Origin of the sequence: Paenibacillus enshidis (assembly GCF_042136365.1) — a bacterium.
Classification (GTDB): Bacteria; Bacillota; Bacilli; order Paenibacillales; family Paenibacillaceae; genus Paenibacillus; species Paenibacillus enshidis.
Genome location: NZ_JBHHMI010000008.1, coordinates 173015 through 215972, shown reverse-complemented (window position 1 = coordinate 215972; position 42958 = coordinate 173015). Strand labels below are relative to the sequence as shown.

The 42958-nt window shown below is 50.8% G+C and carries 47 protein-coding genes and 1 pseudogene (1 of these 48 only partly in view); 13 read left to right on the top strand and 35 right to left on the bottom strand.

What is annotated here, in order from left to right:
• Nucleotides 1-220: 220 nt before the first annotated feature.
• The 4 genes from ACE41H_RS12100 to ACE41H_RS12085 form a co-directional block, all read right to left on the bottom strand.
• The gene (locus tag ACE41H_RS12100) at nucleotides 221-1942 is read right to left on the bottom strand and encodes a glycoside hydrolase family 13 protein (protein WP_375355527.1); all 1722 of its coding nucleotides are present in this window, start codon (nucleotides 1940-1942) and stop codon (nucleotides 221-223) included.
• Nucleotides 1943-2278: 336 nt separating this feature from the next.
• The gene (gene pfkA, locus ACE41H_RS12095) at nucleotides 2279-3250 is read right to left on the bottom strand and encodes a 6-phosphofructokinase (protein WP_375355511.1); all 972 of its coding nucleotides are present in this window, start codon (nucleotides 3248-3250) and stop codon (nucleotides 2279-2281) included.
• A gap of 22 nt (nucleotides 3251-3272) precedes the next feature.
• Nucleotides 3273-4298, bottom strand: a complete 1026-nt coding sequence (locus ACE41H_RS12090; protein ID WP_375355526.1) for a tetraprenyl-beta-curcumene synthase family protein — start codon at nucleotides 4296-4298, stop codon at nucleotides 3273-3275.
• 375 nt (nucleotides 4299-4673) lie between these two features.
• Nucleotides 4674-4871: a cold shock domain-containing protein gene (locus ACE41H_RS12085; RefSeq protein ID WP_305755326.1), complete on the bottom strand. Its 198-nt coding sequence runs from the start codon at nucleotides 4869-4871 to the stop codon at nucleotides 4674-4676.
• Between the two features lie 156 nt (nucleotides 4872-5027).
• Here ACE41H_RS12085 and ACE41H_RS12080 point away from each other — a divergent pair, with 156 nt between their 5' ends.
• From ACE41H_RS12080 to ACE41H_RS12060, 5 genes are all read left to right on the top strand, one after another.
• A complete protein-coding gene (locus tag ACE41H_RS12080) occupies nucleotides 5028-5261 on the top strand; it encodes a hypothetical protein (RefSeq protein ID WP_375355510.1) in 234 nt (77 codons plus the stop codon).
• 7 nt (nucleotides 5262-5268) lie between these two features.
• Entirely contained in the window at nucleotides 5269-5451 is a 183-nt protein-coding gene (locus ACE41H_RS12075) for a hypothetical protein (RefSeq protein WP_375355509.1), read from the top strand.
• 196 nt (nucleotides 5452-5647) lie between these two features.
• Nucleotides 5648-7435: an oligoendopeptidase F gene (gene pepF / locus ACE41H_RS12070; RefSeq protein WP_375355508.1), complete on the top strand. Its 1788-nt coding sequence runs from the start codon at nucleotides 5648-5650 to the stop codon at nucleotides 7433-7435.
• 120 nt (nucleotides 7436-7555) lie between these two features.
• Nucleotides 7556-7903 (top strand): LapA family protein, encoded by a 348-nt coding sequence (locus tag ACE41H_RS12065; RefSeq protein ID WP_375355507.1) that lies wholly within the window; start codon nucleotides 7556-7558, stop codon nucleotides 7901-7903.
• A gap of 33 nt (nucleotides 7904-7936) precedes the next feature.
• Entirely contained in the window at nucleotides 7937-8974 is a 1038-nt protein-coding gene (locus tag ACE41H_RS12060; RefSeq protein ID WP_375355506.1) for a M42 family metallopeptidase, read from the top strand.
• Nucleotides 8975-9055: 81 nt separating this feature from the next.
• Here ACE41H_RS12060 and ACE41H_RS12055 read toward each other — a convergent pair whose 3' ends face one another.
• The 9 genes from ACE41H_RS12055 to hemE all read right to left on the bottom strand — a co-directional run bounded on the left by ACE41H_RS12055 (nucleotide 9056) and on the right by hemE (nucleotide 18048).
• Nucleotides 9056-10990 carry an ABC-F family ATP-binding cassette domain-containing protein gene (locus tag ACE41H_RS12055; protein ID WP_375355505.1) on the bottom strand — a complete coding sequence of 645 codons (1935 nt, stop codon included), beginning with the start codon at nucleotides 10988-10990 and terminating at the stop codon, nucleotides 9056-9058.
• A gap of 247 nt (nucleotides 10991-11237) precedes the next feature.
• Nucleotides 11238-11423, bottom strand: coding sequence for a DUF1829 domain-containing protein (locus ACE41H_RS12050; protein ID WP_375355525.1), 186 nt, complete (start codon nucleotides 11421-11423; stop codon nucleotides 11238-11240).
• Nucleotides 11386-11739 carry a DUF6978 family protein gene (locus ACE41H_RS12045; protein WP_375355504.1) on the bottom strand — a complete coding sequence of 118 codons (354 nt, stop codon included), beginning with the start codon at nucleotides 11737-11739 and terminating at the stop codon, nucleotides 11386-11388. Before ACE41H_RS12045 ends, ACE41H_RS12050 begins: the two co-directional genes overlap by 38 nt.
• A gap of 249 nt (nucleotides 11740-11988) precedes the next feature.
• Entirely contained in the window at nucleotides 11989-12795 is an 807-nt protein-coding gene (locus tag ACE41H_RS12040; RefSeq protein WP_375355503.1) for a DUF92 domain-containing protein, read from the bottom strand.
• Between the two features lie 195 nt (nucleotides 12796-12990).
• The gene (locus ACE41H_RS12035) at nucleotides 12991-13614 is read right to left on the bottom strand and encodes a fumarylacetoacetate hydrolase family protein (protein ID WP_375355502.1); all 624 of its coding nucleotides are present in this window, start codon (nucleotides 13612-13614) and stop codon (nucleotides 12991-12993) included.
• Entirely contained in the window at nucleotides 13611-14390 is a 780-nt protein-coding gene (locus ACE41H_RS12030; RefSeq protein ID WP_375355501.1) for a glycerophosphodiester phosphodiesterase, read from the bottom strand. Before ACE41H_RS12030 ends, ACE41H_RS12035 begins: the two co-directional genes overlap by 4 nt.
• Nucleotides 14391-14426: 36 nt before the next feature.
• Nucleotides 14427-15893, bottom strand: a complete 1467-nt coding sequence (locus ACE41H_RS12025) for a CapA family protein (RefSeq protein WP_375355500.1) — start codon at nucleotides 15891-15893, stop codon at nucleotides 14427-14429.
• A gap of 111 nt (nucleotides 15894-16004) precedes the next feature.
• Complete coding sequence (hemH, locus tag ACE41H_RS12020; RefSeq protein WP_375355499.1) at nucleotides 16005-16949, bottom strand: ferrochelatase; 945 nt, start codon at nucleotides 16947-16949, stop codon at nucleotides 16005-16007.
• A 34-nt stretch (nucleotides 16950-16983) separates the two neighbouring features.
• Nucleotides 16984-18048 carry a uroporphyrinogen decarboxylase gene (hemE, locus tag ACE41H_RS12015; RefSeq protein WP_375355498.1) on the bottom strand — a complete coding sequence of 355 codons (1065 nt, stop codon included), beginning with the start codon at nucleotides 18046-18048 and terminating at the stop codon, nucleotides 16984-16986.
• 223 nt (nucleotides 18049-18271) lie between these two features.
• Here hemE and ACE41H_RS12010 point away from each other — a divergent pair, with 223 nt between their 5' ends.
• Nucleotides 18272-19489: an MFS transporter gene (locus tag ACE41H_RS12010; RefSeq protein ID WP_375355497.1), complete on the top strand. Its 1218-nt coding sequence runs from the start codon at nucleotides 18272-18274 to the stop codon at nucleotides 19487-19489.
• 76 nt (nucleotides 19490-19565) lie between these two features.
• On the opposite strand, the gene ACE41H_RS12005 is transcribed toward ACE41H_RS12010, so the two are convergent.
• From ACE41H_RS12005 to ACE41H_RS11975, 7 genes are all read right to left on the bottom strand, one after another.
• Complete coding sequence (locus tag ACE41H_RS12005; RefSeq protein WP_375355496.1) at nucleotides 19566-20531, bottom strand: ABC transporter ATP-binding protein; 966 nt, start codon at nucleotides 20529-20531, stop codon at nucleotides 19566-19568.
• Nucleotides 20524-21510, bottom strand: a complete 987-nt coding sequence (locus tag ACE41H_RS12000; protein WP_375355495.1) for an ABC transporter ATP-binding protein — start codon at nucleotides 21508-21510, stop codon at nucleotides 20524-20526. Before ACE41H_RS12000 ends, ACE41H_RS12005 begins: the two co-directional genes overlap by 8 nt.
• 12 nt (nucleotides 21511-21522) lie before the next feature.
• Nucleotides 21523-22449 (bottom strand): oligopeptide ABC transporter permease, encoded by a 927-nt coding sequence (gene opp4C, locus ACE41H_RS11995; RefSeq protein WP_375355494.1) that lies wholly within the window; start codon nucleotides 22447-22449, stop codon nucleotides 21523-21525.
• 63 nt (nucleotides 22450-22512) lie between these two features.
• Nucleotides 22513-23466 (bottom strand): ABC transporter permease, encoded by a 954-nt coding sequence (locus ACE41H_RS11990; protein WP_375355493.1) that lies wholly within the window; start codon nucleotides 23464-23466, stop codon nucleotides 22513-22515.
• 64 nt (nucleotides 23467-23530) lie between these two features.
• Complete coding sequence (locus tag ACE41H_RS11985; RefSeq protein WP_375355492.1) at nucleotides 23531-25249, bottom strand: ABC transporter substrate-binding protein; 1719 nt, start codon at nucleotides 25247-25249, stop codon at nucleotides 23531-23533.
• 223 nt (nucleotides 25250-25472) lie between these two features.
• The gene (locus ACE41H_RS11980) at nucleotides 25473-26411 is read right to left on the bottom strand and encodes a winged helix-turn-helix domain-containing protein (protein WP_375355491.1); all 939 of its coding nucleotides are present in this window, start codon (nucleotides 26409-26411) and stop codon (nucleotides 25473-25475) included.
• Between the two features lie 50 nt (nucleotides 26412-26461).
• Nucleotides 26462-27094 carry an O-methyltransferase gene (locus tag ACE41H_RS11975; RefSeq protein WP_375355490.1) on the bottom strand — a complete coding sequence of 211 codons (633 nt, stop codon included), beginning with the start codon at nucleotides 27092-27094 and terminating at the stop codon, nucleotides 26462-26464.
• A gap of 254 nt (nucleotides 27095-27348) precedes the next feature.
• On the opposite strand from ACE41H_RS11975, the gene ACE41H_RS11970 reads away from it, so the two are divergent.
• Both ACE41H_RS11970 and ACE41H_RS11965 read left to right on the top strand, forming a co-directional pair.
• Nucleotides 27349-28506 (top strand): THUMP domain-containing class I SAM-dependent RNA methyltransferase, encoded by a 1158-nt coding sequence (locus ACE41H_RS11970; protein WP_375355489.1) that lies wholly within the window; start codon nucleotides 27349-27351, stop codon nucleotides 28504-28506.
• A 237-nt stretch (nucleotides 28507-28743) separates the two neighbouring features.
• On the top strand, nucleotides 28744-30750 hold the full coding sequence (locus tag ACE41H_RS11965; RefSeq protein ID WP_375355524.1) for an LTA synthase family protein: 2007 nt from the start codon (nucleotides 28744-28746) through the stop codon (nucleotides 30748-30750).
• Between the two features lie 273 nt (nucleotides 30751-31023).
• Here the strand turns inward: ACE41H_RS11965 and ACE41H_RS11960 are convergent, their stop codons facing one another.
• The 11 genes from ACE41H_RS11960 to ACE41H_RS11910 all read right to left on the bottom strand — a co-directional run bounded on the left by ACE41H_RS11960 (nucleotide 31024) and on the right by ACE41H_RS11910 (nucleotide 37210).
• Entirely contained in the window at nucleotides 31024-31293 is a 270-nt protein-coding gene (locus ACE41H_RS11960; RefSeq protein WP_375355488.1) for a hypothetical protein, read from the bottom strand.
• A 150-nt stretch (nucleotides 31294-31443) separates the two neighbouring features.
• Nucleotides 31444-31683, bottom strand: a complete 240-nt coding sequence (locus ACE41H_RS11955; RefSeq protein WP_375355487.1) for a YuzB family protein — start codon at nucleotides 31681-31683, stop codon at nucleotides 31444-31446.
• 22 nt (nucleotides 31684-31705) lie between these two features.
• Nucleotides 31706-32008: an iron-sulfur cluster assembly accessory protein gene (locus ACE41H_RS11950; RefSeq protein WP_375355486.1), complete on the bottom strand. Its 303-nt coding sequence runs from the start codon at nucleotides 32006-32008 to the stop codon at nucleotides 31706-31708.
• Nucleotides 32009-32151: 143 nt separating this feature from the next.
• Nucleotides 32152-32427 (bottom strand): hypothetical protein, encoded by a 276-nt coding sequence (locus ACE41H_RS11945; protein ID WP_375355485.1) that lies wholly within the window; start codon nucleotides 32425-32427, stop codon nucleotides 32152-32154.
• 166 nt (nucleotides 32428-32593) lie between these two features.
• Nucleotides 32594-33517 carry a M14 family metallopeptidase gene (locus ACE41H_RS11940; protein WP_375355484.1) on the bottom strand — a complete coding sequence of 308 codons (924 nt, stop codon included), beginning with the start codon at nucleotides 33515-33517 and terminating at the stop codon, nucleotides 32594-32596.
• Nucleotides 33518-33687: 170 nt separating this feature from the next.
• Entirely contained in the window at nucleotides 33688-34497 is an 810-nt protein-coding gene (gene racE / locus ACE41H_RS11935) for a glutamate racemase (RefSeq protein ID WP_375355523.1), read from the bottom strand.
• Nucleotides 34498-34689: 192 nt separating this feature from the next.
• Nucleotides 34690-35031 (bottom strand): YtxH domain-containing protein, encoded by a 342-nt coding sequence (locus ACE41H_RS11930; protein WP_375355483.1) that lies wholly within the window; start codon nucleotides 35029-35031, stop codon nucleotides 34690-34692.
• Nucleotides 35032-35210: 179 nt separating this feature from the next.
• Nucleotides 35211-35846 (bottom strand): helix-turn-helix transcriptional regulator, encoded by a 636-nt coding sequence (locus ACE41H_RS11925; protein ID WP_375355482.1) that lies wholly within the window; start codon nucleotides 35844-35846, stop codon nucleotides 35211-35213.
• A gap of 13 nt (nucleotides 35847-35859) precedes the next feature.
• Nucleotides 35860-36303, bottom strand: coding sequence for a DUF86 domain-containing protein (locus tag ACE41H_RS11920; RefSeq protein ID WP_375355481.1), 444 nt, complete (start codon nucleotides 36301-36303; stop codon nucleotides 35860-35862).
• Nucleotides 36304-36387: 84 nt separating this feature from the next.
• The gene (locus ACE41H_RS11915; protein WP_375355480.1) at nucleotides 36388-36675 is read right to left on the bottom strand and encodes a Dabb family protein; all 288 of its coding nucleotides are present in this window, start codon (nucleotides 36673-36675) and stop codon (nucleotides 36388-36390) included.
• A gap of 106 nt (nucleotides 36676-36781) precedes the next feature.
• Entirely contained in the window at nucleotides 36782-37210 is a 429-nt protein-coding gene (locus tag ACE41H_RS11910; protein WP_375355478.1) for a phage holin family protein, read from the bottom strand.
• Between the two features lie 265 nt (nucleotides 37211-37475).
• On the opposite strand from ACE41H_RS11910, the gene ACE41H_RS11905 reads away from it, so the two are divergent.
• Nucleotides 37476-38060, top strand: a complete 585-nt coding sequence (locus ACE41H_RS11905; RefSeq protein ID WP_375355476.1) for a helix-turn-helix domain-containing protein — start codon at nucleotides 37476-37478, stop codon at nucleotides 38058-38060.
• Between the two features lie 246 nt (nucleotides 38061-38306).
• A complete protein-coding gene (locus tag ACE41H_RS11900; protein WP_375355475.1) occupies nucleotides 38307-38519 on the top strand; it encodes a hypothetical protein in 213 nt (70 codons plus the stop codon).
• A 22-nt stretch (nucleotides 38520-38541) separates the two neighbouring features.
• Here the strand turns inward: ACE41H_RS11900 and ACE41H_RS11895 are convergent, their stop codons facing one another.
• Entirely contained in the window at nucleotides 38542-39090 is a 549-nt protein-coding gene (locus ACE41H_RS11895) for a GNAT family N-acetyltransferase (RefSeq protein ID WP_375355473.1), read from the bottom strand.
• A 157-nt stretch (nucleotides 39091-39247) separates the two neighbouring features.
• Between ACE41H_RS11895 and ACE41H_RS11890 the strand changes: the two genes are divergently transcribed.
• Nucleotides 39248-40120 (top strand): AraC family transcriptional regulator, encoded by an 873-nt coding sequence (locus ACE41H_RS11890; protein ID WP_375355471.1) that lies wholly within the window; start codon nucleotides 39248-39250, stop codon nucleotides 40118-40120.
• 95 nt (nucleotides 40121-40215) lie between these two features.
• Here the strand turns inward: ACE41H_RS11890 and ACE41H_RS11885 are convergent, their stop codons facing one another.
• Together ACE41H_RS11885 and ACE41H_RS11880 are read right to left on the bottom strand one after the other, a co-directional pair.
• Nucleotides 40216-40728, bottom strand: a complete 513-nt coding sequence (locus ACE41H_RS11885; protein ID WP_375355522.1) for an SRPBCC domain-containing protein — start codon at nucleotides 40726-40728, stop codon at nucleotides 40216-40218.
• 22 nt (nucleotides 40729-40750) lie between these two features.
• Nucleotides 40751-41083, bottom strand: coding sequence for an ArsR/SmtB family transcription factor (locus ACE41H_RS11880; protein ID WP_375355469.1), 333 nt, complete (start codon nucleotides 41081-41083; stop codon nucleotides 40751-40753).
• Nucleotides 41084-41213: 130 nt separating this feature from the next.
• On the opposite strand from ACE41H_RS11880, the pseudogene ACE41H_RS11875 reads away from it, so the two are divergent.
• A pseudogene (locus ACE41H_RS11875) lies at nucleotides 41214-41351 on the top strand (DUF2306 domain-containing protein); the annotation flags it as partial.
• A 161-nt stretch (nucleotides 41352-41512) separates the two neighbouring features.
• Here ACE41H_RS11875 and ACE41H_RS11870 read toward each other — a convergent pair.
• Nucleotides 41513-42391 carry a hypothetical protein gene (locus tag ACE41H_RS11870; protein ID WP_375355468.1) on the bottom strand — a complete coding sequence of 293 codons (879 nt, stop codon included), beginning with the start codon at nucleotides 42389-42391 and terminating at the stop codon, nucleotides 41513-41515.
• Nucleotides 42392-42627: 236 nt separating this feature from the next.
• On the opposite strand from ACE41H_RS11870, the gene ACE41H_RS11865 reads away from it, so the two are divergent.
• A protein-coding gene (locus tag ACE41H_RS11865; RefSeq protein ID WP_375355467.1) for a zinc-binding dehydrogenase crosses the window boundary here: on the top strand, nucleotides 42628-42958 show its beginning. The gene runs 611 nt beyond the window's last position; 331 of the gene's 942 nt are visible here — the first part of the coding sequence; the start codon lies at nucleotides 42628-42630; its stop codon lies beyond the right edge, outside the window.

Below are 42958 nucleotides of genomic sequence, written 5' to 3'. Positions count from 1 at the left end.
TATTTCTGAATGAAATGTCGTCTTTTTGATGAATTCTCTTTTGGCCCTCAGAAAAGCTATGTTTTTCAGTGGCCTCCAAATGCCGCGGGTCTTTTTAATTGAGCCCTGTTACCTTTAGTAAAATATACTGTTCAGAATTCGGTCCATCGCTTACAATAAAGCTCTGACATTGTGGGGGCGGCCACCCTCCTTCTCCGCCTCCAGGTTGTGCAGCGCCGGTTCAGGGACAATGGATCTTTTGAGCCCTCTTCTTAATTAATTTGTACACTCTGGCTTCATAGGGACGGATTGTTTTTTTCTGTTCACTCTCCCCCTCCGGCAGCCCCTCATAATTGCCGATTAACAGCTCTCCCGCATCGTATGCAAGCTGATCCGGCCACTCAAATTCAACGGTGTCATGGCCAAAGTTCAAAACGACCAGCAGACATTCCTCAGCAAGTGTCCGTGTATAGACATACAATTCCAGGTCCTCCGGCAGCAGAAGTGTGTATTCCCCGTAAACCATCACTTTATGCTGCTTGCGCAGGGCGAGCAGCTTACGGTAATGGTGGTATATAGAGCTAGGGTCCTTGAGAGCCGCTTCAACATTGATCTCTCTGTAGTTATCATTGACCTTCATCCAGGGCTTGCTATCCGAAAATCCCGCATGCTCGCTGGCATCCCATTGCATGGGAGTTCGGGCGTTATCCCGGCTTTTCGCATAGATTGCGGCCATGATTTTGTCCTCAGGCACCTGCTGCATTTGCGACAGCTTATAGAAATTCAGCGTCTCGATATCCTTGTAGTCTTGAATATGCTTGAAGGAAGCATTGGTCATGCCGATTTCTTCCCCTTGATAAATATAAGGGGTACCCTCAAGGGTCAGCAAAAACGTAGCCAGCATCTTCGCGGATTCCACCCGGTATTCTTTGTCATTACCGAAACGGGACACCTGGCGCGGCTGATCATGGTTGCCCAAATAGTTGGCGTTCCAGCCCTTATTATGCAGCGTAGTCTGCCAGTGGGCCATAATTTTTTTCAGCTCCGGCAGCGTCCACGAACGGGTTTCCCATCTGGAGGTGCCGGTCGATGGAGAATCCAGCGTCATGTGCTCAAACTGAAATACCATATTGAGCTCATGCCGCTCGTTCCCCACATACTCCAATGCCTGTTCCGGTCCAAGACCCGAAGTCTCCCCTACGGTCATAATATCGGATTCCATCAATACCTCTTCATTCAGCTTGCGCAGCAAGTCGTGAACATGCTCCAAATTCGAAAAAAACTGATTAGCCTGAACTACTTCCAAATGATTAGGATTCTCCGCATCCGGAAGTCCTTTAGCCTTGACGATATGCGCAATGGCGTCAAAGCGGAAGCCGTCGACTCCTTTTTTCAGCCACCAGCGGATCATTTTGTACAGCTCCTGAATCATTTCTTCGTTTTTCCAGTTCAAGTCAGGCTGGTATTTGGAATAAAGATGCAAGTAATACTGCCCTGTTTTTTCATCAAGCTGCCAAACCGAGCCGCCAAAATAAGACTCCCAGTTGTTGGGGGGAAGCCCGTTTTTTCCATCATGCCAAATATAATAATCCCGTTTCGGACTGGACTTGGAGGATCTGGATTCGATGAACCAGGGATGCTCGTCGGAGGTATGATTCAATACAAGATCCATCATGATTTTAAGCCCCCTGTCATGCGCTTCCTTCAGCAGCTCATCGAAATCATCCATCGTGCCGAATTGCGGTTTGATCGCATAATAATCGCTGATGTCATAACCGTTATCCTGGCCGGGGGACTGATAAATGGGACAAATCCAGATCACATCTACACCCAGATCCTTCAAATAATCCAGTTTCGAGATAATCCCGCGCAGATCGCCGATACCGTCTCCATTGGAATCTTTAAAGCTAATGGGGTAGATTTCATATACAACGGCTTCTTTCCACCACTTTTTATTCTTTATTGCTTCCTCCTGCCGGACAACCTCTTTTTCTTCTAATGTCGCCACTGCCCTTACCTCCCTGAAATGAAGGAAATTTTGTCATCCACCATCTGCGAACATGCTCTGCCTCCTGCAAAGCTTTTCACTCATTTTGCCCATAAGAAAAACGTCTATTCGACGTAATTCACAGAAGACAGACCACATCTAGCAGTAGTTTTTCTTGCGATTAAAGAAAGCTTCAGCTTCGCTGAAAACTTATACTTTCTTTAATCTAAAAAAAATCCCTTCCATGTAAACTGCGTTTCTGACACAGTCGCACGGAAGGGATCATACCTGTCCAATTCGGGTTCTATAATATTATTGGGAAAGACGGATCGCAAGCTCATACAGATCCATGTTAAATGGTTTTTTTGTATTGACTACTGTATTAATATCGGTGGCAACAAGTTCGCCTTTGATAATACCGCATGCCTTATCGGATAGTCCTTCAATCAGTTGACGCACCGCAAAATCGCCAAGTCTGCTGGCCAGATTACGGTCAAATGCCGTAGGCGTGCCTCCGCGCTGAATATGGCCCAGCACCGTTACACGCGGATCGTTCGTCGGGAAGCGTTTGACGAGCTCTGCCGCCACATCTTCCCCTTTACCCACACCTTCGGCGACGATAATAATACTATGTCTTTTGCCATGAGCGAAGTTTTGCTTCATCCGTTCTGCCACTTCGTCCATATTGAATTCAACCTCAGGAACCAGAATTGTCTCAGCCCCGGAAGCCAGTCCGGCATGAAGGGCAATATCGCCGCAATGGCGGCCCATTACTTCCACGATAGAAGAACGCTCATGGGAGGACATGGTGTCCCGCAGCTTGTTGATGGCATCCACAACGACGCTGACCGCCGTGTCAAAACCGATCGTATAATCCGTAAAAGAAATGTCGTTATCAATCGTGCCCGGCAGCCCCATCGTTTTGATGCCTTGCTGGCTCAGCTTGTTCGCTCCCTGGTAGGAACCATCACCGCCGATGACGATAAGCCCGTCAATACCACGGTCGCGCAAAATTTGCGCACCCTTCTGTTGCCCTTCCAACGTTCTGAACTCCTTGCAGCGCGCCGATTGCAGCACCGTTCCGCCCCGATGGATGATATCGCCCACACTGCGCAAATCCATCTGGAAAATGTCATCGTTCAGCAGGCCGTGATAGCCGCGCTGTACGCCGTACACTTCCAATCCGAAATACAGACCGCTGCGCACGACGGCACGAACGGCCGCGTTCATTCCCTGAGAGTCTCCACCACTCGTTAATACTGCGATTTTCTTAACTGCTGTCATGTTCATTTCCTCCTACATTCTCTCATAATTGCCTTCGAATCCAACGACTGTTCACGAAAAAGAACAACCGCATCAGCGGGCTTTTCTTCATTAAAACCTTTGAGACACGACGGACCTCCTGCTGCTCGCTGACCTTCGGATCGGATAAATATAACGCGAGCAGACCCTCGATAATCATCCGGTGGAAGGAGCTTTCAGGTATTGAGGACACATCCGTCCGCGCCCGGTTTACAATGAACACGATCCGGTCAAGCATCGTTTCCGTGTCTTCGTAGTAGTTGCAAAAGTTCAAATCCCCGCCTATACGGTCTTCGTGTTGGTCGATCAGATAATCCAGCAATATATGCAGACCGCAGACATGCGGAAAATACGACCGGTGAATTGCAGCTGCCCGCGAATCGGTCAGATTTGGGGCACTGGCAGCCAGAAACAGCATAAACACGCCTAGCGTTGAGCCCGTCGCCGCCGCAAATTCATTCCATCGCAATTCCGGTGTCCGCTCTTTATGAAGGTTCCACCAATCCATTAATGCTGCTTCCCGGAGCTCCGGCTTGATATGCTTGTATACCTGCAGATCGGTATAAAGCCTTGCCAGATCAAGAATATAAGGCATAGCAGCTTCATAGCCCGGAAGCTTGCATATGCATGACTGACAAGTCTCCACCAGGTGAAGCAGGTATCCTCCATCTTCCTGTTCTTCCCGCAAAGCATAATAATGAACAGGTTCCGCCGCCGGATTAACCGCATCGAGCATGGACTGGTGCAGCAGTCTGAAATCTTCCGGGTCCAAAGACCTGCTTCGGTCGCACAAATTATCGAGATAGTCACTGATCGTCTGATAAGCGACGATCAGCTGAATCAGCGTATGGCGGGCCGGCAGGTTAACCGCCGCATAGACCGCACCGCCGATACAGTGAAACGCCTTGCCTGATATACTTGCAAGCGCCTGCTTCTTTAGTTCGATATCCGGAATTTGTTCAGCCCTCTGGCGCCAATATTCCAGGGTACGCTGTGTCTCGGGAAGGATGTATCTGTACATACGGTTCATCAACCCCAAGGGACCGCGCGGAGCCTGAAACTGTCTTAGCTCAATATCATTCAAATGACGGTGCCTCCACATTTGTCTACGTTTTTCGCAACCTATCCAAACAAACTTATTATAATATGATCGCCAAGTTTGCACAAATAAAGAAAGTCACTTTTCGACAGGCTCCGAACACTTATCCCGAGCGCCACCCATGGATGCGCTCTTCCATTTCGTTCAGCCACAGCCATGATGATCAGCCCCTGCTGTTTATAGTCATTATGTATATTTAACACCAGTCAAATCTGCGGAAGCAAAAAAGCGCAGCTCCCCATGGGAAAACTGCGCTTTTATGACGTTCAGCCGAACTTTATAAGAGATCCGTTGCCGGAAATGTTCTTACAATTTAGTTACGTTAGCTGCTTGAGGTCCACGGTTACCTTCCGTGATTTCGAATTCAACTTCTTGACCTTCGTCCAAAGTCTTGAAGCCATCGCCTTGGATTGCGGAGAAATGTACGAAAACGTCTTCGCCGCCTTCAGTGGAGATAAAGCCATAGCCTTTCTCTGCATTAAACCATTTAACTGTACCCTTCAAGTGAACAACCTCCTAAAAATACCGCCATCTATGGCGAATATCCATATTATACTCCAACATTTTCAACATTGCAATTGATGTTTTGGCTACTGGGATGATTTGTTTTTCCCTGCCGTCTGCGGTATTATGGACCAAAACACTTACGGAGATATGCATATGATGAAAAAGCATGAAATATACAAAAAAGACAAGTGGAACATGATGACAGTCGAAGTTCAGGGCCGCTACATTGTCCTGCGGGAAATTTCCGACGACTGGGGAGAGGAAGCGCATACTTTTCTGAGCCGCCCTGCCCTGATGCAGTGGGCCAACAACCGCTTCCCGAAGGAAGAGTTTCAAGGCAACGAGGAAGAATGGGAGCGAATCATGAACGCTTTTAAGCAGGTGTAAGACGCCGATGGATACGAGCAGCTCCATCATTTTTATTATCCTTTCCTTTACCCTGGGAGCCGTGCTTCTGATGATGCGTGACAGCATCCCCGCCCAGTTGAAGAAGTGGATGGCCCTGACAGCTGTCGTTATGATCTGTTTTGCCTTTTTCCTTATAGTATACGGTTTGATGCTGGGTGGTTCCAGCTAAAAGCAGCAATTTATATTTGCTTCCCCCTGAGGCCATACTATGACTTACATGTCATGGTAAAAGGAGGATGCATATGGTGCGGTCTGCCAAACCCCTAGCCATCCTGCTCGCCATCAGCCTGCTTTCTCCGCTGGTGCCTGCAGATGCCAAAACCGAAACCCGAACATTGCTGATGAAAGAACAAAGGAGGCCCTATATGAGTAAAGTACTGAAACGCGAGGAAGTAGCACAGGAACACAGCTGGAAGCTGGAAGATCTGTTCCCAAATCAGCAGGCCTGGGACAAGGAATACGAGGAAATCAAGCAGTTAACAAAGAAAGCCTCCTCCTTCCAGGGCAAGCTGGATCATGCCGAGGCGGTTCGCGACTGCTTCAAGCTGGAGGATGAATTATCACTGAAAACGGAACGGGTATATGTATTTGCCCATCTCCATCATGATGAAGATACTGCAGAGCCTACATACCAGGCTTTGTCGCAAAAAGCGAAAAAGCTCAGCGTGGAAGTCAGCGAAGCGCTCTCTTTTATTACTCCCGAAATTTTATCCCTGCCTGAAAACAAGCTGGATGAGTTCATTGCCTCCCCTGAGCTTGCCCCTTATAAATTCACGCTACAGGAGATGAAACGGGAAAAGGCGCATATTCTGAGCAAGTCCGAGGAAGCGCTGCTGGCCCAGGTCGGCAATCTTTCGCAGGCCCCGCAAACGATCTTCGGTATGCTCAATAATGCGGATATGAAGTTTCCGCGCATCAAGGATGAGAACGGTAACGAGGTTGAACTGACGCATGGAAGTTACATCCAGTTCCTGGAGAGCCCCAACCGCGAGGTGCGCCAGCGGGCCTTTAAAGCGGTATACGATACGTATGCTGCCAATAAAAATACGATCGCGGCCGCGCTCAGCGCCAATGTAACCAAGAACATTTTTTATTCCCGGGTCCGCAAATACCCTTCCGTGCTGGAAATGTCCCTCTATGGCGACAACATTCCGAAGGAAGTGTATACGAACCTGGTCGACACGATCCATGAAAGTCTTCCTCTGCTGCACCGCTACATGAAGCTGAGAAAAAAGCTGCTTGGTGTAGATGAGCTTCATATGTACGATTTGTTCGCCCCGCTGGTGGATGAATACAAAATGGATATCACCTATGATGAAGCCAAGGATACTACGCTGGAAGGGCTCAAGCCTCTGGGTGACGATTATCTGGCCACGCTGAAAAAAGGCTATACCGAGCGCTGGATCGACGTATATGAGAACGAGAACAAACGCACAGGCGCCTACAGTTGGGGAGCTTATGGCACCCATCCCTATGTGCTGCTGAACCATAAGGACAATCTGAACAGCATGTTTACGCTGGCACATGAAATGGGCCACGCGCTGCATTCCTACTATTCGGATAACGCGCTGCCTTACCGTGACGCCCAGTATACGATTTTCCTCGCAGAGGTGGCTTCAACGACGAATGAGGCCTTGCTGATGGATTACTTGCTGAAAAAATCACAGGATCCGAAGGAAAAGATGTATCTGCTCACCTATTATGCCGACCAGTTCCGTACAACGGTATTCCGGCAAACGATGTTTGCCGAGTTCGAGAAGATCATTCATGAACGGGCGGAACAGGGCGAATCCTTGACTCCGCAGCTGCTGTCGGATATCTATTATGACCTGAACGTAAAGTATCATGGGGCGGATATGCATGTGGATAAAGATATCGCCATGGAATGGGCGCGTATCCCGCATTTTTACAACAGCTTCTATGTGTACAAATATGCGACCGGATTCTCTGCGGCCACGAGCTTTTCCAAGCAGATTCTGGAGGAAGGGCAGCCGGCGGTGGACCGTTATCTCGGCTTCCTCAAAAGCGGGGGCAGTGATTACTCTATCAATATTCTGAAAAAAGCGGGCGTCGACATGTCTTCGCCACAGCCGATCCGCGAGGCTATGAGTGTATTTAAGGAATTGATCGAAGAAATGGAAAAGCTGTCCTGAGCAAAACGGATGTCTGCATCACCGAGATCCATAAAAACCTGTCGAATATTGGCTTTCATAAAATCCCTTGCCTTACCGGACAAGGGATTTTATACTTATTACGCCAAGGAGGTGGCCCTGATGAAATTACAATGGTCTCTGATTTCCGCACTGATTATCGCTTTGCTTACAGCAATTTTCGCCGTTATCAACGTCAAAGCGGTTCAGGTTAATCTGCTGTTCCAGGTTGTCGAAATTCCACTTATTTTGTTGATTTTAGGCTGCACACTGCTCGGAGGCTTGATCGTATTCTCCCTGGGCATGTTCCGCCAATTTAAGCTGCAGCGTGAGATTAAACGCCTCAAACGCCAATTGGAGCTCCTGCAGCAGCCAGCGGCCCAGGCTGCCGGAACAGAACAATTGAGGAATACGTCCGGGGAGACCCAAGAAGCCGCCACTGCCGACGCAGCTTCCGTCAAGGATGTCTGACCGGTTGTCCAAATAAGGAGGAAATCTGCATTCATGAATATTCAACCGAATGAAGAATACATTATATCTCTGCTCAAGAAGCTGCTGGACACTCCTAGCCCGAGCGGATACACACATGGAGTGATGGAGATTGTGCGCAAGGAAGCGGACAATCTCGGGTTCCCGGTGCAATGGAATGCCAAAGGCGGCGCCATCATTACGCTGAAGGGCGAAGATGCGGATAACACGATTGCGCTGAGCGCTCATGTGGATACGCTCGGCGCGATGGTACGTTCAGTGACGAGCCAGGGAACGCTGCGCATCACTTCTGTCGGCGGGTTCATGATGAACAGCATTGAGAATGAATACTGTCAAATCCATACCCGGAACGGAAAAATCTACACTGGCACCATTCTGTCAGCCCATCCCTCCGTTCACGTCTATGCGGATGCGCGCACCTTTGAGCGCCAAGAAAGCAACATGGAAGTACGGATTGATGAATTGGTGGAAAGCAAAGAGGATGTCCTGAAGCTGGGCATTGGTGTGGGGGATTTCATCTCTTTCGACGCCCGTGCGATCGTGACGCCAAGCGGATATATTAAATCACGTCATCTGGACGATAAGGCCAGCGTTGCGGCACTCTTCGGGCTGCTGGAATCATGCCGACGCGAGCAATGGACGCCGAAGCGTGATGTCAAGCTGCTGATTTCCAATTATGAGGAAGTCGGTCACGGCGCAGCCTATATCCCTGCTGACATCCGTGAGATGATTGCGGTAGATATGGGCGCGATCGGCGATGATCTGAGCTGCAAGGAGACGGACGTTTCCATTTGCGCCAAGGACTCGTCCGGCCCATATGACTATGACATGACGAGCCGGCTGATCGAGCTGGCCCATCAGCTTGCGATCCCTCACGCCGTCGATATTTATCCGCAGTACGGCTCGGATGCGTCCGCAGCGCTCAAGGGTGGCAGCAACATCCGCGCCGCACTGGTTGGTCCAGGGGTGCATGCCTCCCATGCGATGGAGCGCACCCATAAGCAGGCGGTGCTGAATACTTCCCGCCTGCTTGCTGCTTATATCCTGACTTAATGCAATATGCATTATGGCCAAAAGGCCTCCCGGAACCGCAATCATGCGGTCTTCCAGGAGGCCTTGGTACTGTGGCCCTACTTATGAACCCTTGCTTTGCTCGATTTTTTCAGCCAATTCGTTCAGATAGGTCCAGCGTTCCAGCAAATGCTCCAGCTCCTGCTCCGCTTCAGCCTGTTGGGCCGTCAACTCCTGCAGACGGGCCGAATCGCTGAACGCCTGCTCCATGTCCACAGCGATCCGGGCGAGGCGCTGTTCCGCCTTCTCTATCATTTCATCGATCTGCTCATATTCCCTCTGCTCTTTATAGCTGAATTTCAGCCTTTCTTTCGCCGGGGCCTTCACAGTGTCCACAGCCTTCTCCGCTTGACCGTTCCGTGCCCCTGATGGTGCAGATGCCTGCTGCTTATCCGGCGCATTGCGGGCGATCCATTCGGCATATTCGCTATAGTTGCCTACATGCACTCGAACCTGGCCGCCGCCCTCGAAGGCAAATATTTTGTCTGCCGTGCGGTCCAGAAAGAAGCGGTCATGGGAAACCGAAATGACCACGCCCGGAAAATCGTCCAGATAGTCCTCTAACACACCCAGCGTCTGAATATCCAGATCATTTGTCGGCTCATCCAGTAGCAGCACATTGGGCGCTTCCATCAGTACACGCAGCAGGTACAAGCGGCGCTTCTCTCCTCCGGATAAGCGGGAAATCATGGACCACTGCATATTCGGCGGGAACAGGAAGCGCTCCAGCATTTGCGCAGCTGTAATGGTACTGCCGTCATCAGTGCGGATGACCTCCGCCCCTTCCTTGATATATTCAATCACCCGCTGATTCGGGTTCATCTCCTGATGCTCCTGGGTGAAATAACCCAGCTTCACCGTAGCTCCCAGCACAACCTGTCCGCGGTCAGGCTCAATTCGGCCGGCAATCATATTCAGCAGGGTGGACTTGCCGCTTCCGTTCGGCCCAACGATGCCGATCCGGTCGCCGGGCACCGCCGTGTAATTCAAATGCTCAATCAACGTGCGGCCCTCAACCGATTGGGACAGACCGTCGATCTCCAGTATTTTTTTGCCCAGCCGGGTTGAAGCGACAGACATATCCATATTGCCTCCGCGCTGCTCAGGCTGCTCCTCCATCAGCTTTTCGAATCGCTCGATTCTCGCCTTCTGTTTCGTGGAGCGTGCTTTGGCGCCGCGCCGGATCCAGGCAAGCTCATTGCGCAGCAGGATTTGCCGCTTCTGCTCGGAGGCGGCTTTCCTTTCCTCGCGCTCAGCCTTCAGCTCCAAAAATCTGCTGTAATTGGCTTCGTACCGGAACAAGCGGCCATGGTCCAGCTCCAGCATGACGGTAGCCACCCGGTCCAGGAAGTAACGGTCATGGGTAATCATCAGCAGAGCGCCGCGTCTTTTCTGCAAATACTGCTCCAGCCATGCAACGGAATCATTGTCGATATGGTTGGTCGGCTCATCCAGGATCAGCAGCTCGCAGGGCTGAATCAGTGCTGCCGCCAGTGCCACCCGTTTGCGCTGTCCGCCGGAGAGCATGCCCATTTTGGTATCAAACTGGGTAATGCCCAGTTTCGTAAGCACACTCTTGGCATCACTCTCCAGCTGCCATGCCCCCAGCGCATCCATCTGCTGATTGGCCAACAACAACCGTTTCTGAAGCTCTTCGCTGCCCGGATTCAGCTCCAGCAGCTCCATAATCTCCATGTATTCCCTTACGGCCTTCATTTCCGGAAGCATCCCTTGAAAGATCTGCTGCAGCACCGTCACATCCGGGTCGAAATCGGGATTTTGCGCCAAATATTGAATCCGGACATCGTTATTGACGGCAATCTGCCCGCTGTCCGGCACATCAAGCCCTGCGATGATCCGCAAAAAGGTCGATTTTCCCGTACCGTTGACACCCACGACCCCGATTTTGTCGCGTTCATCCATGCCAAAGGAAGCTTCCTTGAACAGTATTTTTTCCCCATAACTCTTTGAAAGATTTTCAACCGTTAATATATTCATCTATATATACCTGCTTTTCTAGTTTATTCGCTTTGGTCAGGAGACCAGTTGCACGACAGCTTCCTTTTATCTTACCACATGAGGCGAGCTTCACGTGAGCTCATTGAACAAACGTATATCACAACTTTTTACAACGAGTGTGAAACTAAACAAGCTGACGTCGATAAGTTTCGGCGCCAGCTTGCACATTAGGTTCTTCTTTTAGTGTTTACGAAGTTTAAGTTGACCTTAAAGATTAAGGAACGTTCTATGCAGATAATCTTTTTAAAGCCTCGCTTCTCTCGGACCATAATAATGGGGTTATTTCGTACTGAAGACATGCTTGAACTATATTCTTAATTCCTTTAGTATCACGGTCGTTTAAAAAGGCGAATAAACGAGAGTCTGGTTTTCTATTAAGTCTTACATCTTCCCATTGCTTCTGTTTCGACAGGGAATGCCCGTTTTAAATCAAAACCTTCACGGTAAATATGTAAATGAGGACAAGGAATAATCATACCATCTGGGTTTTGATGTTCTGGTCCTTCAAGGTCTAGTCGTATGAGAGGGATGTTTTTTTTGTACCTTGTTTGAAAAGTTGCTTGAAATACATCAATCCTGCCTCTCCGGATATCAACTATAAATTCTCCCTCAACACTATTCGCAATTAATTGAGTCTTTTCTCCTAAACTAGGAATGGCAACGGAATTATATTGTTGTAAATACTTTATCAATTCGATAAGTTCATCTGCCTCTTTTTGGCTTAACATGACTTACCCCTAAATTAGTATTTATCATTAGGTATATAATACTATAGATTCATGACAAATTATACCTTTAAATACGTGAGGAAAATTGAAATTTCACAAGTACTTTGTGTATCTACAACAAAAAAAGGCTTCACATAAGATTAAACAAGCTGGCGCCGCTTTAAGGACACCAGCCTAAAAAATTGAAAGTTAACTACTTAGCCGAGCATTTCTTATATTTAATCTCCATTGGCTGCATGCAATGTTTCTTTACATCCACAGATATCCCAAGGCCAAAGCGACCGCTCCGCCTGCTGCGGAACTGGTTATATTCACGGCATCATTGCTCATCCACGACCATCCCCGCGCCTTCTCCGTAGGTTGGCCGCAATGGCTGCCAACCTCCACTTCTCGTCCGCAAACCCGGCAGCGGCTCATGTACTGTACCGTCGCTCCAAGATACGAATCGGCAAAAGCACCTGCCGCACCTGAAACGCCTCCAGACACAATCCACGTCCACCAGGGGAGCGTGCTCCCGCCAAGGATAGATTGGAACAGCCAGGCGCTCAAACCAATCAGAGCCCCGCCCGCCACGGCCGCGCATGTCCCCAAAACGGATACTCCGCCGGAGGTTCCAGGTGGAAGCGGGCGCCCGTTCAGCACGGAACGCGGAGCCTGACGGCTCAGGCTGCCAATCTCGGTTGCCCACGTATCCGCGGTGACCGTCGCCATGACGCCGACAAAAAGATAGATCCACGCCGGGTGCGGCCATACCGCATAGCCTGCACACAGCAGCATGCCAAGCCCGCCGTTGGCAAACACCTGGCCGGCATCCCTATTGCCCGTTTTGGCATAGGATTTCTCAAGCTCCGCCTTACGCTCCTGCTTGTACCGTGAAAGCAGCGTTGACGTGATAAAAAATACTAGCAATATACCAAACCAGAACAAATCACCGGCGCCGTAATAGATCGTTCCCATTATGAAAGCCGCTGCAAAACCGGACAAAGTCAGTGATTTCTTCCTGAATGCGGCCCCTCCAACAAGAAGGGCTCCTGCCGCTCCAATCAACCAGTCCACCATGTACCCTCCCGTCAAATCCATCCACGCCTGCCATGACCTTTTCGCAGGCTCTGCTTATGATTATACCATGCTGCCTGTCACCCAGGGAAAACAGGGATTTCAGCAGGAATATGCGGCTCAGAACGCAAAAAGGGGATCCCAGATCAACAGACCTTTTGGGATACCCTGGATTGTGACTGTAGAATAATTCTATTAACCGATTGTGCAAGCTCCCTGTATTTCGTCCGCCCAGCGGAGCTCCAGCACATCGCCTTGGACCACTGGCCCGACCCCCGCCGGAGTTCCAGTAAAGATCAGATCTCCCTTGCCCAGGCCGTAATGGTCGGCAATATAATCCGCAATTTCCTGCAGGGAAAAGATCATGTCCTTCACGTTGCCCCGCTGTACCTCAACCTCATTTTTGCGTAGGGAGAAGTCATGGTTCAGGAGAGCGGCTTCTCCCGCAAATGACAGAAACGGAGTCAGGGGAGCAGAGTTTTTGAAGGCCTTGGCCGCCGTCCAGGGATGGCCTTTTTGCTTGATGACGGTTTGTACATCACGGAGTGTAAAGTCGATGCCAAACGCAAACGCCTCGATGCATTCATCCACTTTCATGCCCCGTTCATAGCTTCGCCCCAGTCTGACAACAAGCTCGGCTTCATAGTGCAGCTCTCCCTGGTCCAAAGGCAACTGAAGCGTTTCACCATTCATGGGCACAACCGCATGAGACGGCTTAAGGAAAATCATCGGTTTTTCAGGCACGGCATTGCCCAGCTCTTCCGCGTGCAGCTTATAATTGCGTCCCACACAGTAAACATTGCGTATTTCTCTGTTCATCGAATCAGCCACCTCTTCACGGTTAATATGGTGTTGCCAATCAAGCTTTTCCTCTTCATCGCCTGCTCCCATGACTCAGGCCGGTTGGTGCAGACCATCAGATCCGGGTGGAGCGAGGCAAGACTGCGTATAATCCCAACCTGATCCACAGTCCAGGCCATTACCGTTACACCCTGCTCCGACATTTCGGCCATCAGCCTGGCATCAATCTTGGGGTAGGCCATGGACAGAAAGGAGCAGCCCAGCGCTGAAAGTCTCCCCGACAGATCTGCTGGCCTGATATCAGTAATGAGGCCAGTGCATAGCTCCGGCATTAGCTCCTTCACTCTGCGCAGAGCCTGCTGGTCGAACGATGTCAATACGATCTCCTGCTCCATATCGCGTGCAACAATCTGACGAAGCACCGCGCTTTCCAGCCCAGGGTACATGTCTCCCGACGTTTTCAGCTCGATATTCAGCCGGACCTTGCCACGGCACAGATCCAGCACCTCAGCCAGTGATGGAATGGGTTCGCTGCGGTAACGCGGGCTTTTCCAGGAGCCTGCGTCCAGCCTGCGAAGCTCGTCCCATGATTTGTCCTTGACCAAACCTGACCCGTTAGTCGTGCGTTCCAAGCTGAAATCGTGGATAACCACAGGCACCTTATCCCGTGATAACTGAACGTCCAGCTCTATCCATTTCACAAACGGAAATGCCATTGCCTGCCTGAATGCAGCCAGCGTATTCTCTGGCGCTGCAAAGGAAGCGCCCCGGTGGGCCACACAGAGGTTATGCATCCCGCTCCCCCTCCATCATCGTTATTTGAAGTGCTATCAGCCTGCCGCCGCTCTGCCCGTGCTGTCGATGCTTACATTGGGAGAAGACATGTTCTCGACCTTCTTGAGGATTTTCGCGGCTTTCTCTCCGGACAGCGGTATAGGCTGCCCAAGCTCAGCTCTGCAAGGAATCAGCTTCATCGCGCATGCGCCGTCTTTTGAACAGGACGCCTGGAACACTGCCGTATCCTGGGTAGCTTCCGTTACAGATTTAGAAAAAATAAAATTGCCCGTGCTGTAAGCTATCCATTTGCCCTTGTACATCTCCAGCCCTTGCAGAACATGCGGATGGCTTCCAATAACGAGATTCGCTCCCGCGTCAATAAATGCATGGGCCAGCTCGGGTTGATGATCCTCAAGGACGGAAGCGCGCTCCTTGCCCCAGTGTGTTGTAACGATCACCAAATCAGCCTTCTTGCTTGCCTTCCGGATCGCCTGCACAGCCGCCGCAGGGTCGTAGACACCCGCCACTCCCGCGCGATTTGCGCCGGCATACCAACTGACCTCGGGGATGACGCGGCTGAAGCCGAGCAGCGCGATGGTCATTCCCTTTCGTTTCACATATACAGGAGCATAAGCTTCCTCCGCATTCATGCCTGCTCCCATATATTGAATTCCGTAATGACGCAGATAAGCCAGTGTATCCTTCAGTCCGGAGACCCCCTGGTCCAAAATATGATTATTGGCCACATTCACCACATCCATGCCGGCAGCCGCCAGTTCAGGAAGAGCATCAGGAGAGGATTTGTATACATAGGTTTTATTCGCTGCCCCTGTACCGCCGTCCGTTACGGGGGTCTCCAGATTGCCTACCGTCAGATCATCCGATTTGAACAGGCTGCCCAGCCTCTTGTACGGATAGTCATAGCCCTTTTCCTGCAGAAGCTGCTCCACTTTGCCGGAAAATTGCATGTCACCTACGAAGTTTAAAATGACACTGTCCGATCCGGTGGTATGCGCAGCCGGAGCGGTCTCTGCTTCAGGCTCTTCTGCTGCAGACTCCGCAGCGCCTTCTTCATCTTCAGCCTGAACAGCGGACTCTCCTGTAACATATGAAGAGCTACCCGACGTATCGGTGCCCTCTTCAGAGCCGATGTCCTCCTGGACTCCTTCCTCCTCCTTGACCGGATGCGGAGCCGTCTGGACCGTCTCCGGAGCACTTATATCCGACTCGGCCTCCGGAACCGTTTCCATTTCCGATTCCTGCTGCGCCTGCGCTGCTGGCCCGGGAACTGAAGCGTCACCAGACGTTCCGGGATCGGTATCGTCACTCGGCTTTCCGGGATCGGAGCCGGCTGTCATCTGCCTGCCAATCTGTTCATTCCCTTCCGTTATGTAATAATAACCAATAATTGCGATAATCATAAACAATAGTATAAGATTGATTGCGGTCACGGCCCTTATCCGGCTCCGTCGCCGCCGTTTCTGCAGAGCATTTCGCTCCTCCACTCTTGAGGGGGGCATAACTCCTCCTTGTTATTTCATTGTCTCATAGACTTCTTCATTATATATCAGGACTCTCTGCAAAGAGAACCCCCGCCAATCACTTCACACGGCGGGGGTTCCTGCTGCTTTTCAATCAAACTGTTTCCATTTATCTATAATGACATCGCTCAAAGTCTCCATATAGAGAGGGTCGCTGTTCAAGGATTCGATACGCATCAGCCTCATATCCAGCTCCCTTGCCACTGCCTGAGCTTCAATATCCAGATCGTACAACACTTCCAGATGATCGGATACGAAGCCGATGGGCGCAGCCAGCACGTCCTCTACCTGTTCCTCGCTCAACTTATGAAGCGTGTCCAAAATATCTGGGCCAAGCCATGGTTCAGCCGTGCGACCCGCGCTCTGCCAGGTAAACTGCCAGCGAGTTACGCCGGCACTTTCGGCCACTGCTTTGGAGGTTTCCATGAGCTGATCGACGTATGGATCGCCGATCGAGAGAATGCGTTCTGGCAAGCTGTGGGCGCTGAATAATACCTGCACTGAATCACGGTTGGCGCCTGCTTCCACGAACAAATCCAGCTTGGCTGCCACTCTTTGAGACAGAGCTTTGATCAGTTTCGGGTGCAGGTGATAGCTTTCGATAAAGGCCATTTCCAGGCTGGCCTCAGCCGCTTTTTCTTGTGCCCGTTTGATATAACCTGCCACGCTCATGGAAGAATAGTGCGGAGCAAGCACAATCCCGATCGCCTTCTTAATGCCGTCCGCCGCCATTTGCCCAACTCCGTCCTCGATAAAAGGGCGAGCGTGCTTTAACCCCTGATAACATACAAACTCGACATCGGGATTCCGGTTTTCACGGTTCAATGTCTCCTGCAGGCTGTGCACCTGCCGGTCCGTATTTTCACGAAGCGGAAATACGCCTCCGACGATGGCTTCATATCTGTCCTTCAGTTCCTTGAGCTGCTCGGGAGAAGGCGCGTTGCCGCGCCGGATATGCGTATAATACGCCTCTACCTGCTCCAGGCTTTCCGGAGTGCCATACGACATGACCAATACGCCTACGGTTTCCTTCACTTTTATAATCACCTCTGTATGATTTATGGACAGATTACAAGTTGTGCTGGCCCACCCGCTGCTTGATCACAGTGGCGGAATACTCATGCACATACTGCGTCAGCTCTCTAAGCTTATCAAGCGAGGCTTCCGGAAAAAGTCCGTGTCCCAAATTGAAGATATAGCCTGGCTCCTGGGCACCCTCATCGATAATTTTTCGGGCATGCTGTTTAATAATTTCCATAGGTGCGGTAAGCACATAAGGGTCCAGATTGCCCTGAACTGCAAAGCGATTGTTCAGTCGCCGCCGGCCTTCCGGAATGGATACGCGCCAGTCCAGCCCCACGACATCAGCCTCCAGCGTACGCAAAAGCGGCAGTAATTCGCCCGAGCTGACACCCGGAAAATAAATCTTCGGCACCTTCAGGCCAGACAGCTCATGAAATATCCGCTTGATCGTAGGGAGTACGAATACTTCAAAATCTTGCGGGGCCAACGCTCCGACCCAGCTGTCAAAAAGCTGGAACGCCTTGCCTCCGCTAGCCACATGAGAACGAAGATAGGTGATTACCATATCGCCCAGTTTGTCCATCAGTTGGAACCATATCTGTGGCTCGCTGTACATAAGCGTTTTGGTATGAATGTAGCTCTTGGACGGACGTCCCTCTATCAAATAACTCGCAATCGTAAACGGCGCTCCGGCAAACGTAATCAGCGGAACTTCGAGCTGCCGGTCAAGAATGCGAATTGTCTCTAAAATGTGAGAAAGATCCTTCTCCACGTCGATCGGCTTGAGACGCTCCACATCGGCTGCCGTACGGATGGGATGGTCTATGACCGGACCGACGTTCTTGACTATATCAAAGTCCACGCCAAGGGAAGCGACGGGATTCATAATATCGGAATACAGAATAGCAGCGTCGACACCCAGCTTCCGGACAGGCATCATCGTCACTTCGGCTGCCAGCTCGGGCTGGCGGCATATTTCAAGCAGGGAGTATTTTTCTTTGATTTTCCGGTACTCGGGATCGTACCTTCCTGCTTGCCTCATGTACCAGACGGGAATGTGATCCACATCCCCCCCGAAGCAGGCGCGGATAAAATTATCGTTGTAGGTCATTGGTTTGAGCCCCCAGTTCGAATGTAAAACCTATAAATTCATTATGCCCTTTTTAAAAGTGCGTAACAACCGGCCAGCTCGCATGAACGATGACAATCCGATGACAGTTGGATAAAGTTTCAATGAAGTGTGCTATACTAAAAAGAACTGTTTTTTTCCAGTTTCCCGGACTACGGATGAATATCTGAATTTCCTCTCCACGGCCGGAAAGGATGTGAGCACCATGAAGACGTGGCAGGTGAACCTCATCGTTCTCTGGTTCGGCCAGTTTTTGGTCAATGCTGGCATGACGATGATTACCCCGTTTCTATCCCTTTATCTCGCACAGGATTTGCACGTTCAGGGTGAACATGAAATCGGCTTATGGGCAGGCGTGATCTTTGCCGCGAACTTTTTGACCTCTTTTATTTTTCAGCCGCTGTGGGGCAAGCTGGCGGATCAATATGGACGCAAAATCATGCTGCTGCGCTCCGGCTTTGGCATGGCGCTGGTAATCGGCTGCATGGGTTTGGTCAATCAGCCGTGGCAGCTGCTGGCGCTGCGTCTGCTGAACGGAACGATCTCCGGATTTAATCCGGCCTCCATTTCGCTCGTATCCAGCACCACTCCCAAGGAGCGGATGGGCTTTGCGATGGGCATCATGCAATCCGGACAAATGGCAGGTACGATTCTGGGCCCGCTGATGGGCGGATTTATGGCAGATTGGCTCGGCTTCAGGCCGATCTTCTTCATTACGGGAGGGCTGATCTTCTCCGGGTCCCTACTCGCGCTGTTCCTCGTCAAAGAGAACTTCAATCGCGCTGCGGCCGCCAAGGCTCCGCAGACCTCCGTGCTGGCCGGACTGCGTGAGCTAAGCCATACGCCGCAGCTGCCCGCGCTGTTTACAGTAACGTTCCTGCTCCAGTTCGCGATGATCAGCACCGTATCCCTGCTGCCGCTGTATGTGCAGAAGCTGTACGGTTCGGCTGAGGGTATCGCCCTTATTGCTGGTTTTGTCACCGCTGTAACCGGCCTGTCCAACATGATTTCATCGCCGGTTCTGGGCAGGCTCAGCGACCGCGTCGGAGCGCACCGGATATTGACCTACGCTCTGGTCGGAGCAGCACTCACGCTTATTCCGCAGGCCTTTGTCCAGACCGTGTGGGAGCTTGTCATCGTGCGCTTCCTGATGGGTGTGTTCATGGGCGGTCTGCTGCCGAGCGTGAATGCCCTGATCCGCTCTTATACACCTGCAGGCATGGAAAGCCGGGCATTCGGCTTCAACACAAGCTCGCTCGCGCTGGGCAATATGCTGGGCGCCGTGATCGGTGGCCTGCTGTCAGGCTTTATTGGCATTGAAGGCCTGTTTATTATGTCTGGTGTGATGCTGCTGATCAATATGGTATGGGTAAGAATCAAGCTGTACGGCCACCGCAGCAGACAGGCCCATCATTTCCGGTAGAATACAATGTAATCTAAAAAAAGACAGCAAGTTCTTCATAAAAGAAGACCTGCTGTCTTTTTATCTATACCTATTTTCATACCAAATGACAAGCCACGTAATGACCGGCTCCAGCATCGCGGAATTCAGGCACCTGCTGTGTGCATATCTCCTTCACGAATGGACATCTGGTGTGAAACTTGCAGCCCTGCGGCGGGTTGGACGGATTCGGGATGTCTCCCTTCAGCACAATCCGCTCCCGCTTCAGCTTCGGAATCGGTACCGGTACAGCGGAGAGCAGCGCCTTCGTATAAGGGTGCAGCGGATTCCGGAACAGCTCGTCCCGGCTGGCCACCTCCATCATGGAGCCCAGATACATCACTCCGATGCGGGAGCATAAGTGTTCAACCACGCTCAAATCATGCGAAATAAACAAATAGGTCAGGCCGCGCGAATCCTGCAGCTTACGGAAGAGATTGATGATTTGCGCCTGGATCGACACGTCCAGTGCCGACACCGGCTCGTCGGCGACAATCAGGTCGGGACTCAGCGCCAGTGCCCGCGCGATACCGATCCGCTGCCGCTGTCCGCCCGAAAATTCATGCGGGAAGCGGTAATAATGGTACGACGACAGTCCGCAGGAAACAAGCAATTCTTCAACTACATCGCGAATCTCGTCCCTGGATGCCATGCCATGGTCAATTAATGCTTCGCCGATGGCATCACCAACACGGACACGCGGATTCAATGAGCTGTAAGGATCCTGGAAGATCAGCTGCATTTGCGGCCGCAGACGGCGCATCTCCTCCTTGGAGACCCGATAGAGGTCCTTGCCCTTGAAGCGGATTTCACCTTCCGTCTTGTCCGTCAGACGCAGAATCGTCCGACCTACCGTGCTTTTGCCGCTGCCGGATTCCCCTACCAGCCCGAAGGTCTCTCCCGGCTGGATGGCAAAGCTGATATCGTCAACGGCTCTTACATGAGCGACAGTACGATTCAGAAGCCCTGCTTTGACGGGAAAATACTTTTTGAGGTGATTGACCTCCACCAATGGTTCATGCATGGAACGCTATCTCCTCCTCATACAGCCAGCAAGCCACCTTCTGCCGTTCACCTTCCTGTTTGAGCAGCGGTTCTCTGGTCTGGCAGATATCCATGCATTGAGCGCACCGTTCATGAAAATAACACGATTCGGTCAGCTCCAGCGGATTCGGCACCTGCCCAGGAATGAAATACAGCTCCTCCTCGCGCTGACCAAGAATCGGTTTGGAGCGAAGCAGCCCCTGAGTGTACGGATGCTTGGGGCTCTGGAACAGATCAACTACCTCTCCTTCTTCCACCACTTTGCCTGCATACATGACAATGACATAATCGGCCATTTCGGCCACAACACCCAGGTCATGAGTAATCAGCATGATGGACATGTTCGACCGCTCTTTGATCTGGCGCAGCATGTCGAGAATTTGCGCCTGGATCGTCACATCCAGCGCCGTCGTCGGTTCATCGGCAATCAGCAGCTTCGGATCGCAGGAGATCGCAATGGCAATCATGATGCGCTGCAGCATGCCCCCGCTAAGCTCATGCGGATAGGACTCTGCAATTTGTTCCGGCCGTGCAATGCCGATCTGACCGATCAACTCAATTGCCCTGGAATAGGCTTCCTTCCTGCCCAGCTTCAGATGTTCCATGAGCGGCTCCATAATCTGCTGACCGATCTTGAGCACAGGGTTCAGGGAAGACATCGGCTCCTGGAAAATCATCGCGATATCGCGGCCACGAATGGTTCTTAGTTCATTTTTGCCCAGGTCCGGTAAATTTCTGCCGGCAAACTCGATGCTGCCGCCGACGATCCGGCCTGCCGGCCCTTCGACCAATCCCATGACAGACATCGCGGTAATACTTTTCCCGGAGCCCGATTCCCCCACAATGCACACCGTCTCACCCTGCCTTACCCGCAAGCTGACTCCGTCCACTGCCTTGACTACACCTTCTTCGGTTTGAAAATGGGTTCGTAAATCGTTAATTTCAAGCACGTTGTTCACGGTACTCCCCACCTACTTTTTCAGTTTGGGATCCAGAGCGTCCCGGAGTCCATCGCCGAAAATATTAATTGATATCACCGTCGTAAAAATAGCAACTCCCGGCGGAATCCATAACCACGGATGCTTCTCGAAATCAATCAGGTTGTTGGCCGAGTCAATCATATTGCCCCATGTAGCTGTCGGCGGCATTACGCCAAGCCCGAAGAAGCTGAGCACCGATTCGCTCAGTATGGCCCCCCCGATATTCAGCGTTGCCACCACGATCAGCAGCGGCACCAGATTGGGCAGCAAATGATGGAATAACTTACGGCGATCGCGCAGTCCCAGCACCGTTGCAGCCAACATAAATTCACGTTCGCGCAAACTGAGTATCTGCCCCCTCACAAGCCGCGCAAGCCCCGGCCAGCCGACAAAGCTCAGCATCAGCATGACAATATACATGCGATAAGAAGTCGGCACCTTCCAGTCCGAGAGCAGCGCCCCCATGATAAATAAGATTGGCAGGCTCGGCACCGTCAACAGCAAATCCGCGACACGCATAATCATCTGATCGACAATTCCCCGGTAATAACCAGCAATCGCACCCAAAATAGAACCGATAAATACCGACAGGGCCATGGAGGCAATCCCCACGGTTAACGAAATTCGTCCGGCCTGCAGCAGTCGCGTAAGCACGTCTCTTCCCAGCAGGTCTGTTCCCAGCCAGTGATTAAGAGCGGGTGCCTTGTAGGAGGCCGCCATATTGATTTTGCCGCTTGCATAAGGCGACAGCATTGGGCCGATAAAGCAGATAATAAACATGAATACGATATAACCAAAGCCGAATACTGCCAGCTTGTTCCTCAAGATTCGATGAAACGACTGCCTCCACAAAGATGAGCGCGGGGCTTCCCGCTTGGCCTTCTTAATCTCCGCCACTCCTCCGCCGATGGAAGACATGGAGCTCCCCCCTTGCCATATAGGATAATTGGTACAAGATTGTCTACTGCAACTGAATGATCTCTAAAGTTTGACCCGCGGGTCAGCCACATGATAGAGAATGTCCGAGAGCAGTGTGCCGATGACGGTCAGTACCGCGATGAACATCGTGAATCCCATTAACAACGGGTAATCCCTGACGGTAAAAGACTGCATATACAGCTGTCCGATCCCCGGCCAGTTGAAAATCTTCTCAATAATGAGTGATCCGCCGAATAGACCCGGCAGCTCGAACCCGACCAGTGTGATCGCCGGGAGCATGGCATTGCGCAAAGCGTGGCGAAACAGTACGGTCCGCTCCTTCATCCCTTTGGCTCTTGCGGTGCGGATATAATCCTGACGGATAACATCCAGCATGTTGCTGCGAAAATAGCGGGTCAGCGATCCGACACCGAGCAGCACCATGACGACCACCGGCAGGGTCATGTGATGAAGAACCTCAAGCACGTAAGCCCACCCGGCTGCATTGCTTCCGGTCGTTGTCATGCCGCCCGGCGGGAGCCATCTGAGATCCACCGCAAACAGCTTGATCAGGAACAGACCGATGAAGAAGGACGGGATCGACATGGCCGCAAAAATCAGCACCATCACCAGGGAGTCAAACCAGGAATACTGCCTGTAAGCTGAAATAACACCAATGATGACGGCAATGACCCAGGTGAAGAAGGTCGAGGTGATCGCGAGCAGAAACGAATTCCAGACATACTCATTAAACAGTGTCAACACAGGCTTCTGCTGGGCGAGTGAGAATCCGAAATCCCCATGCAGCGCCCGTCCCATCCAGTTCAGATAGCGGTCAATCAACGGCTTGTTGAAGCCATAAATCTCCCGCAACTCCGCTTTGCGTTCAGGACTGAGCTTCAGGTTGTTTGTTATGAAATCTCCCGGTGTCAGTGCATACAGACAGAATATAAACAGTGAGGCCGCCAGAAGTATGACAACCATATATATCAATCTTCGCAGCAGATATGTGCTCATGACCGGCTCCTTTTAACTGAGCCGCCCGCTGATTCCCGGGCGGGCAGCGGGCGGCTGTCTTTTTTTACTTCAAGGTCCAGTTCGGCAGGCTGGTGGAAATGCCCCAGAACGGATTGATCACCAACCCTTCAAGACGGCCGTTCGTAGCCACCACCATCTTGTTATTGCTGGTGAAGATGTATGGCAGATCATCGTTCACGACTTTGTAGAGCTCATGATAAATCTTTTTGCGCTCCTCCATATCCGATGTTGCCAAGCCCTGCTCATACAGCTTTTTCACTTCCGGGTTATCATAACCGGAAATTTCACCGCTGACGAAGTCGCGCACACCGTCCGCAGGGTCGGTCATGAGAGAGGTCGAGAATGCAGCCATGTCATAGTCTCCGCTTTCCAGCTTGGCAAGCTGGGAATTAAAATCCGCAAATTGCTCTGGCTCGAATTTGACGCCGATCGCCTTGTAGTTTTCAGAAGCGACCGCGATGAAGATGTCGGTAGCCTGTTTTTTGGAGCCAATGAAGTGTATGGTAAGCGGTTTGCCGTCTTTCTCCCGAATGCCGTCGGCTCCCATGGTCCAGCCGGCTTCATCCAGCAGCTGGTTTGCTTTCTCCGGATCGTATTGATAAGGATTGATGCCTTCTTCCGTATAAGTCCAAGAAATTGGCGAAGTCGGGATGTTGGCTACCGTCGCTGCTCCCTGGTTGGAATCCACATAGATCGTCTGACGGTCAAGACCATAGGTCAGCGCCTGTCTGACCTTCTTGTCCTGGATGGCCTCATGCTCAAAGTTCAGGCGCAGATAACCGTAATTGCTCGCCGTGTATGGCGTAAGATTGACAAATCCAAGATTTTTCAGCTTCTCGATATTGTCCGTCGTGGCAGGGAAGGATGCATAGTCCTGCTCTCCGGTCTCCAGGAACTGCCATGTATCACCATCTGTTGTTTTATAGATAAAATGCTCCAGCTTTGGTTTGCCCTTATAGTAGTATTCGTTCGCTGCAAAACGCACTTCCTGTCCAGGGATGAATTTCTCCAGCTTATAAGCGCCGTTGCCCAGCGGATTGGAGTGAAGATTTTTGATATAATCCAGCTGGCCGAATTTGTAGTCCTTTCCGTAGTAGGTTTTGGACAAAACGTCACTGCCCAGCAGCAGGAGAGCTGTTGCGTTAGGCTTTTCCAATGTAGCGGAAATCGTCTGCGGATCAATGACCTTGATCCCTTCGATCGACGAAGCCTTGCCTTCTTTATAAGCTTCTCCACCCTTCACATGGGCTTCCGTGATATCAAAATCGCCGTCGTAGGACTTGTCATGCAGCAGGGTCCATGTAAAAGCAACATCATCCGCCGTCAAAGGCGAGCCGTCGCTGAATTTCGAATCCGGACGCAGGTGGAAGGTATATGTAAGCTGGTCGGCGGAAATCTCATATTTCTCGGCAAGGTCGGCGGACGGGAGGCCCTTTTCATTCACACTCACCAATGGGGCGAACAGAAGCGAGGTAACATTCCCGTCGTAACCACTCTGGGCAAAATAAGGGGTAAAGGAACCGCTTGGATCCGTGAGTCCCACAATGATCGTATCGGTCCGTTCCTCGGCTGCACCCGGAAGCTTGGATAAATCGGATGCTTTGATTGGCTCGGCCAAGCCTGCGGCTGCCGCTGTCGGGGCATTTTCACTTGCGGCGGTTTGGCCCGTTGTCGGCGCAGCCGCATTGTCCTCAGAGCATGCAGACAGCAGCAGGGCAGCGGACAGGAATAGGGCCGACAATGCATAATTACTTTTTTTCATGGTAATCCTCCCTTGAATGTGAGCGATCTGAAGATCGTAGTTATATTTATAATTCCGATACGCTAACTATGATTTTTTGATCGACAATTCATATTATAGGAACCATGTCTGGTTCTGTAAAGGGAGAACCACAAAAAATTCCACAAAAAAACGCCTAATCCAGTTCGATGCCCTTCGATCCGGGAATATCGGGACGAAAGTTACTGGATAAGGCGGTTTGTCGTTAGGATTCGGTTGCTACAGCCATCTCGGACGAGCCTGTAATATACGACATCAGCGTCTGCTGAAGTCCCATAATGGAACGGCTCCGTAAGGAATATTCCACCAGCGTCTCTCCTGCAAAATGAGCGCAGATCAGGCCTGAACTCCTCAGCTTGAAGATATGATCATGTGTAATGCCCTTGGACAGCTTCAGATGCCTGACAATTTCGATAAAGGTTCGTGGACCTTCATGCAGATAGCGCAATATTTTGAGCCTGCTGCGTTCCCCCAGTGCCCGGATCAGCCGCAAGTCGGGATTGGGGAAGACCTCCCCTGGAGCGAGATCGATCCGGGACGAGTAGTGACATATCATGAACCTGCCGTAGTCATAAACGATATTCACCGGCTGAAAATGATATTGCGGCACAAGGAGCAGCCGCTCCATGGCTTCGGTCTGGCGGAACCGCATACCGCCCGTGGTTCGATCCACAAATTCATCGGCATCCCACAGCGGCTGCTCTTCCAGCCTTACAGCGGTTTCCTGCTGAAGTGCTGCCAGAACGGCCGGATCAACCGATTGAAAATACTCCTCGTACCATCCGGGCAGAACCGAAAGATAGACTGAGCGAAAAAAAGCCCAGTCCTCCGGCATCGTAACGGCGTAGCCGGATATCAGCTCGCGCAGGTCCTCGTTGCTCTGATCCTTTATCCACTGCAGGAATGAAGGCACCGAACCCGGATTCGGACATAAGAATGCCAGCAGATATACCAACTTCCATTCGGCACCAATGACGAGCGGTGCAAGACCGGTCTTCAATTCGGGGGACAGCGTCTCACCCACAGCATCTGCCCATGCAGGAGTCAAATCTATTTTCTTGTGGGACGGCCTGCAAATAAATGTATGTAAGCTGCTTAGAAACTCATAAACCTCTGCAAACCGGACTTCAACTTGATAAGCCATCCTGTGTCTCCTCCCTCTTCGCTTAAACTCCGACTACACGCGTCCCGCCGCTACCGGATACGGGCCAGCGCCAAGCCGTCATAGGATGGCAGCATCGTACTCTCAAGCCGTTCATCCTCGGCTATCATCTGATTAAAGCGTCTCACCGCCTGTACGGATGGGCCGTTCTTCTCCGAATTCAGTGTACGACCGCGCAGAAAGCAATTATCTCCTGCTATAACAGCCCCCGGGTTGCCAAGCTCGATTGCATATTCCAGGTACTCCGGGTAATTCTCCTTGTCCGCGTCAATAAAGAAGAAATCAAATTTGCGGCCTTCCCGCTTTAACTGCTCAAGGCTGTCCAACGCAGGCCCGATGCGATACTCGACACGGTCGCCCAATCCGGCTTCTGCCAGATGCTCTTCAGCAAGCGCAGCGTATTCTTCCTTCAGCTCAAGCGACGTCAATTTCCCATCTGCCCCAAGCCCCCGGGCAAGGCATATCCCGCTGTATCCGCCCAATGCCCCGATCTCCAGAACGCGTTGTGCCCCCGAGATGCGGATGAGCATCGTCAACAGCCGTCCATATGCCGCCGCCACGGACACCTCGGGCATCCCTTTGTCCCGAATCGTTTCCTTGACCTTCAATAACAGTTCGTCCTCCCGGAATAACTGCTCTATGTAATCTTCAGGTGCTGTATTCACATGTACTCCTCCTCAAAATCATGCTCCATCTTCAGCATAAGTGCGATCCCTGCCGACCGGCGGAACCCGTATCTATATTACGGTTTGTCACCCGGAATATAATCGCCTATACTATACGAGTGAACCTTGCATGTTCGGTTTATTTTTCCGAAACTATAATATAGATTGTATTGTTTTTGGGGAATCGCCACAAGGCAATAGACAAGGCGGCCTTATTCAAGTGCCGTACAATCAAGATGGAGTGAATTGTTTACATGGCACAACTGCAACTGATTGCAACTGCGCCGATGGGGCTGGAAGCCATCGTAGCGCGTGAACTGAAAGAGCTCGGATACCACGATCAGACCGTCGAGAACGGCCGTGTCGTATTCACTGGTGATTACATCGATATCTGCCGCTGCAATTTATGGCTGCGCAGCTCGGATCGCATTCTCGTCAAGATGGCCGAATTTGAGGCCACGACCTTTGATGAATTGTTTGAAGGCACCAAAGCCGTATCCTGGCAGGACTGGATTCCTGCCAATGGCGAGTTTCCGGTGGAAGGACGCTCGCATAAATCCCAGCTCAGCAGCGTGCCTGCCTGTCAGGGGATTGTAAAGAAGGCGATTGTTGAAAAGCTGAAGGAGACCTATCATACGGAATGGTTTCCCGAGAACGGGCCGCGCTATGTCATTGAAGTGATTTTGCTGAAGGACCGTGCCCTGCTTACATTGGACACCACCGGACCGGGGTTGCACAAGCGGGGCTACCGCAAGCTCGTTACCGAGGCGCCGCTTAAGGAGACGCTGGCTTCGGCCATGATTCAGCTCAGTCGCTGGACGCCAGACAGGCCCTTCTATGATCCTTGCTGCGGCTCGGGCACGCTGCTGATTGAGGCCGCCATGCAGGCCTGGAACCTTGCTCCAGGGCTGCGCCGCTCCTTTAACTCCGAGCCTTGGCCGGTGATCGGCGAACAACTGTGGGAAGAAGCCCGCAATGAGGCCATGGATCTCGTGCGGGACGATGTGGAGTTTCAGATTGCAGGCAGCGATATCGATCCCAAGGCCATTGAAGTTGCGCAAGCCGCTGTCAAGGCTGCAGGGCTGGCGGGAGAAATCAGGCTTGATGTCATGCCTGCAGCCAAAATCAGACCGGACGGCGAATACGGCTGCCTGATTACCAACCCGCCTTATGGTGAGCGCCTGGGGGACGAGCCGGAGGCAGAAAAGCTGATCCGTGGCCTGGGGCGCACCGCAGCTGGCATGCCGACATGGTCCTTCTTTACCATCAGTCCTGCCAAGCAGTTCGAGCATTATTGGGGACGCAAAGCGGACAAACGGCGCAAGCTGTATAACGGCCGGATTGAATGCCAATACTATCAATACCTGGGCCCTCTTCCTCCTCGCCAGAGGAAAGCTCCACCCGAAAATTAAAAAAATCTCAATCATGCAGAGAGCGGACCCCTCGGGGCCCGCTCTCTCTTTCTTTCTCCCCTTTTATGTTGAAAAGAAACGCCGGCAGGATATAATAAGTAAGGGCAAATCCGGTTTTTACACAGAGATCACATTCCGTTTACAAATCAAAAGAATAGAGCTCTCTGATATTAAACTCTCTGGGACCGGTCAGATTGCCAAAGGGGGAAATGTAAATTGAACAGGTACAATTCCGGCATGATCCATCATGCCGGAGCAAGGATCGGCAGTTGGCTGCAGAACCGTCATATAGGGTTCTGGATATTTGCCATACTGATTCTGTATAAGCTGGGGCTGCTCCATTCTCAATTGGACGCCCCGAATATTGATATGAACCCGCTGGACTACGTCATTGCTTTTGGTTCATTGCTGATCGCCAGCTTCTGGACCTTTTGGCTGCCTCCACGCGGTCGGTTCACAGCACTGGCTGTATTAAATGTGCTGCTGACTGCGCTTATTTACTCGGATATGGTGTATTACCGGTACTTTGGTGATTTTATCACCATCCCCGTATTGCTGCAGGCTGGGCAGGTGGAATCACTTGGAGGGAGCATCGCATCACTGATTGATTGGCAGGATATCTTCTTCTTTATGGACTGGATTCTCTTCCTTCCTTATCTGTTATGGATAAAAAAACTCCGCAGCAGGCGGGCCGACCGTTTGTTCGAAGGCCCTGTTTTTGGTGGAAATAGACGGCGGTCAGGCAGAAGAATGCTGTTTCGGGCTGGAAGCGGCTTACTGGCATTGGGATTAGGCTGTGTATTGACCTTCGGACCGATCAACTTCTACACCTCGACATGGGCAAAGGGGCTGTTTGTAGGCAACTGGTGGTCGCTTGCGCTTTATAACGTGACAGGGTTGCTCGGATTTCACGGTTACGACATTTATCGTTACAGTATGGAGCATTTGGGACCACAGCCCGTTCTGGGTCAAAAAGAGATGGACAAAGACCTGGACTGGTTCAAAGACCATCAGAGTCTGATTCATGTGGAAAATGAAACCTATGGCAAATACAAAGGCAGTAATGTCATGATTATTCAGGGCGAGGCCTTTATGAATTTCTTTATTGGCAAACAGATCAACGGTCAGGAGATCACACCCAATTTCAACAAGCTGATGAAGGAAAGCATGTATTTCAGCAATTTCTATCATCAGACCGCCCAGGGGCGAACCTCCGATGCCGATTTTTCGGTACAAAGCTCTCTGCACCCGCTGCAGACGGGATCGGTCTTCATCCGTTATCCGGATCATGCCTACGATGTGCTGCCGACGATCCTGAAGCGGGAAGGGTACAGCCCCAATGTGCTTCATGCTTATGACAGCAGCTTCTGGAACCGGTATACGATGTATAAGGCTATGAATTATGACCATTTTTACAGTAAAAAAGACTTTGTCATCGATGAGCCGCTCGGGTGGTCGCTGGGAGACAAGTCCTTTTTCAGACAGTCAGTCAGCAAGCTTGAGGAGCTGAACGGGAATCCGTTCTACGCCTTCATGATCACCTTGTCGAGCCATCATCCGTATAACATTCATCCGGAAGGCACCGGCCTGGACACGGGTGAATTCAACGGCACCATGTTCGGCGATTATCTGGAATCCGTGCATTATGTGGATCAGGCACTCGGGGAGCTGGTGGCACAAATGAAAGCGAACGGCATGTGGGACAACACCATTCTGATGTTCTACGGGGATCATGACAATTCCATTCAGGACAAAGCGCTGTATGAGAATTTTTTGGGTAAATCTCTATCTGACCTTGACATGCAAAAAATCATGAACCAGGTGCCCCTGCTCGTGCATCTGCCTGACGGTGGAAGTGCCGGCGTATACAACGAACCGGCAGGCCAACTGGATATTGCGCCTTCCGTTCTGCATTTGCTGGGCATTTCCTCGGAGCCGTATCATTTTATGGGCAACAATCTGTTCAGCGGCAAGCAGCGGATGGTCGTACTCCGTTCGGGGGCATTTACGGATGGAAAAGTATACTACATTCCGTCCAAGGATAATACCTTCGTGAACGGAACGTGTTATAACGTAAGCACAGGAGAACAGACCGATATCCAGGCCTGCGGACCGGGGTATCAGGAGACGCTTAACCGGATTTCCATCTCGGATGAAGTCATCACCTACGACCTGATCCGTCGCTGGAATCCTGCCGCCATGAGCACGGAACCAGCCGCCAGTACGAAATCTTCATCGCCATGAACTGAGGAATATAGAAAGCAGCAATTTTTCAATTAAAGCAAAAGAACGAGAACAGGAGCCGATTCCCCTCCTGTTCTCGTTCTTTTTTACCCAATAAGAAAACGCAGGAGATGGCGATTTCTTATTGGGTATTTTTAAGTATGGATATGCACGGAGCAGCGGAGAGGACGAAGCAATTCCGAAAAAGCGGAGCGTTCGCCTTTGGCCCGGAGGGTCAACAGCGATTGTAGGAATGCTTCGTTCTCGGAGCCTTTCAGAACACGATGCTGCTGCTTATTTTAGACCTGTCTTTTTAATCGAATCGAGCCGGCGCTCCTCGGTGGCCATCATTTCCTCCGCCGCCTCCATCACATCGTTCCCTAGGTTTTCACTGGCCTGGTCCAGGGCGTGCCTCGCGTGAGCCCGGGAGTGCTCGGCCTGCTCCACCAGTTGTTCGTTCGGATGTGACATGGCCTGTGTTACCGCATTATGAAACCTGTCCACCGAATTTTGCGTTTGGGCGGCAACACTCTGATTTTGCAGATTGGAATCGTATTGCGACATTACCTGATCCCCTTTCTCGAAGCTAATAAGTATTCACTCGCCTTATAGCATGAACAGGTGGAAGCAGGACTATACAAAAACCCCCGTAACCGTCTGATCGGTCCGGGGATCTTCGCTGAAAGCACATAAGTCATCATCTTACAAACCGGATTAGGCCTCTACGCTCGGCTGCTTAATAAATGCAGCAGCCTTGGCCAGCACTTCTTCCTCTGTCGGCGCGCTTACATACCGTCCATTCACATATACAAACGCACGCTTGCCGCAGGGCCCGCAATACGATTTGCAGCCGACTTTGATCTCGGCATCAGGCGCCATTTTCTGCAGCTTCGGAATAATGCTCTTCATCCGGACAAACTGACATTTATCACAGACTCGAATATCGTTAGCCATATTTCATCCTCTCCATGCGGCCTTAATGGTCGCCGTGGTTGCCCATCGAAGGATTCGTAATGACAAAGCCCTCTTGAGGAAAATACAAATAGTCTATTTTAACGCCGTCCAGGAACGGCTGGCCTTCTTCAAGAATTACGTCAATGTCTTTATCTGTGGAGACTACGGTGTCTTCTTCCTTCGGCGTGTCAAGGTCAAGACCATAGTGTGCATGATCTCCATGCGCATGAGTTACAATGACTCTCAGCATTTTTCCGCTGTTCTCGGGTTTATCCAGCTCAAGCTTCAGCACTTTGGCCGCATTACGTGTAATTTTGCACTTCATTTGCTTCAACTCCTATAGGCAGCATAATTTATGAAAATTTCAGGATTCAGTGCATTCCTGATGATTAGTAGTCAATATTCCTATTGTAATGAATAATTTATAGAAGCGCAACACCAGTTATTTGGACAAAATGCGAAGGCTGTTCATTTCAACCGAATACGGCCCGGCTCGGAAAGCTGAGGATACTTGCGCTCCGTTCTGGTCACAAACCAGTTCATCAGAAGCATCGCTACCCCGATATCATCAAGAGGCATGAACGGAATCGGAATGATGATGTCCGGAAGAACCCAATAAAGCAGTGCAGGTACAAGAAACAGCAGCTTGTCCCCAAGAGGCACCTGGGGTGAAGCAAGCAGGCGGGGGAGACGGCGCAATACGTGCTCCCACTGCCGCAGAGACCAAAATTTTCTCCATTTCATGGACATCGCTCCATTCCGCGTCTTTTGCAGCTAATATAAGCCTTCATGTATAGCATACCCGTTTCAATCAAAATGAAGAAGGCTGTGGAAAAATCAGGCTTCCTGCCGGAAGCGCTGTTCTTCCACAGTTTAAATTACGCCGGTTTCCCGTAAAGGTTTCAAACACTCAGCAGCACAAGCCGGAAAGGGCGGCTGACAGCACCTGGCCTGTTTCCATGCACAAACTGTCGAAATCACTTGGCGGAAGCGGGTTGACGCCTTCCCCCAACTCCACCGTAAAGCCGGGCCTGCCGAATTCAAGAATGAACCAGTCCTTGTAGCCTGCATCGCTGCCGCTGAGTCTGACAGCCCTGAAATTTGCAGCACGGGCCAGCCTTTGCGCCCACATGAGACTGTTCGTCGGCTCCCTGTCGCGGTAATTCCAGTAAATTTCACGCCCCTGGGTATGAAATGAGATCACCATGTCTGGCAGCAAACGGCGTGTCCAATCGGCCAAGGCACGCGCTTCAGGCTCGGACAGCGGCTCTGTTCCGCCATAATCACGCGGACCCGGTCCCTTCACGGCCCGCCGCTGCAATTCGTCCTCCCAATAGGCCGGAAACTGGTCGTTCAAATCAATTCCGCGGATATTGGCCTTCCAGGAGCTGAAATCAAGGTTTCCCTGGTTCCACTTCAGAAGATTCTCCCGCTCAGGATGGGAATCACTGGCCTCTTCAACGACCAGGTCCACACCGTCCGGATTGACCATAGGAACTACACTTAGTGTAACATGCCGCAGCCAGCGCTCCGGATCATGCCCATGGAGGGATCTTCCGGCTGTAGCTGCCGCTGCACAGTGCTCCAGAAAATGCAGCACGCACGGAGCGGTAATCCATTCGTTGGCATGGACCGCCGCATTTACCGCAAGCTTGCGTTTCCCTTCACCCAGCTCCAAACATGGAATGGTTCTCCCCATCACACTTTTGCCTATGCAGCCCACTTTCACAAAATTATATTTTTCATGCAAATGACCGATATCCTCCATTAGACGCTTATACCCGTATTTTCCGGACAGCGCTGTATTCCCAAAACGAATACCAACCTCTTTCATTCCCATTCCTCCCGGCAGCATGTTTCCGTTTCTCGGCTTCAGTTCCTGTGCGATCTTATACTCCAATTTATGCCTGCCTGCCCAATCCGTGATTCCGGACTCTTTTGCAATGCTGAAAAAGCCGTCCCACCCGGGAACGGCAAAGTTGATGCTTTCGGCTGCATTTTTAGTTACCCCAGACGGGTCACCTGCCACAAGACGGGAATGTTGCCGATTTGCTCACCAAGCCACTGTCTAGCGATACTCCGAAACAAGCGAGCATCCCCGGAGCAGTAAAACTGATGGATTGGAAGTGTATCTCCGGAAGCAAGCTTGCCCTTGTTATAAAGTATTGTGCTTGTCTCTCTTGCCGTCTCATCAGCAGAGCTGATCAGCTTGACATAAGGTCCCATCACTTCCTGAATGGCCTCCCTGAGAAAAGGATAATGGGTACAGCCGAGAATAAGACAATCCATGTACTGATTGGTCATAGGCAAAAGCGACTTTCGGACAATCAGTGAAGTGCTCTTCGAGTGAAATTCCCCTCTCTCCACAATAGGAACGAGCAACGGACAAGCCAGACTTACGATCTCGATATAAGGAGACAGCTGCTTCAAGGCTGTGGTATATGCACCACTGCTAATGGTCCCGACCGTGCCGATGACCCCCACATGACCTGTATTGGTAGCGCTGATGGCTGCACGGGCACCGGGATGAATGACTCCGATGACGGGTACGCTGACCTTGCTGCTGATTTCTTCAAGCGCCGCTGCCGTTGCTGTATTGCAGGCAATGACAATGACCTTGGGATCAAATTGAATAAGAAAATCAACGATCTGCCCGGTGAATTTCAAAACTTCATCAGCCGGACGTGGGCCGTAAGGGGCTCGCGCGGTGTCACCGTAGTAAATGATCTTCTCACGCGGAAGCTGACGCATCACTTCTTTGACAACAGTCAGTCCACCCACGCCGGAATCCAAAACTGCAATAGCCTGCTGCACGAACACACCGCTTTCCTCATTGTTGTTATCCCTCTTGCTATCACTCTTCTACATAACTTATGTGAGTCAAGTTCAAAAGGTACGTTAAAAGTGAACAAAAAGGAAGTCCACCCCCGAGGTGTGGCTGCCCGCAATTAGCGGAAGGCATGCAAAAGCCGGGCCCCTCCCTTGGAACGAACCCGGCTGCAGTGTTCAGATAGAGTAGCTGTCGTTGCCTGCCTTGCGTTCTTCCGGCTTCTCTCCTTCGGCCGCAGTGATGACTACCTTTTCCTCTTTTTCCTGCTTGCCATACGCTTGGCGAACCTCCTGAACCGCATAGGAAGCCGTATCCTTAACGATATCTACAAGCTGGAGACCCGCTGTCCCGATTTTATCCGCCACTGACAGGCTAGCCTCGCTGAGCTGCTGAGTGCACTCCTCCAGATCCTTGCGTAGCTCACGCCCTGATTTTGGCGCAAGCAGCAATGCTGTGGCTGAACCGAGGATTGTGCCTGCAATGGCACTCCACATCATCATTTTGCCTTTTTGATCCATCATCATCTCTCCTTCGACCAAGCCCCGGGACCGGAAAGACCCCGCTGACAGGAGCATCGCTCCAGGCATGCTTATGGAGCCTGCCCGCCAGCGGAGCTGTTTTTCCGGGCGAACGCCCATCTTTTTAATGCAGTATAAGCAGGATGGGCTTGACTTGTTACAAGAAAATGCTGCCAGGACTAACTCTGATGTGGAAATATCTTGTACCGGCAGCAGCGGCCACCTTCCGCCAGACAGTCGGTGCGACGCACCTCCGCTTCCAGCAGCTCCTCAAACATATGCTGCTCACACTCGCAGGCTTTGCGATAACGGTTCGCGGCCTGGGCAATCGGGCAATTATACTCATAGAACGTAAAGCTTCCGTCTTCTTCTGTATTCCAATACGTCATATAACCGGCTGTATGCTGAATTTCAGCCAGCTTCCTGATCCGCGCCGGCAGTGATCTGCCCTCAAGCTGCGGCATATAACGGCGGATCAGCTTGCGCTTTCTTCCTTCGAAGAGAGCCTCAACAGCCGCTGCTCCCTGAAGCTCATTCAGCTCCTCCAGCAGATCCACCAGCAGATGGTCATAATTGCGTGGAAACTGCTCATCTCCAAGTTCACTGAGGCCAAATTTATAGACCGGCCGTCCCATGGCTTGGCGCACAACGGTAACCTCAACAAAATTTTCCTGCTCCAATGCCTTCAGATGTCTCCTGACCCCCATCTCGGTAATACCCAGCTCCGCTGCGAGGGAAGAGACTCCCAAAGGTCCTCTCGTTTTCAGCAATGTCATAATCAGACGCCGTGTAGACATTTCAGGTACTGTATTCATCGTTTACTCCAGATCATTGACTGCCGGTCGGCAGGGATCCCAACTCACGGTCAAGATAGCCTTCCACACGAATCGCAAACCGTTCCAGCACCTCAGCCAGCAGCGGAGTCAGCTTATGAAGCTCTGTTCGTCTCCAGCAGAAATACTCCTGAACGAGCGGCTTGCGCAGGGACACCAGCTCATAGATCGGGGCAAAGACAGACTCGTCAATAACATTTTCCTCATGGATGATCCTGATAATGTCTTCATAACTGCTGGCATCACGCATAATAAAGCCGTCAATCAGATAGCTGCCCACGTCAGTTACCGTCTCGATCGCCAGATGCAGACAACGTTCCTGCACCAGTCCCTGCATCAGATCGCCAGTCCAGCCTGACGAGACCCGGCGCAGTCCTTCCACAATCTCGGGAATCGCCCTGAGACGCAGCTCAATCTGCTCTCTGTTCACATAGTACATTTGTGCCGCACCCCCTTCCCGGCAGAATTGCCGTCATACCGCCCATTAACAGCATGGCGGCCATTCCATGCCATTCGCAGCCTGTCAGATTTCATAGTCAACCGCAAAGGATACGTCCTTTACTTCGTTGATATGCTGAATGATTTCCTGATGCACCGGATGAAGCTGGTAAGCCTGCAGGTCTTTGAGATTTTCAAACACTGCCGTCAGGGAAATATCAAAGGAACGTTCGGACCGGATAACATCGACTCCTACTTCCAGCGACAGCACCTCCTTGATTTTGCCGTTCATGCTGCGAAGAACGGAGGCCGTATGTTCAACGCTTTCAGTAGAGCGGTCTTTCAATTTGAAGAACACGATATGCTTAATCATGGGACAGACTCCTTGTTTCTAGTTTGAAGAGCTTGCCCTGAAATTTTATCATAATTCTCCCTGATAGGGGAAGATACCGCCGTAGCGGCATCTTCTCCTATCCGCATCACGACGGGCCTTCATCCTTCTTTTTTTCCTCCTTGTCTATTTGCTTGTCCTTCAAGGCTGCAAGCAAACCCTGGATCACGGGAGGAAGAGGCATTCCCAGTACAGCAAAATTCTCTGCAACGGAAATGACCTCGTTAAACAGGTAAAAATAAATCGCACCTGCTTGTACAGCATTAACTCCCAAAAGCAGGTCAATTTGGTGAGCAAGACTAACCACCATCAGCATAATCCCCTTTCGAGTCAAGCCCCAAAATCCCGTCTTGCTGCTTAATCCTTTTCCAGATTTGATAGCTGCCGCTATACCTGTAGCAATATCTATAGCCATAGTCACGATAAATACCCCAAGCAGGGGGCTCCATTCTCCGAAGGCAAAGGTGATTAATCCTCCGGTCACAGCGCATGATATATTGATTAACGAGTTGCTCATCGTCATCTCTCCTTTCATCAAGGCTATTACATTATATGTAAATAAAGGAAAAATGAAAGTGAGTTTGTCCCTACCGTCGCGCTGAAAATTTATAGATTCATAGAAACGATTATCCCCGCGTTTTTTTAATTACTTCATATAGTAAGCAAGTCCCTGTTTTTGGTTGGCCAGCTATGAAAATAGTTTTATAAAAAATTGATTCGGCCGTACACTTGAAAATATACCGCATGTATTGTAATATTTGTTTAAAAAAATCGGAGGATGTATGCCTAAACAACAAGAACGACATTCCATTCAGGCGTGGTCTCTGATCAACCGCAAGTATTTGGGAAAGGGTGTGCGTGTTAAGCGCTTTCGCAAACCAACCCGCTGTCAAATACGCAACAGGGTTCTCCTCGCGGTGCTGATGGCAAATGACATCAAGCTGTCGCAACTTGCCGAAGATTTATCCATATCATCCCGGAGCGTAAGCGCCTGGGTATATGAAGGACGAATTCCCGGCAATACCAACCTGGAGAAAACATGCCGATTGCTTGGTTATCCACGCCATATTCTCTTTAACGAGGATGTGGTGCGCGGTTGTCCGATTATCTGCCAACCTGCCCCTTCCCGTTTCATGAAACGGACGGTAACACGGTCTCCAGTAAAAAACCGGATTTTGGCTGGACTATGCATGGTTCATGATTTGTCCGTGACCGATGTCAGCCATTGGATCGGTGTTCATCCGGGAACCTTCCGCAAATGGCTGCATCAAGGCACAGTACCTTCGCAGGCGTTTCAGGATCAGGCTGAACAATTTTTTCGCATCCCGAAGTCCATTTTGTTTGCAGACGCTATACTAGCCAGGTAAGCTTCTGCAATGGGTTTAAAATGCAGTGGGTTTAAACTTTAATACTTTAAAATTGTGCAGGGACGTATAAACTAACTCCTCTAGCACAAGGAGCACTGTCAGCTGTAGGGCCAACAGTGCTCTTTTTGTTTTTTTGATAAGCTTTCAAAGATGAGCAAGCCTGGAATATTTCACATAAGAATGTAAATAATGATTAGCATAGATGTACGGTCAATATATTTGAAAACGTATTGGAGGAGGGTTTAAATGAAAGTAGCCAAAGATACAGCCTGCGCGCTTGGGTGGCTTGCCGGAACGACTTTGGGCAGCGGAATCGCTTTTCTGCTCCAGTGGCAGTCCTACGATGCAGTCTGGTCGGTAGCGATCGGCGGAGCAGCAGGGACTATGATTGCGCTCGTGTACCGCTTCTTTATACGCCGTGTCCAGTGGCACGGAACACAAAAAAACAGTCCTCAATAGATTTTGAGGGCTGTTTATGATTTTAAGCCAGAAAATCGCTCACTCTGCAAAGCCAGACCATATGTACGGTACCCGGTCCCCAATAGTCCATCACCGCCGCATAAGGCTCACCGAATTTTTGCTTCCATTTCTCTTGAGCGCGTCTATATGCGCTGTCCAGACAAAATTCCTCGATCCCACGGCTGTGAAGATATATGACCACTTCCTTGATCAAAGCAGACGCTATTCCCCGGCCCTGATAGCCTGGCAAAACATATAAACTGCCCAGTTCCCCCACCTGTGCCAATTCATGGTCTGTGCAAGCATTAAGATCCTCATTAGAGGGCCCAAAGGAAATTATCCCCACCACAACACCATTCTGTTTCGCAAGCCAAAAACGGGTTTTCGGCTCATCCCCCTCCCTCGCACTGCGGAGCAAATTTATTTTGTATTCAATCTCATCCTGCATATCCCCTGTCAAATGTCCAATCCCTTCCTGTTCAAAAACGTCGGGGATAACCGTCTCGAACACGTGGCAGGCCTGCTTGAAATCGGATAGACTGAACTGCGTGATGGTAAATCCGTTCATCATCTTCTTGTTCCTTTCCGTGTAAGTATGGGATAGCATGATTTTCCTATATCGGGACATGCTTTTCAAGCATTTTTATCCCCGACAAAACCTGCACCGGTATTGTCGGGTTGATTCCTTTTCGTTTTGCTACGATATCAACAGAAAGGAGGTCATGAATTTGGATGCATTAAAGCAGGTTAACCTTGCCATGAGCTATATTGAAGCCAACCTGGCTGGAGAAATCGATCTCAAGGAAGCCGCGAGGCTTGCCTGTTGCTCGGAATATCATTTCAAGCGCATGTTTTCATTCCTGGCTGGCTTATCCCTAAGCGAATATATCCGCCGCAGAAGGCTGACACTGGCAGCACTCGAGCTCCATAATTCGGAGCATGTCAAAATTATTGATCTTGCAATCAAATACGGCTATGATTCACCGGATTCGTTCTCAAGAGCTTTTCAGTCACTGCATGGCATTACTCCAACGGAAGCACGAAAGAAAGGCGCTGCTTTAAAGGCATTTCCGCCCATGACCTTCCAACTTACAATTAAGGGAGGCAACGAGATGGATTATCGGATCGTTGAGAGGGATGCTTTTCAAATTGCCGGCATCAAAAAGCAAATCACTCTGATTTATGAAGGTGTAAATCCGCAGATGGATGAGATGTGGGCCAGTCTGACGGAAAAAGACTTCACCGAACTGAAGCAGCTGTCCAATGTGGAGCCAAGAGGCATCATATGCGCCTCTGCCAATTTCACCGAGGGCCGGGCAGAAGGAACAGTGCTGGATCAATATATCGGAGTCGCTACATCGAACGAAGTCCCTCAGCGCTGGGAGGTACTGAACGTTCCTGCAGGCACCTGGGCTGTATTTACGGCCATCGGGCCGTTCCCGAAAGCTCTTCAGGACGTCTGGGCAAGAATATATGCCGAATGGTTCCCGACCTCCGGTTATGAAACAACAGAAGGACCCGAAATCCTATGGAATGAAAGCAAGGACACCAGCAGCCCGAGCTATAAAAGCGAAATTTGGGTACCTGTAACGAAGCCATAGACTGAACATCAACCAAATGCAAAACTGCGGAAGCCTTGTCATGATCAAGGTCTTCCGCAGTTTTGCTTCAAAATGCATGCTGTTCAATTTTAATACTACCGAATGGACACCACATATTCGGCGAGACGATCCCATGTTTCCGTCAAGCCTTGCTCCATGCCCATGTCGATCACAGTTTTAACCGCATCTGCAGATGAATACAGAGCCCGGTTAACGACCTTCGTTTTGCCGTCTTGCTCGATAAAGGTCAATGTGCTTTCCGTAGCGGGCAGATCGTCTGAGGTGTTGCCCTCGGCATCCGAGAAGTAGTCGGAATACACGATTTTCTCCCCATGCACGATCTCATGATATAATGCCTTGCCCCACGATTCAACTCCGTAAAAATCCCCCTGATTGGGATCCATACACTTCATGCAGTAATGCCACACCCCTCCGGGGCGAAAATCGATATTGCATACCGTCAGCTCCCAGCCGCGAGGACCCCACCAGTGCTTCAAATGCTCGGCCTCGGTGAATGCCTTGAATACAAGCTCACGCGGTGCGTCAAACGTGCGCTCCACAAATACTTCCTGTCCTTCTGTCCTGAAAATCATTGAACTTGCCATGATCATTTTCCTCCCTGAAATGAAATTATTCCTTCGATGGTTTATCCTTAGCCTGCAGTTCCTTCAAGTAACGTTCCAGATTGTCAAAGCGCTCATCCCAGAGTGCCTTATAGGTTTCAAGCCACTCATTCAATTCCTGGAACGGCTCCTGCTGAAGCCTGTAAATTCTGCGGTTCGCAACGACCCGGACGTCGACAAGGCCGGCATCCAGCAGGACGCGCAAGTGCTTAGAGGCCTGGGGCTGACGAATGCCCACCTGATCGGCAATTTCCCCCACGGTCAATGGACCGTTACGCAGCAGTTCCACGATATGCAGCCGGTTCGGCTCGGCCAGAGCACTAAATGTCGTTGTATCCATATCTTTGTTCCTTTCCGTGTTTTGGTTCGATCCACCTCATTTCGTTAATTATATCGTATTTGCAATATATCACAAAGGGAATATTCCTGTAAAGGAATATTTAATTGAATAAATTGCAATTGGCTTGGGGAATTTAATATGGCCGTTTGCAACCATTATGGCGCTTATACAGATCAAAAAGAAACAGATGATCCGCCACCGGAACTGGATGATCCGCAGTTACGCCTTTTGTTTCACGAATATGTTCATTCATCTCATTACCACCCTGTCATTCCTGAAATCATGATTAGAACCATCGGTCAACCTGAAGAAAAAATCGCTTAAGACAAACGGATTTCATTCCGTTTATGCCCTGGGCTAAATGAAATGCAACAGGGCCCGGACAATGGTTCGTCAGGGCCCTTTACTTTCGTTTCCTGGTCTTTCACATTAGACGAATTCACAATCAGCAGGACAACCCAAGTCCGCGAAAACTTTACGCGCGGCAGCATCGACCGGCAGAAAAACCTCAATTTGCGGATATACACGGCTGCCTGCGGAAATGGAAACCTGCCTGTAGCGAATGGGAACAAGCTCGCCGGAGCTTTCCATTCTGGCCAATGTAGTTTGCGTGTGCTCAAGCTTTTCCTCTGCATCCGGCATATTCAAATATTCGTCCACATTATATTTTTGAACTCTATAAAGCAATTTTTGATACCACACATCATAGCGGGACAGTAAATGCTCCCTCTTGAACGCGTTTATCCCGTTTATAGCGTGTGCCTCCCACTGTTCGAAAGACGCTTTGTCGAAAGTGGAGCGGGACCGGATAGGCAAATCAGGATTAAAATGAAAATCAATCCTGTTCATTAACCCGTCGTACGAACGGTCGTGAGGGATATCGAACAAGCGGCGAAAAGGCTCGTTAACCCCCTTGATGTCCTGTGTATGTGTTACGATCATGGAAGGAAAAGGAATGCTTCTCATCGTTTGCTGCGCCCACTCCAATGCACGCTCCAGCGCCCGACCCTCCAACTCGATCTGGATTGGAAGGTAACCGGCTGCCAAAAGCAGATCGTTGCGTTCGTCGGAAGCGCACTCAAGATACTCGGCGATGCTCATCATCGTCTGACGATCCGGTATACGGCGGGAACGTCCGACCAGGAGATTTTTATACGAAGGGAAAGCCTCGTCATTCAGCTCCTGTTGAGTGAACCGCTTCAAGGACGGATGTGGCCGATCCGCAAGCTGCCGCTGACGTTTCATCCGCAGGGCTTCAATCTCTCCCAATACGAGTTTAAGTCTTGAGTTCTCTGTTTGTATTTCCATCTTCCTCTCCCCTTCTTTTAAGATTTCAGAAAGTATAAACTTCTTGGTATAAGCTTCCTGAAATCGCAAGAAAAACTACTACTAAACGCGGTCTGGCTTCTTTGAATTACGTCGATAGACGTTTTTCTTACGAAGTGTAGTTCTGCACTTGGGCCGATCATTGAATTAAATTATACTCCTCAATGAAAACGAAAGTCATCTCATGACACACAACCAATTCATGGAGGAGATAACATATGATTCGTGCTATTACAGTTGATCCACTTGCTCCGTCATATTTGACGTTCAAGGAAGTTGACGCTCCACAAGCCCAGCCTTGGGAAGCGCTCGTACAGGTGAAAGCCGTCTCTCTCAATCGCGGTGAAGTGAAAGACGCCAAGGATCAGGAGGCTTCCTACCGCCCCGGCTGGGATTTCGCCGGGATTGTCATCGAGCCAGCCAAGAGCGGCACAGGTCCGCAAAAGGGGGCCCGGGTCGTCGGTTTGCTCCCGCTGGGCGCCTGGAGTGAGCAAGTTGCCGCTCCCATATCGATGCTGTCCGAAATTCCGGACGAGCTCACCTTTGCGG

Excerpts from the sequence above, each read along its gene's own strand:
- ACE41H_RS12030 (WP_375355501.1), bottom strand. The coding sequence starts at position 14,390 with ATGCATAACCTCTGTGTGGCCCACCGGGGCGCTTCCTTTGCAGCGCCA.
- ACE41H_RS12060 (WP_375355506.1), top strand. The coding sequence starts at position 7,937 with ATGAATATTCAACCGAATGAAGAATACATTATATCTCTGCTCAAGAAG.
- pfkA (WP_375355511.1), bottom strand. The coding sequence starts at position 3,250 with ATGACAGCAGTTAAGAAAATCGCAGTATTAACGAGTGGTGGAGACTCT.
- ACE41H_RS12080 (WP_375355510.1), top strand. The coding sequence starts at position 5,028 with ATGATGAAAAAGCATGAAATATACAAAAAAGACAAGTGGAACATGATG.
- ACE41H_RS11940 (WP_375355484.1), bottom strand. The coding sequence starts at position 33,517 with ATGAAAGAGGTTGGTATTCGTTTTGGGAATACAGCGCTGTCCGGAAAA.
- ACE41H_RS11950 (WP_375355486.1), bottom strand. The coding sequence starts at position 32,008 with ATGAAGTGCAAAATTACACGTAATGCGGCCAAAGTGCTGAAGCTTGAG.
- hemE (WP_375355498.1), bottom strand. The coding sequence starts at position 18,048 with ATGACCTACAACGATAATTTTATCCGCGCCTGCTTCGGGGGGGATGTG.
- ACE41H_RS11895 (WP_375355473.1), bottom strand. The coding sequence starts at position 39,090 with ATGATGAACGGATTTACCATCACGCAGTTCAGTCTATCCGATTTCAAG.
- ACE41H_RS11870 (WP_375355468.1), bottom strand. The coding sequence starts at position 42,391 with ATGGAAATACAAACAGAGAACTCAAGACTTAAACTCGTATTGGGAGAG.
- ACE41H_RS11965 (WP_375355524.1), top strand. The coding sequence starts at position 28,744 with ATGATCCATCATGCCGGAGCAAGGATCGGCAGTTGGCTGCAGAACCGT.
- pepF (WP_375355508.1), top strand. The coding sequence starts at position 5,648 with ATGAGTAAAGTACTGAAACGCGAGGAAGTAGCACAGGAACACAGCTGG.
- ACE41H_RS11910 (WP_375355478.1), bottom strand. The coding sequence starts at position 37,210 with ATGAGCAACTCGTTAATCAATATATCATGCGCTGTGACCGGAGGATTA.
- ACE41H_RS12035 (WP_375355502.1), bottom strand. The coding sequence starts at position 13,614 with ATGAACAGAGAAATACGCAATGTTTACTGTGTGGGACGCAATTATAAG.
- ACE41H_RS12090 (WP_375355526.1), bottom strand. The coding sequence starts at position 4,298 with ATGAACCGTATGTACAGATACATCCTTCCCGAGACACAGCGTACCCTG.
- ACE41H_RS11930 (WP_375355483.1), bottom strand. The coding sequence starts at position 35,031 with ATGGATCAAAAAGGCAAAATGATGATGTGGAGTGCCATTGCAGGCACA.
- ACE41H_RS11985 (WP_375355492.1), bottom strand. The coding sequence starts at position 25,249 with ATGAAAAAAAGTAATTATGCATTGTCGGCCCTATTCCTGTCCGCTGCC.
- ACE41H_RS12005 (WP_375355496.1), bottom strand. The coding sequence starts at position 20,531 with ATGCATGAACCATTGGTGGAGGTCAATCACCTCAAAAAGTATTTTCCC.
- ACE41H_RS11880 (WP_375355469.1), bottom strand. The coding sequence starts at position 41,083 with ATGGATACAACGACATTTAGTGCTCTGGCCGAGCCGAACCGGCTGCAT.
- ACE41H_RS11960 (WP_375355488.1), bottom strand. The coding sequence starts at position 31,293 with ATGTCGCAATACGATTCCAATCTGCAAAATCAGAGTGTTGCCGCCCAA.
- ACE41H_RS12025 (WP_375355500.1), bottom strand. The coding sequence starts at position 15,893 with ATGCCCCCCTCAAGAGTGGAGGAGCGAAATGCTCTGCAGAAACGGCGG.
- ACE41H_RS11925 (WP_375355482.1), bottom strand. The coding sequence starts at position 35,846 with ATGAATACAGTACCTGAAATGTCTACACGGCGTCTGATTATGACATTG.
- ACE41H_RS12045 (WP_375355504.1), bottom strand. The coding sequence starts at position 11,739 with ATGTTAAGCCAAAAAGAGGCAGATGAACTTATCGAATTGATAAAGTAT.
- ACE41H_RS11945 (WP_375355485.1), bottom strand. The coding sequence starts at position 32,427 with ATGAAATGGAGAAAATTTTGGTCTCTGCGGCAGTGGGAGCACGTATTG.
- ACE41H_RS11915 (WP_375355480.1), bottom strand. The coding sequence starts at position 36,675 with ATGATTAAGCATATCGTGTTCTTCAAATTGAAAGACCGCTCTACTGAA.
- ACE41H_RS11920 (WP_375355481.1), bottom strand. The coding sequence starts at position 36,303 with ATGTACTATGTGAACAGAGAGCAGATTGAGCTGCGTCTCAGGGCGATT.
- ACE41H_RS12055 (WP_375355505.1), bottom strand. The coding sequence starts at position 10,990 with ATGAATATATTAACGGTTGAAAATCTTTCAAAGAGTTATGGGGAAAAA.
- ACE41H_RS11900 (WP_375355475.1), top strand. The coding sequence starts at position 38,307 with ATGAAAGTAGCCAAAGATACAGCCTGCGCGCTTGGGTGGCTTGCCGGA.
- ACE41H_RS12065 (WP_375355507.1), top strand. The coding sequence starts at position 7,556 with ATGAAATTACAATGGTCTCTGATTTCCGCACTGATTATCGCTTTGCTT.
- ACE41H_RS12075 (WP_375355509.1), top strand. The coding sequence starts at position 5,269 with ATGGATACGAGCAGCTCCATCATTTTTATTATCCTTTCCTTTACCCTG.
- opp4C (WP_375355494.1), bottom strand. The coding sequence starts at position 22,449 with ATGTCTTCCATCGGCGGAGGAGTGGCGGAGATTAAGAAGGCCAAGCGG.
- ACE41H_RS11990 (WP_375355493.1), bottom strand. The coding sequence starts at position 23,466 with ATGAGCACATATCTGCTGCGAAGATTGATATATATGGTTGTCATACTT.
- ACE41H_RS11905 (WP_375355476.1), top strand. The coding sequence starts at position 37,476 with ATGCCTAAACAACAAGAACGACATTCCATTCAGGCGTGGTCTCTGATC.
- ACE41H_RS11980 (WP_375355491.1), bottom strand. The coding sequence starts at position 26,411 with ATGGCTTATCAAGTTGAAGTCCGGTTTGCAGAGGTTTATGAGTTTCTA.
- ACE41H_RS11955 (WP_375355487.1), bottom strand. The coding sequence starts at position 31,683 with ATGGCTAACGATATTCGAGTCTGTGATAAATGTCAGTTTGTCCGGATG.
- ACE41H_RS12010 (WP_375355497.1), top strand. The coding sequence starts at position 18,272 with ATGAAGACGTGGCAGGTGAACCTCATCGTTCTCTGGTTCGGCCAGTTT.
- ACE41H_RS11970 (WP_375355489.1), top strand. The coding sequence starts at position 27,349 with ATGGCACAACTGCAACTGATTGCAACTGCGCCGATGGGGCTGGAAGCC.